Genomic DNA, 57,671 nt, shown 5'->3' with positions numbered 1-57,671 from the left:
GCCTGATCCCTAAAGATAAGGTGGAGTTTCATGGCCATTACCCACCACCGGCAGCAATTATGGATGCGGTAAAACAATTTGAAGATAGTGAGTTTGGTGGCTACGGACAAGCGCCAAAGTTTCCTCAGTTTGCATTCTACGAGTGGGCAATTGAGCAAATGCTAGAGGGAATGATTCAAAAAGAACAAGGTGAGCACATTATAAAATCACTCGAGCGTATGCTTATGGGTGGTGTTTATGATCACACAAAAGGTGGAGTCCATAGATATTCAACTGATGAGAAGTGGTTAGTTCCACATTTTGAAAAAATGATTTATGACCAAGCAGGTCTTCTTCGACTTCTATCAAAAGCATCTATCATATACCCTTCTCCATTGATCTTTGATGGTCTGATTCAAACATTAGAGTACTTAGAATCTGAAATGCTAGGTGAGAAAGCTCACTTTTTAACTGCCCAGGATGCCGATAGTGATGGAGTTGAAGGTCTTTATCATACTTTCACTATTGAAGAATTTGAAGACGCTATTAAAAATTACGATAGTGAAGAAGAAACACTTCTTGATCAAATAGATACTATTAAGGAGTGGTTTGGAATTACTAAAGAAGGAAACTTCGATAAGGGACTTAACGTTATCTCTCTTGATTATGAAAAAAGAGCTGACTTCTTTACTCAAGAAGGCTGGAACACAGTTAGAAAAGTAAAGAAAGCTCTCCTCAATGAAAGAAAGCAAAGAATACCGCCGCTAACTGATAATAAAGGTGTCGCAAGCTGGAACTTCCTCATTGTCTCTGCGTTGGTAGATGTAATGCAATACTGTCAAATTGATGTGATTAGACAGGGGGCCTCTAAATTATTCAATACGGCCCTTGAAGGTCTTTATAATAACTTTCTTATTGCTAAAGATAACGAAGGTATGAAGATAAAGCATACAACGACTCGTGAACAATCACTTCCATACTTAGAAGATTATGTATTCTTCGCTGAATGTCAGTTAAGAGTTTATGAAGTCACAGGTAATCCAGTATTTAAACAAAACTTTGCTGATACAATGACTTTTATCTTGAAAGAATTTGTAGATGGAAACAAAGTTAGAACTCGTGCTCTTAGTACCAACGATTTTGAACTATATCCAAATCAGTCGATTTCATCTATGGATCAGTCTTACAAATCAAGTGCTTCTACACTTGTAGCTCTATGTAGAAGAGCAGCTGTCCTATTTAAGGATACTGATTATCTAGACCAAATTAAAGATGTAATGGAAGACTTTACTCATGAGTCACTAAAGAACCCGCTAAGCTGTGGAGAGGCCCTAAGAGGTTTAACTTATCCAGACGCCGCTTATAGAGTTGTGAAGCTGCCGCATGCTTGGCTAGAAAACCCACAATTTATAAACTTTATGCCTTATTTTCTAAGTAGATTTGTCCTGGACTACTCTACTGAAGTTGGAGATAAGTGGGAAATTTGCACATTAACGGAGTGTGAGCTTACTGGTGAAGGTCTAGAGAAGTTTATTGAGACTCTAAGACCTTCAGCTCAAGATGAAGAATAGAAGATGACTCAGTTATTATCTGGACTTACAATTTTAGATTTCTCTCATCGTCTACCAGGGCCTCTTGCTTCAAAATTATTAGCAGGCCTTGGTGCGAATGTTTTAAAAGTTGAAGATATAAAATTCAAAGACCCATTTATCTATGGAGCTTTTGCGAAGTTTGATGATAGTTTTCCACATTGGTATGAAGAGCTGAATTCTAATAAGCAAATTATTCGTCTAGATTTTAATGCCACAGATATAAAACTAAAGATTAAAGAGTTACTTGAAAATTGTGATGCTGTAATTTTAGGTCTACCAGAAAAGCTCTTAAATAAGCTTGGGCTAAATCAACAAGATCTTTCTTCATGTACGAAACCTTTGGCCGTCATTGAGTTACTTGCCTCTAAAGAACATACAAAGGCCATGCATGACTTAAATGCACTGGCCTTAACTGGTCTTTTAAAACTTCATGTACAAGATCAGAGTGCTCCCATTGTTGCCCCTCCATTTCTTCCTATTGCAGGGATTGGATTTGGACATAAAGTAGCAACAGACCTTTTAGCAGCATTATTAAAGACTAGTAGAAGTGGTTGTCACACTTTTCATAAATGCTACTTATTCGAATCAACTAAAGAAATATTTGAATCTTTTTGGCCAAAGAAGTCCCAGGCCAGACAGAAGTTTCTTCATAATGGTCTCTACCCTTGTTACAATCTGTATCAAACCAAGGATAAGCGCTATATTGCTTTAGCAGCAGTTGAAGAAAAGTTTTGGATTCGTTTTTGTGAAATTTTCAAATTAAATATTGAAAGCGATAAAAGATTCTTCTATGAAGACCAAAGTATATTTCTAGAAGTTGCCTCTCATATCGCTCACTATGATTACGAAGAAATTGCTGAAATGACCAAGGGTGAAGAGATCTGCCTTAGTCTTGTATAGAACAAGACTAGGAAGCTTTCTTACTCTTACCTTCTACCATTTCTTTAACCTGTTCAATAACATGGATTAACTCCTGGGCCTCTCTTTGAAGTTGCTTAGAGCTTTCGGCCGTCTCAATTACTGTAGAGTTATTCTCATGTCCTACTTGATCTAAAATCTCCATGGCCTTAGAAATTTCATGAACACCTTGAGATTGCTCTTTAGATGCATTTGCAATTTCATTAACCTGATTATTTACAAGATCAACATTGCCTATAATTTCATCGAGAATGACCTTACATTCATAGGCCTTTTCTTTTCCTTTATCAACGGCTTGAGTGCCTTCAGCAATCATCTCATCCATTACACTTGTCGTTGAATTAACAATTTGTTCAACTTTATTCATACTACTGTCAATGAGTTCGCGAATCTCCTCACTAGCTGAGCCGGACATATTTGCGAGGGCACCAATTTCTTCTGCTACAACAGCAAAACCTTTTCCTGACTCTCCAGCTCTTGCGGCCTCAACAGAAGCGTTGAATGAAAGAAGCTTCGTCTGAAAAACAATATCATTGATAACTTTTGTTTTCTCATTAATATTTTTAATAATATTTAAGATTTCAGAAACTTCACTATTTGTAAGTTTCATTCTACTGATAACTTTCTCATTATTCTTAGTTATATCTTCAATAGTCACCAGCATTTCATCAACACTTCCCTTTCCTTTATTTGCAGAGTTTTGACTTTTTAGTGATGTATCTTTTGAGGCCTGAGCTGATGCGGAATTTCTCTGTATCATGGCATTGATCTCTTCTACAGAAGAGACCGTTTGCTGCAAACTTGAAGCTTGATTCTGACTAGCTGCGGACAAGAGATTACAATTATCCAAACTCTTATTTGCGCCATTAGAAACGTATTCTGATGTCTTAAATAGCTTCTCAGCAATTGAAAGAAGAGGTCCACGAATATTCTTCTTAACTACAAATGAAATTGCTAAAATGATGATAATCATAGCAATAATAACTTTTGTAATATCTTCGATGAGGGCCTTATTTATTGTTGCTTTGACATCCTCAATATAAATGCCCGTCCCTAAAATCCAGTCCCAATCTTTATCGTAAGCAATATAAGATAACTTAGGAACATGCTTAGACTTATCTTTCTTATCAACCCATGTGTATTGAATAAACCCATCGCCACTTGCTTTAGCAATATCTACCATCTTAACAAAGATCTTATCTCCAACTTTATCTTTAAATGTATTAAGGTCATTTCCAACGAGAGACTTCACAGGATGCTCAACCATTTTAGGAAAACTATCATTTATCCATAAGTAGTCATCCTTGGCCTGTCCATAGCGAATGCGCCCAATTGATGCCGCCGCCATCTTCTTTGCCTGTTCCAAAGTTAGCTCACCTTTTTTTACCTTTTCTTGATGATCTTTTACAACTGCCATGGCCGCTTGAATTACGAATTGAATAGAGAGCTTCTTCTCATTCATTAAATTCTTAGACGTATTAGTATAGGAGCTATAAATAAATAATGTTGAAAACATGAAAAATGGTATCACCACAATTTAAAAGAATTTTATGTCCGATATTAATCCTCATGAAAATCTCCTTATATATTCTATAATCGGGATCAAGTAGAAAATATTTAGTTAATAATAAGTAAAGATTTCTTGAATAACCGACAAAATTAGACCTTGCCAGAAAAGCAGTCATCTAATAAATTGTTTTCATGGGATTAATGTATATGTTTCCTGTTTCAGAAGATGAGCAGGATAGAATAGATTTTGTTAATACGGGCTCAACTAAGAGTATTGTTCTTAAGACATATGGGCTACCTCTAGTCTTTTGGGGTTACCTCATTGCAATACTTGCCGTTATTGGAGCAATGTATCTGGCCGTGCAAGGTCCAATTAGAAAACTAATTGAGACTGGAGATAGTATCAATATCTATCTTGCTTACACAGTTCAAGCGACTTTAATCATTCTCCCTCTTACCCTTATCGCGCTATACTTCTATGAGAAGCTCATCACAAAATCAAAAGAGAGTTTAATTATTACTCACAGAGTATTTTGGATACCTATCTGGAAGAAAGTCATTGAGCTTAAAGATTCTGATTCTGTTGAAATTAATCACTTCATGGATAGCCCTAATGTGGCAAAAATGAGGAAAGATGCTTCGATGAAAGGATTTGAAAACAAAGGCTACTATGAGCTGTACGCCACAAATTCTAAGAATCAGTCAATCTTTGTTGATAGACATTCAAGAAAAGCTGATATGGTAAAAATGCGAGATCTTCTAAGAAAGTATTAAAATCTCCCTCGACATAAAATTGTTTTTTAGGCAGAGACAACTTCAAGGCGGCGCCGAAGGAGAATTTAGGCGGGAAAATTCATTCCGTTTAAGAAAGCCCGTTAAGACTATTCTTGTAAAGCATTATTCTATAAAATCTCTTCACTTCAAAATCAATTAATCCTAAAGTTATCATTCGCCATTTCTAAAGACTCACAGCGAAACACTTAACACTGTACTCAAATCATAAAAATTAGTTAAAATAAATACTTAATCAATCGTCTAGGATATTTAGTGAAATTAGCTCTACTCATTACCATCGTCTTTCTATCTTCATGTACACAACAGAAAGATTATTATCAAACAAATAAGAAAATAAAGAACGTTATCTTTATTATCGGTGATGGGATGGGCCCACAACAGCTCTCGCTACTTCAGCTCTATGCTAAGCATGCTCCATCTTCTAAGTTCAAGGGGCCGACAAATCTTGAAAAGCTTATGAGTATTGGAGAGACCAGCTCTGTAATGACAAATCCTGGAGGAAAGCTAGTTGTTGATTCCTCTTGTTCGGCCACTCAGTATGCCACGGGAGAATATTCTCTGCCAGAAGTCGTCGGTCTTGATTACAAAGGAAGAACAAGTGAGACAATTCTTGAAGTTGCTAAAAAAGCGGGACTAAGAACTGGACTAATCTCTGATACACGAATTACACACGCGACACCTGCCTCATATGCTTCACATAATAAAAAGAGAAGTAATGAAAATGAAATTGCTAAGCAAATGTTAGAAGTAGGACCTGATCTAATGTTATCAGGTGGACTTAGACACTTTCTACCAAGTTCGCCTACTCCAGATTCCATGAACCTCATTCCAAAAGAGTTTAAGCATAACTCTAAAAGAAAAGACGATGAGAATCTACTAACCTTTGCCAAGTCAAAGGGATACTCGCTTGCTTTTCAAAAAAGTGATTTAATGAAAAATCAGTCTAAGAAAGTTCTAGGCCTATTTTCTAATTCTGCAATGCCTAATGGGATTTGGTATACGAAAAATAAGAATAATAAAGACAGAACAATACCAACTCTTACTGAGATGACTGAGTTTGCCCTCAAGAATTTAGAAAAAGATAATGATAAAGGATTTTTCTTAATGGTAGAGGCCGGACAAATAGATTGGGCGGGTCATGGTAATGATGCAGGTCTAATGCTGCATGAACTATTGAGTGCAGATGAAATGCTAGGAGTAGTTTATCAGTGGGTAAAAGATAGAGACGATACTTTAGTCGTTGTTACGGCCGATCATGAAACAGGAGGCTTTGGCTTTAGCTACTCTGCTCATGATGTACTTAAGGAAGAGAAGGTTTCAACAGATCACTTCAAAGACGGAATTTATAAATCATACTTCAATTACGGTGAGTATAAAATTTTAGATAAAATCTATAATCAAAAATCCTCTTTTCAAGAAATGCTTCAAAATGTTTCTAAGTGGGACAAGAAAGAACAAACTCCACAGAAGATGAAGGAATACTTCGAGTCACAAATGGACTTTAAGCTAAGTGATGCTGATGTTGCTCAAATTCTTAAATCTTCAGAGAATAAGTATCATAATGAAAGTCATCCATATCTGGCGGAAAAAGAATTTCCTCACATTGAAGACTTTTCAGCTTTCTATGTTTACGGGAATAGAATTAGGCAAAATATTTTTGCAAGAGTTCTTGCAGACCAACAAAATGCAGTTTGGGCCACAGCAACTCATACTTCAACTCCAGTAATGATGGTTACAGTGGGGCCTAAGAGTCTAACTGATACATTTGATGGATTATTGCATTCAACAGAAGTTGGAAGAAAAACATTTAAGGCACTAGGGCTTAGCAAGGAATTTAGAGATTAGCTTGCTTTTCGTAATGAGTCTGACCGGCCTTAGAGATCATAGCGCCTCCAAGACAAATATTTTGTTCGTCTATTGTTATATAGAACACAATAGACTGCCTAAGAGTAACGGCCCTTTGTGACTCTTTAAAAGTAACGTGAATTAAATCTCCATCAATACTCTCAATGGTACACTCTTGATCTTTTTGTCTATAGCGTACTTTCGCTCTACATTTTAGAGGTAGTTCAAAATCAAAATTTGGAGCGACCCAAGAAATTTCATTGGCCCACAGCTCATCACAGAAAAGAGCTGGATGATTCTCACCTCTTTCAACGATCACAACATTACGTTCAATATCTTTACCTACGACAAACCAAGGCTCACCAGGTCCACCAAGACCTAGTCCCTTTCTTTGTCCAATTGTGTAGTACGCTGCACCTGAGTGCTCGCCAACAACCGTTCCATCAAGGCCTTCAAAATTTCCAGGAGTAAGCTGAATATATTGAGAAAGAAAATTTTTAAAATTCCTCTCACCAATAAAACATATACCAGTTGAATCTTTTTTGTTCTTCGTTGCTAGATCAAATTTTTCAGCGAGTGACCTAACTTCAGACTTAGGAAGATGTCCAATTGGAAAAACGACCTTGTCTAATTTCTGCTCTTGCATTGTATAGAGAAAATATGTCTGATCTTTGCCAGGATCATTACCTTTTACCAGTCTTCTTTTGCCGTCGACTAAAATATTCTGGCAATAGTGTCCTGTTGCTAAATAATCAGCACCTAACTCAAGTGCTTTGTCTAAGAAGACTTTAAACTTGATTTCTCTATTACATAGAATATCTGGATTTGGAGTAAAGCCAGCAGCGTATTCATCTAAGAAATGTTTAAAAACATTGTCTTTATACTCTTTAACGAACTCGACACTATAGTATGGAATATCTAATTTTTCGCAAACTTTGATTACATCATCATATTCTTTAGATGCCATGCAAACACCATTTTCATCTTCCTCTTCCCAATTTTTCATGAACATTCCAATTACATTGTAGCCTTGCTCTTTAAGCACGGCCGCACATACGGAACTATCCACTCCACCGCTCATACCGACGATGATAGTAGTTTCTTCATTAGGTTTAATCTGATTAGGTACTATATTTTGCATTAGGTTTATGTAACAGGAAAAAGACGTAATATAAAGAGCTATGGTCTAAAATATATCATAGCTCCAAGCAAGGGTACTGGCCCCAATATAGGAGAATGCGTTGTATAAGGTCTTGAAATTCAAAGTTTCAACAAAATCATTGGATGTATGGTGTCTAGTGGAGTTAAAGTCATCTTCCCAATTTTGTGAAAAAGTCACTGCTGCAAAGGACTCGTCCCAAAAACTAATATGATCTCCCGAGTTGAAGCTGCTAGAAACAACATCGAACCGGATTCCACTTGATGACTTATCTCCGGCCCTTTTTAAACTAGAAATAAGTTTAGAATCAAGGCCATGAGAAGCATCAGATTCTTTTCTAATATAGGCCTTAAAGTTGTTATACTTCTTTTTCTTATCACTAGATTTTGAGTCATGGCCTAGCATCAATAAGTTAACAAAGCCTGCAAATTTCTCTTTTCTAAGAGTAGACTTATACTTTTGAACAAAGGCCCTAGAGCCAAGAAAACCAAATTCTTGAAAATCAAAGAATACGATCCTGATCGTTTTAGGAGTACTAACTTCCGATAGAACTTCAATTAAAGAAAGAAGGGACGCCACACCCGAGGCATTATTATCTGCTCCAGGTTGTTTGGCCGAAAAGTCTATAGACAGGTTTTTCTTATCATAGGCAATGGTATCGTAATGGGCACCAAGAATGATTACTTCTTGAGGTGAGATCGTTCCCTTTTTCTCCCAAATGATATTCTTACCCTTTACTTGTCTGAATTTTTCAAGTTGAGCAATCATTGAATTGGTAAAGTTATTCCACTTAATATAAGTCTCAGAGTCTTTAGGATACTTACCTGCAATTTCTTTTTGAAAGTCTTTTCGATAGATAGAGATTCCGTGATCTATATCTGGTACAAATTCATCAACATAGAGCAAAGACTTGGAGTCTAAATTCTTAATTCTGTTAACTAACCAAGGAGCGACTTTGGCATGGGAATTCGTACCAACCATTCTATTTGGACCACAGCACCTTACAAAATCTCTTAAGTGATTAATTAGATAATTCTTCTTATACTTTCTAAAAATATTTCTAACAGAGGACATACTCTGAATATTCTTGTCGTAATCTCTTAGAACAAAGTTTCCACTGGCAGATGTGGCCACATTTATTAATAAAAATAATAATAAGATTCTACAATTCAAATTCAACAACTTTTCTCTCTTCTTTTTCACCAGTTAATTCTTCTTCTATTTTACTCTTTGGCAATGTCCTGAACTCGCCATCATCGAAGAAGCCGGCATGCCTAACAACACCAGAACCAATAACTTTTCCACCAATACCTCTTTTATTGTAGAAAACCTGATATCCACCGCGAGGACATTGTCCAGTACGTTCTTTTTCGAATTCCACAACTACAGTTCTGTTATTTTTAAAATATAAAGTACAAGGCAGCTTCTCACCGTTAGGCTCAGTTTGAACATAACACTTCATGGGTCTTGATAAATCCATTGAAGGGTCGTGGGAAAAACGCATTAATCTACAATGAGTATAATAATGACGATCTATGTAATCCACGTACACCAACTGCTTTCCAGGATAGATCTTTATAACATGAAGGTTCTTATCTAATTGACTAGTCCCCCTGACATGTAACTCAGATTGGTTTAAGTGATAGAGATGAACTCCGTCATGCTCTCCTACAGTAGTCTCATCGTTATAATTGATAAGTATTCCTTCTTTTCGCAGACTAGGCGGAGAGAAACGTTCGACGATATCGACAAACTCAGGATCATAGAAGAATGATTTTCTTATTTCCTTACTCGCCTTATTATCTTTAAGAAATTTTATACCAAGAAGGCCTGCAATCTTTTCGACTTCTGTGCTTTTTATTTCGGCCAATGGAAAAACAAGCATAGACAGTTCAGCTTGAGATAATCTACTAAGTCCATAGGTTTCGTCATTAGCGACATCGTTTGGAACTAAGAGACTATAGACACCAGACTTTTGGTTTTTGAATACTTTGGCCATATGACCAGTAGAAACCATAGTGGCCTTTAACTGCTTTGCCTTTGAAATAAGGGTTTCAAGCAGAACTTTATTCCAAGCTATAATTGCTTCAAAACTCTCTCCCGCCAACTTTGTAGAAACAACAGGCTCGATAACTCTGGCATAGAAAAGAGATGATACATTAGTTCCATAAAAAGGAATTTCTAGTTGATCACAAATAAGTTTAACCTTATCAAGATCTGCGGGATTCCAAGTTTTAAAACAAGGGTAATCATATTCATGAAAAATGACTCCAAGACCAATTACATTTAAACCTTGTTTCTTTAGTAGATATGCGGCCACAGTAGATTCCAGTCCACCATCCATACCAACAACTACTATTTCCCGAGTATTTCTATCAACCTTATTCATATTAATCCTTGAATATTATCAATAGTATATCAAAGAACGAAAAAAATTAAAGTATGCACAATTTTTAACTATTTAAAATAATTAACTCACTTTACTTAAGTACGGACAAAATTGATCCGAAAAGAAGTTAATGATAGCAAGAAAACCTCCAACTATTACCACCGGGGATATATTACTTTTCGAAGTAAATAATCAACAACACAACCAAAGTCAGCTCAAAGATTTTTTAAACTTCTTAAAGTTTTGTGGAAAAAGAGGTTCGCTTAAATTTAACCATATTGAAGAGAAGGCAACTTTAATTAAAGGCCTTACTTTGAAAGAAAATATCTTACTCGATACTGGAATAGAAATTACGCGTGATAGTGATCTATTCAAGATTCTTGAAAATAGAGGTCAATCATACCTTTGCCAACTTGCAAAGAAGATTACAAACCTAAATCTCTATCCAAACGAAGTCGATATAGAGACTAAGAAGATTGCGGCCTTAATCAAAACTCTGGCCAGCGAAGCTGAATATATTCTTTTAGAAAAACCAGAGAAATATCTCTCTAAGGCCAATACCGAGCTCTTTCTCGCTGCATTATTTCAATCAATGACACAGAGAAAACAAATTCTACTTCTTACTAGTGAAAAGCGTAATCTATGGCTTTCTCATATTAGTAAGGTCGTTACCCGTTCAGAAACCGGACGCTTCACTCTTGACGCAGTTTTAGGAAAAGATGATATCCTAAACCACGGTCATTTAGAGTTTTCCATGAATTCACAGACCTTGAAAAAAGCTGCCTAATATTTGACAGATTAAGGTGCCTAATCGGATAATATCTTGAAATAAAAGATAAACCACACAAACACAGAGACAAAATGACAAAGAAAAATACTTTGAATTTTATCGACATCTTCGCGGGTGCAGGCGGACTCTCGTGCGGGCTAGAACTCGCAGGACTCAATTGCCTACTGGGAATAGATTACGACAAATATGCAATGCAGACATTTGCAAAGAATCACCGTAAGGCACAAGCTTTTTGTGGTGATATAAGAAAGCTTCAAAAGAAAGAATTGCTAGAGAAGTTAGATGGTAACCCAGTTCATCTCGTTGTTGGTGGACCTCCATGCCAAGGTTTTTCAACTGTAGGCCTAGGTAATCCTGATGACATGAGAAACACTCTCTTTCTTGAATTTTGTCGTGTGGTAAGAATAACCAAACCATACTTCGTCATTATTGAGAATGTAACAGGACTTCTTGCTAAAAAGAATGAGGATACTTTACAGAATATCTTTAAAAAATTTAAATCTCTTGGATACGATATGGATGTCCAAGTTATGTCCTCACAAAACTATGGTGTTCCAGAAAAGAGAAGAAGAACTATTCTTATTGGAACAAGAATAAATGTAGAAATAGAATTTCCAAAGAAAACCCATGATGTCGTCATTGCAAAAACCCATCGTCCTTCGATGACTGTGGGTGATGCTCTTAGTAATCTCGCAACGAAATCAGGTGAGTTCCTAAATCATGACCTTGATAGTGCGCACTTGAAATCGAAGATAGAGAAAAAGAGAATTGCGAGAATTCCTGAAGGTAAAGGTATTCGCTACGAAGCTGATGAGAAGAAGTACTTTACTCCATCACTAAAGCTTGGTGTGGACTGGAAGAATCTAAGAGAGAATAGATTTCGTCAAACAAAGTATCAAAGACTTGATCGCTCACTTCCAAGTCCAACAATTATGACACATAGACATAGTTACTTTCATCCAGTTGAGGATAGATACTTAACTCAAAGAGAAGCTGCTGCCCTACAGAGTTTTCCGAATAATTTTGAATTCATGGGACCTCTTTCTGCACAGTGGAGACAAATTGGTAATGCGGTACCTCCTCTTATGGCCAAAGCAATCGGAAAGAGCATATTAAAAATGTATAAGAATTATCTAAACGAAAGAGACTCTAAAGCATTAAAAAAAGAAAATACAAAAACGAGAATTAGAAATGTTAGAGAGACAGCTTTTGTTTACAAGAAATAATTTTTACCTTCTAGTTACACTCGTATTCTTATCGAGTTGCTCCACAACTAGTAAGCAAAACTGCCTTATTAACAGGGCCGCTTTTGACATTGGTTCGGGCTCAACTAAGATGACTGTTGCAAAAGTGGACCAGTGTAAGAATCAAATTGTAGAAGTACTTTTTGAAGATCAAAGTTCAGTGACATATAAAGAATCATTATATGAAAATAATAATAGCTTTTCAGAAAAGATTATCAAAGAAGGTATTGAAGAGCTTCAAGAGCTAAAGCAAACTGCGCTAGATCTAGGAGTAAAGGAATTTCAGGGATTAGCAACTGAGGCCTTTAGGAACGCGAACAACGGAACTGAGACCATAGACAGAATAATTAGTGAAACAGGTATTGGAATTAAGGTCATTACTCAAGAGCTAGAAGCAAGATATGGCTACCTTGGGGCCAAGACGAAACACCCATTTAGCGATAAAGACAATATTGTCGTTTGGGATATCGGTGGCGGATCAATGCAGATGACCTATGTTGAAGATGGTAAGTTTCATTTCTATCTCGGAAAACTTGCAAGCGTAAGTTTCAAAGAAAAAGTTTTAGAAAATTACTACGGTGCTGGGACGAAATCCCCTAATCCTCTAGGAAAGTCAAAGGCGAAGAAATCACTTGCCCTATCAAGATTCTTTGCCCATGGAAATGTTCCAGAGCACGTAAAGAAGTATATTGAAAGAGCGAGAGTCTTTGGTATAGGCGGAGTTCATTACTACTCAATTCGTAAGCAGGCCTTGAAGAAAGGTCATATATACAATCAACCACAACTGAGAATTGCCCTTAATAAAAGGTCTAAGCTAAGTGATAGGCAAATTGGAGGAAAGTATGCCCCAACAGATGTCACAAATATTGCCTTAGTACTAGGTTTTATGGAAGCATTAGGAATCAGAAAGGTTGAGTCTTATAAAGTAAATATGTCTCACGGACTCTTTTTAGATCAAGACTTATGGTAAAAGCTCTTTTCATAATAGCGCTCAGTTTGTGTGTATATTCATGCACATCAACACCTACAGTAGATTACAAAGAGCTATATTCTAAAAAAGAACATGGTAGCAAATTCTTAGAAATCGATGGCCAAATGATTCACTATAGATCATTTGGTAAAGGTAGGCCTGTACTTCTTTTGCACGGTATTTGTGATAGTCTACACACCTGGCGTCACTGGAAGGATGGACTTGTCCAAAGTAAATTTCAGTTCATCTCTATTGATCTTCCCGGCTATGGGCTAACAGGCCAGTGGAATAAAAGTTACACAACACAGAATTATATAGATCTCATTAATAAGTTTTTGCAAAAGCTTGAAATAGAAAATGTATCAATTATAGGAAATAGCCTTGGTGGATATATGGCATGGAATTATGCTCTAAAGTATCCCAATAAAGTTAACAAACTAGTCTTAATCTCACCGGCAGGATATCCACTAGATCCTCCTTTTGTTGTTCACTTTGGGCAAGATAAGTTTACGAGATGGTTGGCCACAACTTTTTCAAACCAATTTATTTATAAAAAAATAAGTGAGTCAGTCTTCTATGATGCAAGCAAGCTATCCCAATACGATAATGATCGCTTCTATCACTTAAGCCTGATTCCAGGCAATGCACAAGCGTATATGGATACCTTTAATGTGATTCTTAAACTTTCTAAACAAGTACCGAATCTCAAAGAACTTAAAACACCTACTCTTCTACTTTGGGGAAAAGAAGATGCTTGGATACCTTATGAGCAAACCAGCAAGTGGAAAGAGGATGTAGAGAACTTAAAACATATTAGCTATGAGAAAGTAGGTCATGTTCCTCAACTTGAAATTCCTCAAAGAAGCTTAAAAGATATTATTAGTTACTTGCAAACTGAATAACAAAGCACGTATTATCATCACTATGATCCACAAAGATATCACCACTATGCTCTTGCATAATTCTCTTACAATTAGATAGACCCAGGCCAGAGCCGACTCCAACACCTTTAGTTGTATAGAATGAGCTGAATATTTTCTCACTCACTTTAGGGTCTATTCCCTTACCGCAGTCTCTTAGTTTAACTTGTTTTAGGTCTGGAAGAAATTCAACACTAACCCACTTTTCTATTTCTTCTAGTTCATTAATTGCATCACAAGCATTACTTAGAAGATTAACAAAGACTTGAAAAATACGAGTCTCATTAACTTCTTCAATAAATTTACGATCTCTTCCTACAACTTTCAAATCAATATGAGATTGATGAAATTTATGATTACAAATATCAACAGACTCATCAAAGATTTTAATAATATCTTGTTTTACAAAAGGATCATCTTCACCAGTACGTGCAAATACTTTTATAGAGTCTACGATTTTTAAAATTCTATCTGAAGTTGCCTCTATCCTATATGCAATTTTCTCTAATTTCTCAGGATTCTGTGGACCTAGACGTTTGAGCATCTGAGCACTTCCTGAGATGACTGTTAGTGGATTTTTTATATCGTGAATAATTCCTGCCACCATTTCACCTAAGGCGGTAAGCTTTTCATTGAATTGAACCTGACCTTCAAGTCTTTTAATATCTGTTATATCGACGCCAATAAGAACTGCCTCTTGAGAGTTATTAATCTTATTAGCACTTACCCAAAAGATATGGTCAATACCATTAACAGTGGATTTAATCTCCTGAGAAATTGACGATTGAGAGGAATTAAAGAGTTTTTTTACAAAGTTAAAGAAGAACTTATTATCCGTGTAGAAACCTACTTTGTTTCCAATAAAGTCAGTAGGTGCTAAATCACAAAGCTGCGCTAAAGTAGAGTTAACTTTAATATATTCCATTTCTGAATTTACAACTGAAATAGTGCAAGGAACAGCATCAAATATATTCTCGTATAAAGAATCAACCTCAACCGCCGACTCAAGAGTTAATGACTCTAGCTCAGATCGAGAGATTGTCACCTCATCATCTTTACAATGATTCTTTAAAAGATATTCTTTAAGCTGTTCGTAAGTTTTAAAATTCATAACATCCTATCGGAAGTTTTTTTACAGAGATAAACTCAAGATTCCTTAAGTTGAACTTTATCCGTGGCCTTTTGTAAACTCGCAAAGAAACCTTTACTTTCAAGTAACGCCCTAGGGTTTCCGGACTCAACTAGTCGGCCTTTATTGAAAACAAGAAGATTATCGCAGCTCATAATTGTATCAAGTCGATGAGCAATAATAAGACAAGTCTTAGATTCCATAATCTCATTAACGGCATTATGAATAATCTTCTCATAGTGCGGATCTATATTTGCGGTTGCTTCATCAAGGATAAGTATCCGAGGGTTTTGCAATAGTACTCTGGTTAAACTAAGTAATTGTCTCTCGCCTACACTTAGGTTTTCTCCATTTTCTAAAACAATTGAATCTAGAGTTATTGCTGATTCTTGCATTACTTGCAAAAGACCTGTTGTTTTAGCACAATCAAGTAGAACTTCGTCAGTAGTGTCCTTGTCTGCACTTAAGTTCTCTCTTAAGCTGCCATGAAAGATGATTGGGTCCTGCGAAACGAAGCCGATAGATTTTCTTAAAAAATTACGCTCATAATCTCTAATTGAGATACCATCAACCAGAATGTCACCCTTTTGAAACTCATATAATCGAGATAGAAGACTCACAGTTGTGGTTTTACCACAACCAGTAGTTCCAACAAGTCCGATCTTCTGTCCTTTTTCAATATTAAAGCTAACATCTTTTAAAACCCAATCATCGAGATTATAACTCATCCAAACGTTAGAAAACTCAATTCTACCTTCGAGATCAACTGAATTAAGAGATCCATTATTTCCCAGTACATCTAATTCTGTTTCATGAGAAAAGAAGCTTGCAACCCTCTCACCACTTGTTAGGGCCTGTTGAATAACGTGGATCTCTCGCGCCAACATCATGATAGGAGAAAAGAATCTTTCACAGTATCTGATAAATGCAACAAAAACTCCTACGCTAAGAGTTCCGGCCATGACGGCCTTACCACCGAAAAAGACAAGGCCCATTAATGGTAGCGAACAGAGAAATGCAGTAAAAGGTCTAGACCATGCATAAAGAAAATTCGCACTTAATTGGGCCTGCTGGTGGCTAATCACAGCATCATCAAAATTCTGTCTAGACCATTGCTCAAGTCCATATGAGCGAATGACATCTATACCATTAATATATTCATTTAATTTAGAATTAAGCGCACTTGAGTGTTTAGACATACTTCTATTTACATCACGGACTTTTTTCTTAGTTGCAAATACGAATAAGACGGCCGGAAGCATGGAGCTTACGAGAATAAGTCCCAACTTTAAATCTGTTATACACATCGCACTTGCTGCGATAATTGCCATAAAGATTGCATTAACAAAGCGACCAATAGTTGAGGTAAAAAATTCTTCCACACCTTCAACATCATGAGTAAGTCTAGTTATAACTCTTCCCTGAGGTTGTCTATCGTAGAAATTAAGGGGTAATTTATGAATAAAGTTAAATAGAGACTTTCTAATATCTAAAATCGTCGAAGAAGCATTTATAATTAGAATTCGTCTACCGCTCCACTGAAAAGCTAGTCCCAGGATTTCAAGAGCGATAATACTAATGGCCCAAAATGTTGAGGCATCAATATCCTTAACGAGGAGACCTTTTTCAACTAGAAACCCCATTGATCTAGAAGAGAAAATTGCCACAAGAGAACTTAGCAACATTAGAAAAAGAGCAATGAAGAAGCTCTTCTTTCTAGGGGCAGCATAGCGCATAAGAAATTTAATAGCACTAAAATCACTAATAAACTTATTCTTTACGTTAGTTTCATCTTGTTCATCTTTATGTAGATATTGTTTCTCACTCATTAGTATCACCTTCAAGTCTATCTAGATGAAGAAACTTAGAGCAGTACTTCAAAGTGGACTTTCTATGGGCGACCCAGACAAGCGTTGTTGAGCTTAATTCTCGATCAAGGTTTTGTAATATCTTCTCTTCAGTAACCGTATCCACTGCACTTAAACAATCATCCAAGAATAGAACTTTTGGATTCCTTGCTAAGGCCCTGGCCAAGGTCAAGCGCTGCTTTTGCCCACCTGATAAGTTAATTCCCCACTCACCTAAGGCAGTATCTAATTTATTTTCAAAGTTTTTAACATCTTCATCAAGTCCGGCCAATTCAAGGTAGTACCAAATATCTTCGTCACTAAGATCATTGTCCATACAAATATTTTTCTTGATAGTGTCCGCAAATAGAAAAGGTCTTTGTTGAACAATGCTAATATAATTTCTAAGTTCATTATGCTCATAGGAGTTGAAGTCTCTTCCGTGAAAAAAAATCTTACCAGTATAGTTTCTCTCTATCCCACTTAAAAGATTTAAAAGCGTTGTTTTCCCTGTTCCAATCGCTCCAGTGATTCCAAATCGCTCACCAGGAAGCAAAGAAAGATTTAACTTGTTAATTAATTCTCCTTCACTTTCAGCATAAGAGAAACTTAGGTCTTTAACTTTTAAAACATATTCGTCTTCTTTAATTGGTTCACCTTTATTGAAGAGGTGATCTTCTTTCTCGTTGATATAAATCTCATTAAGTCTTTCAAGACTTGTCGTCCCTTTTTTCCAGTCAGAAATAATAAAGCCCATTTCCATGAGAGGATCTTGTAAAAGAAAGATGAGCCCTTGCATTGTCACAAAGTCTCCGACACTCATTTGGTTTGAAATAACAAGATTCATTCCTAAAGCAAAGAGAACAATATAACTTACAACAGAGGAGCCTCCCATAACGGGGATATACTTTAATGAAGTTTCAAGTGCATCTCTTCTAACGTCTTTGTACTTATCCGCACTATCAACTAGTCTCTTAACCCAAAAATGTGCCGTCTGAGTTAGCCTCTGTAGCTTCACAGTACTAATGACCTGAGAAACAAGATCATTAAACTCACCCAGCTTTTTCTGAGATCGCTTAAATTTTATAATTTCACTGGCGGATAACTTCTTCACCAGCACAGGTAATATAGAGAGCACAACGATAGAAACAATTGTCATCTTCCAACTGATTAATAACATCGAAGCGATTGTTAGAATTCCCAGGAATAGGACATCAACAAAACCAACGATAGTGAATCCAAATATAAATCGAGAAGAATTAACATCACTATTTGAGGCATTCATTAAGTGCCCCTTAGTAAAAGAAGTGTTAAGGTCCCCTCTTTTAAAATATCTTACGTTATCCCAGATTTTTTTTCGAAGATAAGCGGAGGCCATATGTGTTTGTCTACCAAGAGTAATTCTCCAGCCCATTCGACCAATGGTGATAAGTATTCGACAAATAACAAAGATCCAAAAGATACGATAAAAAGTATCTAAATCGTTTTGCCCAATGAAGTATTTAGGAATAGGATCAGAATTTAGAAAGTTAATTACCCAGCCAACGATTCGAGTTGTAAGAACTTGGCAAATATTAGTTAGAAGCACCATAAGTATACCAATTATATAATTGGTCTTATGGTCACTAATATATGTTTTCCAAATAGAAAGAGATGATGAGTTAGACATGATAAAATTCTAGGCCTCTCATCTCCTTTTGGAAAGAAACTTTAAGCGATTTGTTTAACTAACCACGAACAAAATTCATCTAGTTCTTCGATAATCATAGGCAGCTGCTTCTTTACGTTATCAACAGCACTTTTCACTGCGTCGACACTATATGATATCTGACAAAGAGAGGCCGTTAATAATTCAATCATTTCAGGATGAAGAGAGTCAGAGTAGATAACACAGTCCGTAATTATCCCTTTATGAGAATCTAGATGAACTTCCATTCCACCCCACGAAAACCTCTCTTCTAAAGTGTGAGTAAATTTTGGCGTCTCACCAAATCTCCACTTCCAGTCTTTAAGAGTTTCATAGTAGCTATTTAATTTAGCTACGGACTTCAAATAATCATTATTTAAAATCTCAACTTCACATTTTTCATTATAGTGATCTGAGAATTCTTTTATGATGGCCTTGCAAAGCTCGTCGTGATTTAGCTCGCTATTATATTGAGTTAGGTTTGCTACTCTCGCCCTTACGCTTTTAATTCCCTTACTTTCGAGTTTCTTCTTACTCGGATTTAGATATTGCCCTAATTTAGTAAGATCGGCATTTATAAGAAGAGTTCCATGATGGAATGAACGATCTTTTGTTTCTTTAAATGCAGAGCCACTGATCTTCTTAGCACCTTCATGGTCATCAACCAATATATCGTTACGACCTGATGCATAGGCTTTGATACCAAATTGCTCTAGTGCAGAAATAATGATTTTATTATTAACACTCTTATCATAATTTTGCTTTGAGCTCATAAATGTAAAATTTGTATTTCCAAGATCGTGATAGACGGCGCCACCACCACTTTGCCTGCGGGCCAGCTTAATAGAGTCTTGCTCCATTTTCTCTGTGTTACACTCTGTCCAAGGGTTTTGAAAACGACCTATGACTACAGTATCTGAATTTCTCCAAAGATAGAGAACATGAGTCTCTGGGTCCATATCCCTGAAGATCCAATCTTCAGTGGCAAGATTAAACCAGGGATCAAAAGTTTCAGATACAAGAATTCTTAATTTAGACATAAATACTCCTCACTACTATGTAGCAAGGAATAATATGATTGTCTTTTCTAAATGCATTAAATTACTGATCGATAGAGATCTTAACATTCACAAGCCCAGCTCTCATTCTCATGATGAACGATGGAATTGGTTGACCATTCTTTTCTCTGCCGGCCAATGTATAGACTTTACGGACATAGAAATCCATATTCTTTAAGAAAGTTTTTGTCTTAACCTTAATGAAGATTCCTTTCATCGTAACACGCATAGGAATAATATTAGTGTCACGCAGGTAAGTACCTATTTCATGATCTACGTCTTTATGAAGTTGATTCAATGGTGGAAGCCAAGACTCAGATATGATTGGTAGAGATATTTTCTCAGTAAGAAATCTCTTTATTTCACTTTTTTGAACACTCGTAACAACATCAGTAAATTTAATCTTCGCTTTATTCTTTATTTTAGCGTAACGAATTTCATCAATCTTTCCATCATCACCTTTTTCGTGGATTGGAATAATAATTCCATCTTTATTGATTGTGAAAATTTTAGCAAAGTAAGTATCATCTTTTTTACCAAACTCAATTCTTGCAATTCCTGCAACAACATCTTTTACTTTCTCATCTAGTTGTTCGCCCGTAATTTTCTCAAATGCATTAACCAGCTGAACGATGTCTTCATTCTTTAATTCATACTCTCCCACTTCTGCGAGATAGCGTAAAATATAGAGAGTTAAAGTAAGTCCATCTCCTACAGCATAGTCGTCACTCATGGCCTCTTTAACTAAGAATATTTGCTTAGCAACTTTTTCGTAATCATCTAGGCCTAGACCAGATAAATTTCTATCGCTATTAGATGTTCTATTAGTAGAGCTATCTATATCTGTATCAGGAGTGTTTGGCGTAGAGCTCATAACATCATCAACAACAGGGTCGATATTAACATTGTCAGTATCTGCACTCACAAAATGAATAGATAGAATTAAACACATAAGTAATTTGATAATATGTTTGCCGTTTAACACAATTCCTCCAAATAGATATATAATGAGCTATATATAGCAAAATATAGGCCAACATAAGCTATTGAGAATATGTTCTGAGGGTGGTTATACTTTGGACAATGAGTATCATTTAGACACTTTTACAACGCAGAGATAGGGCGAATTGCCCCCATTCTTAGATAGAATAAGGGCCCTCTAAATTACTGAAATTGCTATTCAACAGTGAACTCTTCTTTAACATTTAAATCATCTTCATTAATAGCGTCAGGGTCATATTTGAAGTCTTCTTTTACGGCAAGATCAGGATCATATTCATAACGTTTCTCCCAATTTCTCCCATCATCGTGACTCTTAATTTTCTGCATATTTCCAAGACCTTTAACTTTAGATTTTGATCTTGTAAAAGAAAGCCTGCGCTTTTTTTCCCTTGCCCCTTCTTCTTTAGTAAGGACTTTTGCCAAAACCATTTTATCAATAATATTATCCATAGTTTCTTTGGCAAATTTTGTTAATTTACGATCCTTATAAGACTGACCATAACGAACAGGACTAGGAAGTAACATAGCTAAGAATGCTCCTTCATAGGCATTTAAGTTCTTTGGAGACTTTTTAAAGTATTTCTTAGAAGCGGCCTTAATTCCATAAAGGGACTTTCCGTATTGAATAATATTGAGATATATTTCTAAAATTTTGTCTTTAGACACTTTCTTCTCAAGGTAGAGAGTAATTAAAAGCTCTCTAAACTTTCTTTGAACTGTTCTATCGTTACTTAAGAATAAGTTCTTTGTCACTTGTTGAGAAATAGTACTTGCACCTCTGAGTTTCTCACCTTTTATTCCATCTAATGCAGCTTCTTTAACTTGAGAGAGATCAACCCCATCGTGACCATAGAAAAACCAATCTTCACTTAACATAATGGCCTTAACAGCATGAGGAGAGATATCTTTTAATTGAACCCAACCCTTAGGCATCTTTTCTACAATTGAATATTCAACTGGAGATTTCTTATCCTTGGTTAATTCAACTTTAACATACTGCTTTTCAAGCTTACCTATATCACCAAAAGGAATTTTGAAAATATATAGGGCCACAATAATGAGCAGTACAAAAATTGATAATAGTGGTAGTAGAATTCTCTTTTTCATAATTATGCCTCTAAAGTACTAAATTTAATTTCTCTTTTGCTATGGCCTATCATTTCAAATTGAGATGAAAACCTCTCTGCTAAAGCACAAATTGTAAGGGAGGGGTTAACTGCGAGATTTGCAGGTATAACACTCGCATCACAAATATATAAACCATTATATCCAAAAACTTCGTGATTAGTATCCACCACTCCAGTGTCTACTGTTTGGGCCATCACTGCTCCGCCTAGCACATGGGCCGTTGCAATACTTCCAGCGGCCACTTCCAAACTACAGTTAAGGGCCTGCCCATCAATATTCTTCGCTATGATCTTTGCACTTTCTTGTGCAACAGGGATTGATGTCTCCATAACCTCGTCTCCCATATCTCCAATTAATCCCTTAGTGAATCCTCTAAACATAGTTCTACCAAAGCGTAATGACATCTTTGAATCAAGAGACTGCATAACTAAGAGAATAACAGAGTTTGATGCCCAATCTCTACTTAGGAGTATTTTTGAAAAGGGGATAAAGTTTTGAACTAAACTTCTTATCATCTTAAAGGGTCTAGAAAGACGAGAACCACTTTCGGTTAGAGGTACTGTCAAAAGCTTCATAAAGTCACTTCCTTTAGGATAGCGAACAGCTTCAATCTTTGTGTGTTCATCTGGTCTGATTTGAGCTCCAATGGCAACACCTTCAGATAAATCCCCTCTATACTTCTTACTGGTAACCCCCAATAGACTCTCGCCATTAGTTCTTACCACTTCACCTAGTCTATTTGAGATATCTGGAAGAGTTTTATGAACGAGCTTATTTCGATAGAGAATATCTAACGTTCCCATTACTCCGGCACTTAGAATAACTTTCTTTGCTTTAAAGACTCTCTTCTTTCTAAATATTCCACAGGTATTGAAAGTTGTAACGACATATTCATCATCAACTTTTTCAATTTTATCTACAGTAGTCTCAGCAAAGATATCTGCCCCCCACTTACTTGCAAAGTGAAGATAATTCTTATCTAGAGTATTCTTTGCTCCCTCAGGACAACCAATCATACAACTTCCACAACTTGTACATGATCTTCTTTTAGGGCCATCGCCGCTAAAGTATGGGTCATCCTGATCTACTCCCTGCTCACCATCGAAGTAAACTCCAATATTTGTTTCTTCAAATGTGTGATGACAGTTGAGTTCTTTTGAAAGTTCTTCTAGTATTTTTTCACCTGCATGAAGTTTAGGGTTCTTAGTAACACCTAACATTTTAGAGGCCGTATTATAGTGATGATCTAGTTCAGTATTCCAATCTAAGTTAGAAGGCCAAAATGAACTGTTGAAAATCTTCTTAGCAGGACGTAGCAAAGTATTTGCGTAAACTAAGCTTCCCCCTCCAACTCCTACTCCATGAAGAACCAAGAGATTCTTTAAAACTGTAATGGATTGAATTCCAAAACATCTAATAATAGGTGCCCAAAGATAGTTATATATATCCCAGTTAGTTTTTGGAAATTTTGACTTCGATCTGTAATCACGCCCTTTTTCTAAGAGCGCAACTTTGTAGTTCTTCTGCGTGAGTCTACAAGCACTAACCGAGCCGCCAAAACCACTACCTACAATGATAAAATCATAGCTATCCATCACATTACCCCTAATCAATACATATACTATCTCATTCTAACGCGAAGGCCATTTGCAGTCTAACTATTCGTTAATATGACGGAGATGACCAATAAACTGGGCATATAAAATAAACTACTGACAAATAAGCTTGCATTAATCTGAGTCTAAACATCAGGTATAGAAATATAAAATAATATTACATTTCATCCTCAACTCATTATTTGCGATAAACTAGACGTATTTTAAATCAGGAGGATTTATGAAAACCCTAGCATTAATAGCTTTGCTATTATCTTTATCAACATTTGCCAATTTGCATCAAGCTCCACCATCTCTAAATCTTGGAAGAGATGCATTAGGTGTATTCGTCGATTTCAAAACGGCCCACTCAGTGCTGAGTTATGATATTTCAAAGAGAAAATTAACGGCCTCTACTAAAATTAAATTTATTCAAGAATCTAATGGAAAACCAATATTTGACCTAGTTGAAACTCCAACGAAGATCATGATTAACGGAAAAGAAGTTAGCTCTCAAACAACTAGTTTAGACGGAGTATCAACAGTCAGATATCTAGATAGAACTCTTCAGGCCGGTGCCCACGAGTTAGTAATTGAAAATGAAATTACTTCAAATCTCTCATGGAGTTCAGATTATGTGAGAAGTGCCTTTTGGATGAGTGATCTAAGTGACAGACAATATCTAGAGCAATATCTACCAACAAATTTAGAATTTGATCAATACGAAAATAATTTTGAAATAAAAATTTTAAATTCTGAAGTTGAACACGTTCTTTACACTAATGGTGAAGTAACAGAACTTGAAAGAAACCACTGGCAAGTTAAATATCCTGCAACATTCACTGCTAGTTCACTATTCTATCACTTATCTAAAAAAGGTCTAAAAGACGAATTAAAAAAAGTCTATAAATCAATTGATGGTAGAGAGATTCCAGTAACAGTTTACTCTAATCAGTCAGTGACTCGATTTATGAATAAGGCACTTTCCGTTCTTGCTGAGTTAGAAAAAGACTACGGGCCATGGCCACATCCTCAATTGATTATCTACGGAGCAGGCTCTGGCGGTATGGAGTATTGTGGAGCTACGATTACAAGCTTTAGTGCCTTAGGACATGAATTGATTCATAGCTACTTCGCGAGAGGAATTATGCCTGCACATGGGAATTCTGGATGGGTAGACGAAGCTATAGCGAGTTGGAGAGATTCAGGTTATAAGTCTTACTCTACATTTTCATTATCTAAAACGGATATGGCATCTCATTCAACTTATAAGAGAACCACCGATCGTCGTGCGTACACGAAGGGAATGAAATTTATTGGGCATCTGAATTTAAAGTTTTCAAAGCAAGAAAGTTTTAAGGTATTTCTAAAGAACTTCTTTAGTGAGAGAAAGTTTAGACCATTCAAGACACATGAGTTTCAAAAAGCGATTGAGAACTACTATAACGTTTCTCTTGACGATGAATTCAATAAGTATATCTATGGAAAAAATGGTATTGATAAAGAGGATACAACTCCAGTTGAAAATATTTACCATGTTCAATTAACTTCTAAACAATTACGAGATCTGCTATAATCTATAAGGCCGCAAAATGCGGCCTTTTTTTATGGAAGAATTATGGCCCACTATGCAATTGACTTTGGAACCTCAAACTCACTACTAAATTATATTTGCGATTCAGGAACGATTACTCCTGTGCCTCTTGAAAAGGACGGATCCTTCATTTTAAGATCACTCTTATTTACTCCAAGCAAGGGAAAGTGGTTCTATGGAAAAGAGGCCATTGAACAATATGTAGAAAATGATGGAGAAGGAAGATTTTTTAGATCCCTCAAGAAATTCTTACCTGAAGCAAACTATAGTGGTACAGAAGTCCATAATCGAAAAATGAAAATCACTGAGTTAATTTCAGTATTTCTTAGGGAACTCAAGCACAGAGCAGATAGCTTTACACAATGTGAAGTTGATAAAGTAGTTCTCGGTAGACCAGCAATGTATTCCAGAGACAAGAAGTCTGACCAATTAGCTGAAGACAGAATGAGACAGGCTGCTGAACTAGCTGGCTTTAAGGAGATCATTTTTTGTCCTGAACCACTTGCTGCTGGACTAGATTTTGATAAAGATAATAAAGAAGAAAAAATCGTTCTCATCGCAGACTTTGGAGGAGGAACTTCAGATTTCACTCTCATGAAGCTGCATAGTGGAACTTACTCACAAGATGATATTTTAGGACTCAGTGGGGTCTTTGTGGCAGGAGATGCCATAGACGGCGAAACAATGAATAAATTCATCTCAAAACACTTTGGTTCTGACTTCGAATATCAAGTTCCCTTTGGAAATAATATATTAAAATTCCCTAAGCTTCTTTTAAATAAGCTTTGCTCCCCCGCACACATAACTCACCTTAGAGAGAAAGAAACATGGGAGTACTTAAAAGAAATCCAAAAATTTTCTATTGATGAAGAAAGTAAAAGAAAGCTAGATCAATTATTTACACTTGTAGAGTGCCAGCTAGGCTTTCCTATTTTCAATGAAATTGAGCAGGCCAAGATCTCCATTTCAACAAACCCTAACGATCAATATATTTTCCAGTATAAGTATCCTGGGATAAATATAAATCAGGAGATTTCTCCAACAGAATATTATCAAAAGATTCAGGTGGTAATAGATAAAATCATAGCTTCTTTAAAAGATGTATTTGAACAATCAAAACTAAGCATTGAAGACGTAGATCAAGTTTGTCTGACTGGTGGTAGTGCTCAGTTTAAATTGATACAAGATGAGTTGAGTCAACTCTTTGGACAAGAAAAGCTCATTAAGTACAATATCTATAATTCAGTTGTTGGTGGTCTTTCCGAGTATGCAATAAAGCTAGACTAGGCCTTTATAGACCTAGTCGAGCATTCAATTTTATTTTTCGTAGTTTGCTCTTAAGTCACAACGATACTTTCCATATAGATTTTGAAGAAGTCCATTATAATCTCTAGATTTATGAATATCTAGCATACTCTTACCTAGAGTGTACTTGTAGTCATCTTTTAAGATATCAATTGCTTTATCAATAGAGTGCTTCTTTCCATTCCAAGAAACAAGAATCTCTTCAGTTTTATTCTCAATTGCTGATTTCTTAACTAATTTCATAGCAGAAATAATTCTTCTTGCAAGTACAGCACCTTGGGAGTTGTTAAATATCTTATCTCGGTCATTATTAAGATACGACCCACTTTCTCCAAAAATATCTTTATTTGTTGATAAGAAATCATATCCCATCTCTGCCCATTTCTGTCCATACTTCCATGTTCCACGCAATGTTTTTGCTGACACACAAACTTTATCAATTTGATCTTCTGAAAGAGTCGATCTATCTTTAATTCTATAGACTCCATCAACGACATCCAGATACTTGTCTGCAAATTTTGAGAAATCCTTCATAAAGAGATCATTTACTTTCTTACTCTTCTTTCTCATATGCTCGATAAAGTCTTTTCCGTAATCACCATAGATATAATTAACAATTTTATCATTGGCCTCAAGGATTTTTAGATCTGCACCGTCGTTGCCATTTTCGCTTGAGAATTCTTTCTTTCCAGTAATTGATTCAAGTCTTATCTTAATCTCAGTAAGTTGATCAATAAGAGCACGAACCTCTGAATTAACATTCTTACCATTGCCAGTAGTAGCTACTTTACTTATCTCAGAATATGACAGAGTCATCTCATCTATTGTAATCTTCATTTTCTCAATATCTTTTGTCATCTCATCTTTCTTTTTCGAGATATCTCCCATTACGCGGTCAATATGAAACTGAAGATTTGAAACAAAAGTATTTAGTTGTGAATCACTCATTTTCTCAAGTTTTTCTACTTCTTCGTAATTTTTTACTTCATCCAACGAAGAGATCATTTCTGAGAGTGATCTATTTTGTCTAGAAAGCCTCTGTCCTTCAACTGGAGTAATATAACTATCTAAGGCCACAGCTAGTTCAGAATATGAGCCTGTAAGTAAGTCTAGTAGCGCATCTCTTTGCGCCTGAATAGGAAAACCAGGACGTGACTCAATTTTTACAAGTTTAGAACTTAATGAATTAAAGAATTTTATTTCATCACTCTTAATTTGTTCAAGTTGAAGTTTTTTAATTTTTTCTAATTCTAAAGAAATTGTCTTAGAATCCTTATCAACATCAGATGAAATTTTTGAAAGTATTGCAATAAGCTCATTCGCCCTAGCGAGATCTTTATAGTTTTGATCAGTAGAGATATCAATTATTCCAGCTTGTTGCATTTTTATACGAACATCATAAAAAGAACAGTTCAGCTTAATAAAAGTCATTCGATCTTCGTCTTTTTCAAAATCAAATCGACCTTCAAATAAGTTATTAATGAATTTCAAAATTGAGCCAACGACTAATCCACCATAGGCCACAGTAACACCTGTTGGTGATGGTGAGTATAGTCCAAATTGAGAAAAGTTTTGAATTATATTTGCAGAGTTTTCTAAGAATGAAGTGTCATCTAGGTATGTACATTTATTCTTATTAAATAAAGTATCTAGCCCATTAACTAAAGAGGCCATTTGAGCACCATTTAAGTCTCCAGTAACATTTGTAACAGGCGCGAGTGTGTCGGCCACAGTGCTAGAGCTATCCACCTCTTCTTTACCAGAGTTAACTCTCATATTATTTATAGATGTTTGAATATCATCTGCACCTGTAAGAACTTGATCCAAGGTTCCTTGCATTTTATCAAGACAGTCATCTTTAAAGATGGCCTCAATATTTTTAACACTACTTAAAATGACATCATTTCTCGTTGAGTTTAGGGGACAAAAGGTAGGTCTAGTTGTTAGAACAATATTGCGCTTACTCAGCTGTTCAATCTCTTTAACTATATGATCAGGGACACTAGCACTCTTTATGCTCTCAATAGATTCGGCCAAATTATTATTGGCCATAACCAATGATGGACTCATAGATAGTAAAAGAACTAAAGATAGATTCTTACGCTTCATCAAAAAACTCCTAGATTAATTAGTCTAGAATAAGCAAGAAATATGCCGTTAAGAACGTTTTTATAATCAGACACTTATATTTAAACTAGGTGAACCTTATTTAACATCTGTATAAAGTTTAGACATAACAAATGAACAGAGTTTTCTCTGTCACAATTCTAACAGGCCCTATAAATATTCCAAACCACCGACCATCACAATTTGATTTTAAGCTAAGATAACAACAAAATTTAACTGGAGACTAAAATGAGAAAATGTTTAATCGCTCTACTAGCGTTGGCACCTCTGACTACAATGGCTGCACAAAGATGCGAAGTACAAGGCTTTGGAACCATATTTGCGACTAATGGAAGAATTGTTAAATCAACAAAGATTACAGATGTACGTTCAATTACAAGAGAAAAAAGCTGGCAAGACTGCTATCATCGGGCAATTAAAGTTGCAAAGGAATATGATTCTACAGTTACCGTGACTGTCTCGGGATCAAGAATCATTGGAGGAAGCTCGCTTGCAGATCTCTACATAAGTACAAAGTGGTCATTTGATGATGGTCTAACTTCATTATTTGACTCGAAAGGAATGGTGACAAAGTACACAGATAAATTTGAATCCACTGCTCAAGAAGGTGACTTACGATACTTCTATGATGGAACTTTGTTTGAATAGAGAAATTTTAAGACCCTTTTACTAGGGTCTTAGAAGTTTATTTTAGTCTGTTTCAGGAGCTAAATCAGGCTGACAATTCAAAATAACAAAACAGAAACGCATGCAGTCGCACAAAGTAAACGGATACTTCAGCCTTACTTCCCCTGCTGCTGAAACAAGTGACCTAAACCTAGAGTCCCTTCCATGCATCCTTCATAAAGAAGACGTAACTTTGTAGACTGATCTTTTAGATCATCACCAGCTTCTTGAATCCTCTCTAATGTATTAGACACTGGAGTACACGATTCTTTTAAAACTTTAAAAGCGATATAATCTTTTAGAGGAAGACCTTGTGGGTCTATTTGATCTATTAGGAAATTTTTTAATTCTATATGTTTCTTTACAGAAAGAACTGACATTCTTTCTTTGTAACTTAAGTCTCTTGCTCGTACGGCCATAGATAAGAAGAAGGCACATACTAAAACTGCTGCAATTTTCATTTATTACTCCGTCAATAAATAATTCTTACAAACAATACTGAGCGTTAAGTTATGATAAATCAAGCGTTTTATTCAAGTAATTTGAAATTTTCTCAAAAAGCTGACTTCTAGAATCAAACTTTTCAAAATTCTCAGAGATCTTATAATTATCTTCTAAGAGCAGATATCTTGGACCAATCAGATTGAGGTGATCACTTTCCTTATCCCCTACCATCAACGAACCTAGTAAAGAAACTCCTCTAAGTGAACACGCTCTAAGTAACATTCCAGGCATTGGCTTTCTAAGTAGAGAGTTGAAGTTCCACGGAGCAAGTCCTTTTTCAAAGTGAAATGGACAGATCTCAATATGATCAATTATTGCATTAGATTTTTTTAAGAAAGCTTTAAGCTGTGTATGAAAGAGATTAACGTCTTCTATAGTGTACTTGCCTCTAGCAACTCCTGCTTGATTGGTAACAACAATAACTTCAAAGTTTTGAGAATTGGCCAAGCTAATAAGGCCTGCGATATCTTCATAAATAATATCTTCGCTAAACTTATAAACGTAACCAGTATCAATATTGATGATACCATCACGATCTAAGAATAAGGCCTTCTTTAAATTCTCTTGGTGCTCAGAATATTCTACCAGAGGTAAATGAATAGACTTGGCGTCAGAGTTGAAATAATAGCTGATTCCAGAGTCTCGATAGCGATCAAGTTCAACTTCTTGTTGATAGAATTCAATAAATTGAAAATTGATACTTGTATTACCTAAACAGCTTCTTAAATACTCCCAATCAACAAAGACTTCACTATTGATTACTAGACAATTGTCAGTCAGCTCTTTTACTAGTTTCACAGAAAAAAACTTTTCAATATGAGTTATATAGTCAGTAGCTAAGTCACATTTAATTAGTAAAGATATCTCTTTCATTTAATCTCTTTTATTGAACAATTGATTTTAAAAGCAGCGCTAGTGAACTTATTCATAGGTTTAACTCTTATTTGTAATTTTAAATGATTTAATTGGATCTCAAAAGAGCTAATCGATTCTTTTAGTGGAAGAATTTCAATCATCTCCAAATCATTCATTAACTCCTGACCATAGAGAAGGTGTATTCCTGAAAAGTTGTAGCGAATGCCTTTGACTTCTTTATGAAAGCAAGTGATTTGAATAATATCAACATCACCTATTCCCATCAGCGGCAGAAGTGACTTTCCAAAGAGAACTTTATCTTCTTTGTATAAATCTTTTAGAGTTTCATATATATCTTTTATGCAGTCATAGTAAGATTGAACGACGATTGCATTTAGATCTTTAGGAAGCTGTCCTGGTAATTCACTATGGCCACTATCTGCCCAACGATGATCAAAGCGACCATAGAAATCAAGTCCGACATGACTGTGAAGCTCTTGGGCCATTAGCTCAAATCGACTATCTACGCCTCTATTTATATTATTCTGTAATAAGCTAGCATTTGAAAAACCACAGAAATATTGATTGATAAAGCTCTTCACACCAGCACTCTTGGTATTAACAAAGGCATTACCTTTACAGAGTTTCAAAGAGATCGGATAGACTTTATCAATATTTAGAACCAATAAATCGGCCTCTGCCCAATCTTTAGAGTGTGGTACGGCCAATGTCTTACCGATCACCAAAACCTTAGTTGCACTAGCTGGCAAGACCTTATCTATCAGTTCTAGAGAAACCTCTTTGGCAAGTTTTGGCAATTGTTTGATTAAATCTGGTTCATTAACACGTAGCCAATGATCATAGTCAGTTAGTTGCTTTCTTATATCGCCACCAAAAGAGCGTACAAAGTCTGCTTCTATTCGATAATGCCTGGCCAGAAACTGCGCCACAAGATATTCAAAAAGGTTTCCCTTAAACTCATTGATGAGGGCCTCTTTCTGGGCAGTTGTGTCAATCGGCTGGTATTCTTTCATATATTATAAATAATTATTTCCAATTCCGTTTAGATAATCTAGACTATCCTAAGAAATTAGCAAATAACGAACAACTTGGAAAGGAAACCTAAATGGAGAACTTCCCCTCTGTTTTAGAGTCCATTTCGGATCTTACGAAACGCCAGATAGATGGCCTGATGGAGTTATCTCAACAAATCAAGCTTCGCCCATGGCATCCGATTTCATTTCCAAATAAAAAACCTATCATTGCTACTTCCTTTCTCGAAAACTCTACCAGAACAAAACATTCATTTGAAATAGCTATCCATAAGATGGGTTGCACATATATAGACTTCATCGCAGAAACATCTTCTTTAAAAAAGGGAGAATCTCTTGAGCAAACTTTATTAACTCTATTTGGACAAGGTGTTGATCTATGTATTATCAGATCAGCAGTTTCTCACGAGTTAGCTCAATTTAAAGAGAATCCTCCTTTAAAGATAATAAATGGTGGCGATGGAACTCATCAACATCCGACTCAAGCACTATTAGACCTCTTTACGCTCAAAGAAATGGGTATAAAGCTAAAAGGTAAAACCTTCTGTATTGCTGGAGATAATATACACTCAAGAGTTGGCCACTCCCTCATTGATCTACTTCCAATGTATGGAGCAAAAGTTCTACTCTTTGGACCAGAGGAATTTCTACCCCCTGTAACCGAAGAGTCTAATTTTGAAATTACTCACTCTAGATCTGAGGCCCTTGAAAAAGCGGACATTCTCTACTTATTAAGAGTTCAAAAAGAGAGGCACTCGCATCTTGAATCAATCGATATGGATAACTATCATAGAGAGTATGGTTTTAATCTCGAGATGATTGAATCGCTTCAAAAGAAACTACCTATACTACACCCAGGTCCTGCTAATATTGGAGTAGAAATAAGTGATGATTTAATTCATTCTCAGTACTACCTAGGACATGAGCAAGTTCGTCATTCAACATTTTTAAGAATGGCAATAATACAATCAATTTTACAAAATGGAGATAAGAGCATTGGCTTCAAAGAAAATACATTCTTTAACAATTAATTATCTCCCTACCTATATATTTCTATCTATATACATTGCAAACTTATCTAAACTTTTTACCTATATCGCATGGAGAGGACTATAAATGTCAAAAGTAAGTGAATTTCAAAGAGCACTAAGAAAATCTAAAGTATACCTTCACTTTGATGATGGAAAGACCTTTGAAGGTTTTGTAAATCGAGACCCAAATGATGAACAACTGAAACAAGGTATTTGGGCAGAAGCGGCCTTCACTACAGGTATGAGCGGTTACCAAGAAACAATTACAGACCCATCATTTCTAGGTCAACATATAATATTCTCTAATGCTCATATAGGAAATTATGAAAGTGACGATCGACAAAACCAATCTCATAAGTCACATGCCTCATCAATTATCGCAAGAAATTTTTCTCCAAATAAATTCTTTGAGACATTAAGTATCCCACTAATTAGCGCAATTGATACAAGATCACTAGTGCGCTATATGGTTGCAAAAAAAGGTACACATAAATCAGTTATTACAACTCAAAAGAATTGCCCATCGGCCAGTGAATTTGAACAACAAAAACTAAGTTGTGGAGATCTTGCTAGAGTTTCTCAACAAGGACCAATCGTTCATGTAGAGGGAGATAATCCAATCTGTCTGATCAACTATGGTGTAAAAAACTCCATAATAGAAAATCTCAAAGCTCTTAATATTCCACTAGTATCGCTTCCCTACAATGCGAGCTATGAAGAAATTAGCTCATACTCTCCAAGAATGATATTTCTCTCAAATGGTCCAGGGGACCCTAGAGATTATAATGATCAAATTCAAGTAGTAAGTAAACTCCTACGAGACGATACTCCAATAAGAGGGATTTGCCTGGGACATCAACTGATCTGTCTAGGCCTAAATGCTGAAATTATCAAACTACCATTTGGTCAAAGAGGAGTGAATCATCCGTGCTTTGATCATGTAAGTTCAAATATTTTGATCACTAGCCAAAATCATGGGTACGCCGTAGATGAACTGAGTTTTAACAAAATTTCGAAGACTAATATCTCTAATAGGGAATTCTATATTCAATATAAGAGTCTCTTTGATTTATCAATAGAGGGAATTGCCTCAACTGACCATAAAGTAAAGAGTGTGCAATTTCATCCTGAGTCAAATCCTGGGCCAAGTGATGCCCATATTTTCTTTCAAGAAATTGAAAACTACTTAAACTCAGATAAGCACAATACTTTTGATGTATCGAACTTATACCCAATGATTGATGTTCAAAATGTAGAAAGAAAAGATATTCCTTATAAGAAAATTCTGCTCATAGGTTCCGGTCCAATTAAAATTGGTCAAGCAAGTGAGTTTGACTACTCTGGAACTCAGGCCTGTAAGGCGCTCAAAGAGCTTGGTCTTGATGTTGTTCTACTTAACTCGAATCCAGCAACAATAATGACTGATCCAGAAATGGCCTATAGAACTTATATCGAGCCAATCACAAAGGATACCATTAAGAAAATCATTCAAAAAGAAAATGTTGATGCCGTCCTATCGACAATGGGAGGACAGACAGCTCTCAATATTTGTATCGAGCTTGAACAAGAAAGCTATCTAAAAGAAAATGGCGTTAAGTTACTTGGTGCTAATGTTGATACAATTAACAAGACCGAAGATCGCGCACTTTTTGCAATAGAGTTAAACAAACTTGGATATCAAACGGGAAAACGCTTTGTGGCCCACTCCCAAGAAGAGGCAATTACACTTGCAACATCAGAGGTTGAATTCCCACTCATTATTCGTAGAGACTTTGCCCTAGGAGGTAAAGGAGCAGCTCTTATTCACCATATTGATGATCTTCACGAAGTTTTTACTACCGATTTAAAATTTCCAATAACTATGGAGAAGTCTCTATTAGGTTGGAAAGAAGTGGAACTAGAAGTAATGGTAGATAAAGACAAAAATGGTGTCATCATCTGTTCAATTGAAAATGTGGACCCTTGTGGAATTCATACTGGTGACTCAATCACAGTAGCACCGGCACAAACAATATCCGATAGATGTTACCAACAACTAAGAACTATGTCCCTGACTATCGCTAAACATATGGGCGTTGTTGCAGGGGGGGCCAACGTACAATTTGCCATTAATCCACAAAATGAAGATGATATTGTTGTAATTGAGATGAACCCTAGAGTCTCAAGATCATCCGCACTTGCTTCCAAGGCCACTGGATATCCTATTGCAAAAATATCTGCTCTACTGGCTGTAGGCTACACTCTTAGAGAAATTCTCAATGATATAACTAAGGCATCTCCTGTTGCATTTGAGCCATCGCTTGATTACGTAGCAGTAAAGATTCCAATCTTTCCTTTTAGTAAGTTCCCATCTTCCAGCCAACTGCTAGGGCCACAGATGAGATCAGTCGGAGAAGTCCTCGCCCTTGGTTCTTCGTTTAATGAAGCATTCTTAAAGGCCCTTAGATCACTTGAGCTGGGACTTGAAATTCCTGAATTAAGTCAGCTCAATACAGTTCCAGTAACAATAGATGAGAGCTATATTAGAACAAGACTCTCCCAACCTTTTCAGCTATCGCTTCTTAGTTGCCTAGATGCTCTTAGACTCAACTTATCTAGTGAAGAGATTGCAGAAATCTCTAAAATTACGCCATGGTTTATTGAGCAGATAGAACAGGTCTCTGAGGCCGAAAAAGCACTAAAGACTGATTCAACAATTTTACATACTAGAGAAAGCTTATTATTTATGAAGCAATTAGGTCTTTCGGATAAGTATATCGCCTACCTCACAAATCTAGGTCAAAAAGATATATTAGAACTTCGATTTAAGTATGAATTATTTCCAGTTTATAAGGCCGTAGATACTTGTTCAGGAGAATTTCAAGCTCAAACCCCTTACTTCTACTCTACTTACAATGTTGAAAATGAAGCACACTCTCTTTCAAAAGAATCAAAGAGTGTCGTCATCCTAGGTTCAGGACCTAATAGAATCGGGCAAGGGATTGAGTTTGATTATTCATGTGTAAAGTCATGCCAGCAACTTAAACTCGAAGGAATTAAATCAATAATGATTAATTCGAACCCTGAAACAGTCAGTACAGACTACGATAGTTCAGATCGACTCTACTTAAGCGCTCTCTATTCAGAAGACTTATTTGATATTTTACTAAACGAAGATCCATATGGTGTCATCACATCATTTTCAGGGCAAACAGGAATAAATATTAGAAGCTACATTGAAAATAGCTTTAGAAGTGAATTTAAGAAAATTAACTTCTTAGGCTCTAGTCTTGATACTCTTGATCTTACAGAAGATAGAAAACGCTTCAGTGAAATAACAAAGAAAGTGAACCTCTCCCACACTAAATCTAAAGAAGTTCAAGGTTATAAGAAATTAGTTAACGCCTTAACTGAAATTGGTCTGCCAGTGATCATAAGACCTAGTTATGTCATCGGTGGTGAAAGTATGTATATCTTCCATCACCATACAGATATTGAAGAACTTCCAGAAGCATTACTAAATCAGCTCAAAACAAGTTCAACAATTTTTCAGGTTGAAACCTATTTGGAAAATGCAACGGAATACGATGTTGATTTGATTAGAGATAGCGAAGGAAATTGTATCTTTACAGTTTGTGAGCATATTGAATATGCGGGAGTACACTCGGGGGACTCAGGAATGATCTCTCCTCCAGTAAGACTTAATGATAAGATGAAAGAGAAGATGTTCTCTATTTCAAAGAACCTTGCTGATGAGTTAGCGATTATTGGTCCAATTAATTTTCAGTACGCTGTTAAAGGTGAGCTCATCTATTGTATCGAGGCCAACCCTAGAGGCTCTAGAACTCTTCCCTTCTTGAGTAAGGCCACAAATATCTCTCTTCCAAAACTGGCCACCCAGGCCATGCTTGGAAAAACAATAACTCCATACAAACAAGTTAATACAAACTACTTTACAGTTAAACAGTCTACCTTTCCTTTTGACCGCTTCGTTCAAGACAATATCATTCTAGGTCCAAAAATGCGTTCAACAGGTGAAACTCTTGGAATAGATAAAGACAAAGATCATGCAATGCTTAAGTCATATCTTGGTAATTATCCAAATATAGACACTCCAGGAAAGATCTTACTGTCTTTGGCCGACCATAGTAAACAGGCCGTACTTCCTTATATAAAACACCTAAGAAAGAAAGGTTATAGTTTTTGTGCGACGAGAGGAACTTATAATTATATTAAAAATCAAGGGCTAGAGTGTGAGCTTGTTTCTAAAATAGATGAACAAAGTGGAAAATCACTTTTAGAAGTCATTAAAGAAGATGATATCGTTTTAGTCTTTAACACTCCAATGGACAAAGGCTCGTCTAAGTCCGATGGTGAGTATATCAGAAATAGTGCCATTCAATATGCGATCCCATGCTTTACCAGAGAAGAGAATATAATCTCTGTAATGGAGAGCATAATAGGTAGTGAGAGGGAAAGCCTACTTCCAGTCAGCCTTCAGGAGATTCACCAATGAGCAAAGTAAATGAGAGAGTATTCGTCGCTCTTGATAATATGACTAAAGAAGAGATATTCACTTTTCTCGATTCAGCAAATGGAAGAATTAAGAATATAAAAATAGGTCTAGAGCTTTTTAATAAGTATGGGCCACAGATTGTGAATGAACTTTGTGAAAGGTATCCTACAAAGATTTTCTTAGATATCAAATTGCATGATATACCTAACACGGTTTCTAAGGCCATCCTATCTTTAGCAGGACTTCCAATTGACTATCTCACCATTCATATAAGTGGTGGTCAAAAGATGTTAGAGGAAGCTCTCAAGGCCAGGGATGAGGCCATTCCAAATTGTAAATTATTAGGCGTAAGTATTCTTACATCCCTTGATCAAGAAGATCTAAAACTAATCTGGGGAGTAGATGATATCAATAAGTCCTTTATTAGATTATTCGAAATTGCACATCAGTCTAAAATAGATGGAGTGATTTGCTCTGCGAATGAACTAAAAGCTCTGCGCTCTTTTGATAACTCTCTAATCGCAGTCTGTCCTGGAATTAGATTTGAAGATGAGATTTCAAGTGGAGATATATCGGATCAAAAAAGAGTACTCTCACCTCAAAAGGCCATCAAAGAAGGAGTAGACTTTCTTGTTATAGGTCGATCACTTACTAAGGCGAGTTCACTTAAGGATAGATTAGATCAACTTGAAAATATGCCAAATAAGTGAGGCAGTTAATCTAGAGTAGAGTTCAATTATTTCAATTCCTTACAAAAATACCTAAGTATTATAGGTGGTTAAGCCGATAATATTTATTAAGGAAGTGTACATGAAATATTTAGCTCTACTCATACTAGTTCAAATAAATTTAATCTCAGCAAATGTGATTCTTGAAGAAGACCCTTCCTATATTAAAGGTAAGAGCTGTCTTCAAAAAATGTATGAGAAAGACGACTTCGCAGACTTCGACAAAATAAACTCAAAGGTTTCCTGCTTAAAGAAAGTTGAAGTTGATAAAGCAGGAAAAATCTCAAACTTAAATTGTCCTAGTGATCCATTCTTTGAAGATTATTTTACAAATGGTAGTAGTCACAAGTATCAAAACACTTGCCTTCGCTCTGATAGAAATAGCAAATTAAAGAGATTCGAAAATGTTAATTGTGATTGCGTAGAAGAATCTCTAAAGAATATTCATAAGGAAGATTATCCTAAGAAGATTGCAACTTATAAGAAAAAACTTAATGATTTAGCACTATCAAATATAGGAAAGAGGCTTACTAATAAAATCTCAATTCTAAAGAAAACAGACCGTGCCCTATCTTCTAACAACCCTGAAAACTACTGTTTCAATGGAAAGAATAAATATATCATAAATAAAATGGTCTCTAACGGAAAGTGTCCGGGACTTAATGAAAGGTTAAATAAGGCCTTCGCAAAACAACTTGGTTTCACACTTGATGAGAACACTCCTCCTACAGAAGCAATTAACTTACTACTCGATTCAATTAATGCACCAGAAGAGCATTTAAAGAACGTATCAAAGAACTCATGTTTTAAAAGTGATAGCGAATTCAATCAATATTATAATGCTTGGTCTACACATCCAGGCTATGTAAATATGAATGAGACTTTTGATGGATTTACAAAGAACCTTGATCTAGACTCTCCAACACTAAATGACGACTTCTATAAGTATTTAAGAAAAAACAAAATTGAGCTTCACCCTACTCTACGAACTCTAGCCCACGAGAATTTACGCAAACTTCTTGGAGCAGTTAAAGATCAAACATCTAAGGGTCAGACTAATCTAGAAGACTTCTTAAAAGGAAATAATAATGAATGGACAGACAAAGCAATTCACTCTGTGAATAAAATGTGTGCCTATGTTATGGCAGATATGAAAAAGTTGCTATGCCCAAGTGCTGATTTTGCACTAGATGATCCAGAGTTTATAGAAATGATTCACGAATCATCTGACGAAGAAACTAATAGCAAAAATCAAGATAGCTTAATTGAAAATGATTTAGAACTAAAGGCGATCTACTGTGAAAATAAAGATATAAACCAGGTAGACGAAAATGCTAAAGCACTAGCTATTAAAGCGATGTATAAGAACCTACAAAAAGGTAATTATAAAACAAAGTACATTACTTCAGAAAAGTTCGAACAAGTAATAAATGATTTCAAAAATAGTAATAAGTTTAATCCAGATGAAGTAATTGAAGATCTCTTCAATCTTTCTTTCGCAGATCAAAAACTACCAAAAGAGATTGAAACACATAGAAAACTAGGTATTTTAAATGCTTTGACAGATAATATCATTGTCGATCAAAAGCTCTTAACAAATATCAAAAAAGATATTGAGAATCCACAAAGGCAAAAAGACAAGTCTCTAGCTCTTTTAATTACTGCTATGAAGATGAAAGGTAAACTGCACAAAGAGAAGCTAAATACAGTAGAAAGAATGGGGAGTGATTTATTTCCACATATGAACACTTCTTTATCGAAAGCTGAGTTTCAATCGAAATTTCTTAAATCATATAGAGATAAGAACTACACAAGAAACTTTACAGAGTATAGTAAGCACTTCAAGACTGATCCGTACATGAAAGAAGAAGAGTGTGCTAATAACTTTAAAAATATTTATTGTTCCAGCGAAACAAAGATGATGTCAAATATCTCTGATGAGAAGAAGTTATCTTGCTTTAAAAATAAATTACCAGATGTAATGAAAGACTTCTTAGGTACAATCTATCCTGATATAAGAAGACCTTCTTCAATCTGTGACTATTCTCAAAAGATGAGTTCATCATCCCACTCAAAAACTGATGAAGTATCAAAGCATATCGAAAACTTTTTTAAGGATCCAAGTATATATAAAGAAGATGGTTTTTGTAATACTAAGACCTTTGCACAAAGAACGACCTTAGCTTCTTCTAAATATACTATTGGTTCAAGTGACTCTATTCATGGTCTAAGTTTTAGCTCTTCGGACGCTGTAATGTCCACTCATCGAGAGGCCATCAAGGAATCCATTGAACAAATCGCTGACAATATTTCAGATAAAGAGCGTACTCCAGCAGCTACTTCAGGTATTACAAATGATATTATCAACTCGATGAGTGAAGGTATCTCAAAAGTTAGTGACTCTATGATGACTCCTGAAAATAAGAATTACTTTTCAAATATCTCAAAGCAAATTGCTGATATTGAAGAGCAGAACCCTGACAAGAGTTCTGAGAAATATCAAAATGAGTTAAAGAATAAAGAAAGAGAAATGATGGAATACATCAAGCAGCTCGAAGAGAGAATTAGTAAAAAAGAAAACTCTAAAGATAGTACCGAGTCAACTAATATTAGTGCTAACTCAGAACTAGAGGCGTTAAAAAATGAATTGGCACAAGTGAGATTAAAATCTCAACAATTAAAAAACAAAATCACTGCAAGTAAAGAAAGTAAAGTCTCTCCAATAGTAGCAAAGAAATCTTCTGCGCCTGTCATACGTCGTGGACCTGCTTCTTTTGACAATACTCGCTCTAGTTTTGCGACTTCCTCATCTGTACCTGCTGAAAAAGAGACTGTAGCGCCAATAAACAAGGAACAAGCAGTCGCACCGGTCATAAATCAAGAAATGAATCGATCTAAAGACAATAGTATCTCCTTAACCTCAACCACTTCGGATGCCTCTTCGAATATAAAATTTTCAGAAAATGCTGATAATACAGTAAACGTAAAATATAATAATCAAGAGTTTAAATTAGAAGTTTCATTTGCAAAGAATGGTGAAATAATTTGTTCGTTTGCTGATGAGGAACTAAATAAGACAAAGGCAGAAGAACTAGATTCTATATGTAAAGAGTATAAAGATAATTTAAAGACAAGAGATATTGCTTCTAAAGAAGATACTAAAAAAGACCCTAAGAAAAAAGAGCTGCCACAACCACCTAAGAAGAAGCGCTCTCAACAATTTAAAGTCGAAGACCTCAACAAGGTTCTAAGCAACTAGCGTTCCCAGTAACTCTCTTCAAGGCTCTTCTCTTTTAAAGGAAGACCTTGGTAGAGGCGTGGAGAATTCTGTCTCAGAACTTCAAAACTAACTCTATTAGCGTATTTGCAAATTTGGTGTATTGACGAATAAGTCAGAAAGTTATTCTTATGCTTTGGTGAGTTTGGAACGACTTGCTTATGATAGTTATTGGCCGAGATATCATGTAAGACTGCCGCCAAAGCAGCGTCCCCTGCTCCATTGGTATTTTTTATCTCGCCAGGTCCACCCATATATGGATTTATATGAGTATAGATTTTCATAGGCTCTTCACATTGAGACTTAAGCATTGCACGAGAATACTCAAACTCATTATAACCAGCGATACTCTTAGTATGAATCATATCCTTAGTTTCTCTCGCATAGGACTTATCAACATGAGCACATATATAGAGACCTTTCTTTCCAACAGTCAATAAGGCCATATCAACATAATCAAGGGCCTTTTGTCCTGCAAGTAAGTGGTCCTCTTCTTCAAAGAGCGCACTTGCCTCTAATTCATTCATAGCTAAAACTGAGACGTAATCTTTGATTATACTAAGAAAGAAATCTCTCTTTTCACTTACAAGACTTGATGTCCCTAAAGAAAAGATAACAGGAACACTATTTTCTTTCGCCGTTTGAATTGCCTTCATCGTTGCTGCAAAGATAGGAGACTTTTCATCTCTCAATAAATATGTTGAAACGATTAGGGAGCTAGCACCAGCAATTACAGCAGTAGGAATGAACTCACTATCTAGCTCATTCATAATCCCCTTACCAATACCAAATGTTCTCTCTTTATCAGGAGTTAAAAAGCACATGGCCCTGGCCATTTTACCTTGCTTCGGTTGAAGATATGAGAAATCTACTTTTGAACTCGTAGAGCAAATATACTTAAAAGCGTAATCACCAACATGAATATTTTCACAGATTGTACCAAGGGCCACAGATTTATCATCTGAGAGAATAGAATAATTATGTAAAGTATTACCTATACAGCCACCAGCATATTCGCCGATGATCTTTCCACTACTCTTGAGTTCCTGATAAATTTTCTCTACTTTATCATCATCTAAAACACTAGACTCACCCTTTTGAAGTCCATGACTGATTAGGAATTCATCGGAGACTTCAACTTCAATATCTACTAGTAATTGATCTATACCGACCACGTAGATATTCTCTTTGCGATCGAAATCCATATCAAAAGAAACACGTCCTCCCTCAGAAACAGGAAAATAGTGTTTAGTTTTTCTTTTACCAGGAAAGCGCATTTCGACCTCAATATATTGAATTTGCTTGAATTTATACCTAAAATCGCTGGCCCTCAATGGGCCCTATCATTTTTTCACTATAAAGATGTATTAGCACAAATTTCCCATTCCAAAGGTTTGAAATCACGAGCGAAACAACTTATAATTTACTTAATGAATCAAAAACTAATTACAATACTATTGTCCTTTCTTATTACTTTCAGTATTAGTGCGGCCCGAGTTGCAACGATAACGAGTCCTAAGGCAGTAGTTTTCTCTGACCAAAACCTCAGCACACCTATTGGCTATATTTCATATGGTAAGAAAGTAAAAGTTGGAGATGTTGAAAAGAAAGATGGAACAATTCTTCCTGTTATTATTTCTGGTAGAGTTGCCTATATCCAGACTAAAGACATTCTCATCAAAAGAACTGCAGACGACCCAGGTATAACTACTCCCAAAATAACTGAGCATGATGTTGAGATGACTTTTAAAACTGATCAAGACAAGCTTTCAGAAAATAACTTTGTCTCCATTGGTGCAGGTGCTTTAAATGGAGGAGCTGGCTGGCAAGACTACTCTGAGTCTTTTAACGATCAAAGCTCAAGCTTATTAAATGTATCAATTCATATGGAACATAGGGCCCCTCAAAATAGACTCTCTTGGGGTTTTGGAATTAGCTACTATACAGTTACTCAAGAATTTCTAGCATTAAAGACCTTAACTCTTGATGCATCTCTATACTATGCACTAGTCCACTTTCGCTATATTACGATTGAAGGATTTGGAGGTCTTAACTTCTCTGGAGATATAAAGATTTCACAAGGACAAGGCGAACAAATTAGTAAAGGTGTCCTCTATGGATATAATTTTGGGGCCCTTGCTCGTATCATGCCTTATTCTAAAATTGGATTCTACGCTGGTGCATCGATCAAGAGCCTATACATAAATGACATGGAACCACTTCTAAATGATGCAAATCAAGAAGTTAATATCTCTTCACTGTCAGGAATGAATCTATTTGCTGGACTGTCTTACAAGTTCTAATCTTTATAGAGAATATTGCTATCTTCTAATGCTTCACTATCTTTGGCCTTTTCTAAGAAGTACTTCACTTTTTCATCTTCATTTTCAAAGTCACCTTCTTCTTTAACAGTATTGAGGTCTTCTTGTTCTAGCTTTAACTTCTCAGCAGCAGCTTCTTCTTTAATTTTTCTCTTCAACTTTTCAGCTTCATTCTCTCTCAAGTTATCTCGCATAATTGAAAAGTTAGATCCAAACTCCTTGTATGAATAATCATAAAGAGGTGCAAGCACTTCATAGCTCATCTTTCCTCTTTCTAAAAATTGGATCATCTCTTTTATATACTCTTTTTTCTCAGTAACATGGCTCCACGCTGCAAATAAGAATGTAAAACCTTCTTGAGTAATACGACGATGATATGCGAGGTTCTTGTATCTAGCATAAATTTCAATAGAAGAAGACTCCTCACTTGGTCTATAAACTAATGAGCTGATAAATTTAATCCTAATCGCCTCAGAAATCATATCTTCATACTTGGTTGAAATTTTCACCTTATGAATAAATCCTTTATCAAAGACATAAACCATCTCGTCTCTAAAAATACCTTCAAGTCCAATACTTGCCTTTTCAACATCAATTAGTTCAACGATACCAAATGACTTGTTAGAATAATAGGATAGCGCCCTAGCATTAGACGGTAGAAATTCTTTTCGAAACTGAAGTAAGTAAAGATTGTAAGCAAGTTCCTTATAAGAGATCTTCCACAGGGCTTTCCAGTATTCTACATCTAAGAAACTTCCTTGCGGCAATTTTAAAGACTTAGTAAACATATCCTTCCACAAAGTCTTATCATCAACTGAGAGTAAGTAGTTTTTGAAAAAAGGAAGTTCGAATAATTTGTGATGTCTGGTTTTTCGATCAAATTTATAAGACTCTAATATTTTAAATTCAGCAATAACAGACTTATTTCTAAGTTTTAATTTTGCTCCAAGAATTGGTCTATTCTTTCTTCTCTCAACAATAGGAATGAATTCTATTACTGGGTGTTTTATAGGTAGAGGAAGCTCAAAGTTTTGAAAGTGAAAGACTTCCCACAACTCTTTACTCTCAGAACTAAGCCCATCCATTTTATTAAGAGAATAATACTTCCCACTGTGAAGGTAGTTTTGAGTCTGCTCTATTGTGAAGAATTTAGAGCTCATCCCCTTTGTCACAGCAGAGTTATAGAAATGATAAGGAGAGAAACTTACTAGAAATGTCGAAATAACTAGAGTCAATCCTATAAATATGAGGAGAATAATTGCCTTCATACACGACTTTTCGGCAACTTAGGGTGAAACTAAAGAAAAAGGCTAAAAAAAATTGTAAAATATTCGATAAGATAGGTGAGTTAAAATAATTTAAGGATCATACATGAAAAAGTTTACTCTACTAATTATACTTGCGATATCAATCACTTCTTGTGATGCTCCAAGAGATAGAAGAACGGCCTATACTTCAAGAACAGGAAGTACATACTCACCTTCTTACAACTCAACAGGTTCTTCAAATACTGGAAGTTCAACTGATGATACAACAGACTCAACAACTGATCGTGAAGATACAACAACTGATACAGCTATTCCTGATGAAATAAAGCACTGTAGCTGGTCAACAGATGGAAGTACTAATTTTGCTGAGTCTAACTCACACTTAGGACAGTACACAATTTGCCAAAGTACTAATAAGCAAGATGTTTGGATACAAGTTAAAACTCCAATAACAGACGCTCAAGTCTGTATGATTCCAACTCATAATAGTGGCTCAAGTTCTGTTTACGTTGGTGAGCCAAGATGTCTGATGATTTCTGAATCAAAGAAAATTTATAAAGTAACTCTCTATGCAAATAGAAGTGGCTATCAAAACTTTTCAATTTCAGGGGTAATGGTAATGAAAGATAAGTCTTTCTTCTATCCTGCTCCATTTTACCAATATGTTCTTTCGCCAGATGCCTATATCTATTGTTCTCAATTTCTAGACAGGTATAAGGACGCATCATACTGTAATGCATTTAAGCAAGTTGGCCAATACGTCTATAAGCAGTTTTAATTCTTAAGAGGTCCTGAGACTTGTTCTCCGTCGTGATAAAGACGGTACAAGTCTCCGTCAACGGAAGGAAAAGTAAAGACTGGAACAATAATCTCCTCACCTTCACTTGTATCAATATCTAATCTAATACAAATCACAAAATAATAGAAAGAAACTCCTTCTTTATCGTATGCCTTTATATAAGTGTATAGAGTATCTCCTTGCTCATCATCCTTCTTGTAAACTTCGTCAGGATTTTGCATCGTCGTTGCTAAATACTCATCATAGAGTTCGTATTTTTCAACTGGAATATCTGCTATAGATATATTTTCTAAATGCTTAGCAAGTAATTCTGATTTCTTTTTTTCGATAGTTTCAACATCACTTGAAGTAACACCTAATTCATTATCTTCTAAATGAGTATCATCTTCAAAATGTGAGGAAACATCTCTTTGTTCACCAATTCTAAATTCTTCCATCAGAAATTTACTCTCAGTGATAGTCGACAAGAGAACAAAACCTGGATAGGTATCAAAGATAGTACAAAGAACAATTGCGTAAAAGGGCGCGGCACCCTCATGCTCTATTTTCTTTATGAAAGAGAAGATTTCTTCTTGAATGCCATTTTCTAAACACCATATTTCGTCAGGTAGAGTCATCACTGCTTCCATCACACTAATGTCGTTTAAAAAATCTAAACAGCTCTCAGTCTCAACAGCATATTTCTTACGTAATTCTTTTTCTCTAGCTTCGAATTGATCAGTGATCGGCTTAAAGTAATCCTCTATACACTTCTCACCACAAAATGAGCGAGTAGATCCTGCTTCAACAAAGAGGAGATCCTCAAGTTTAGAAACCTCTTGTTTACAATGATAGCAATGATAAAAATCTTTAATAAAACTCATTCAGTTCCTTACATGGAAAACTTTAGACCTGCAAAGAGCGAGTTACCATAAGCCCCAGGAGTATCCCATAGTTTTGCGTCCACTAATGTGTCTACATCCTTGGCCCTACGAGACCTAAATACTCCGCCCATCTCTAATGAGACAAGTGGAGAAATTCCAAGCTGTACAGAAGGCTTTATATAAGAAAATTGGACATCTTCTTTAAGTTTATAAGCTGACTCACTATTTAGAGCATTATCTACAGTAACCATACCACCTTCTACAACAAAGCTGATATCCCCTGAAACGACCCAACCAAGTGAAGTTTTAAGAGTACTGATATTACCAATAGTAAGTTCCTTTGAACTATCCGGGCTACCAGTTAAATTATAATCATAAGCAATGGCTATAGCGAAATTGTAAAAACGCTTAGAGGTTTCAACACCAACAATTTTATCAGTTCTTGTTGTAGCTACTGCCTCGTCACCACCAAAGCTAGCTCCCCCGTAAATATCGACTGTCGCCATTTCTTGAACAGCACCAAATCTTAACCAATTAAAACCAAGGATAACTTTTGGATTACCTTTTTCATAGGCCCCCTCTTGCTTGTTAGTTGATAGTTCATTACTTGCGGCCCAGTAATTAACATCCAAATAGAGGTTATATTGAGTTTGGAAATGGGCCATTAATGAAAGCTTATTCAACTCACCAGAAGTCGTTTGTCCTGCAACTTTTTGCTGTTCATAAGAAGTTAGTAACTCAAATGAAGTTGGGCCGTTATTTGCAGATCTCGATGAACTAGCTGCGGCCGGAGCATTTCTTTTAACTATAGGAGGTGCTGATCTCTTTACATTTGGAGTGCTCGGGGCTGGAGAGCTGCCTTCAATTTGAGAGTAATCAACTAATGCGAATGAGTTCTGAGATATAAAGATTGCGATGAGAGTCGAAATCGTCTTATTCATTATCGGTTCCTTGATAAAAACTATAGGACTCATCATGAGTCCCTATTATTTTACACATAAAAGAGGGCCCAGTTCAACTTTTTGTAAAAAATTGACTATAATTTGCGGATAATATTTATTTTTCTACTAAATAGCTGTAATTATGAGTAATTGATTTCAAAGCAAAACTTACCCGCTAATCTCCCCCACAAGTTTTATATAAGATTATATAAGAATTGTTAGCCAAGGAGAGCGCATTGAACAGTTTAACCCAGAGAAAATCACCTTCTATGAACTCATTGATTGAAATGGCCACTAACGGACACTTTCCAATCCTAGAAAATGAGTGGATTAACTCGATTTTTACTGAAAAGAATAACCTGAGCGATGCCGAGAGAAAGAAAGCACAGAAAATACTAAAAAGAGTTTCAGAGCACAGATCTCTTGAGAGACAGAAAACTGTTATATTCTCTATGAATAATGCTGAAAGAACACTCTTTATAAAAGCTTTCATGAATTTAGTAGAAGGAAGAATACTTGATGAGATGCCTCAACTACATTAAAATTTTAGTAAGTCTTAGCGCTATACTCTCTTGTCTTGCTATTAATGCTGAATACAGAGTGTATCAATATTATGTAAAATCTAGAATTCAACTTCCTGTTGATAATAAAGGTTACCTCGTAACTTCTACATTAGACCCAGTTAGCTATTTAAGTTATCATGGAGGTAACTCATCTATAAGAGTAGACATGCTACGATCATGGATGTGTAAAGGTCACACTGGAAATTTTCAAACGCCTTGTAATGGACCTGAAGAAAACTCTGGAGCTATAATTAGACAATGAAAGTTACTCAAGAATCTACAGCAAAGAACTATTTAGATAAGTTGGCAGAAGGTCAAAGAGATTTAGTTGTAGCTAAAGAACAAGAGTTGAAAAATATTGATAAAGTCTATGAAGCTAAAAAAAGTAATGAAAGACTTGTTGGAGAAATGGAGCTCTTAGATATTCAAGATAGAAATCAGGCCCAAATCGCAGAAAAATTACAGCAAAAAGAAGAAAGGCTTGGAGCAATAAAGACTAACTTTGTCGAAAACCAAACAAAATTAGAAAAAGAAAAAGCTAACCTTATCACTGCTCACCAAGAGAAAATCAGTGATTTAAATACAGTGTATGATTATAAGTATCAAGACTCTTTTGATGAGGCCAATCTCAAGGCCCAAAAGATTAACACTGACACTTCCGTACTTATTAAAGATCTACAATTGAAATCTGACGCTACTATCGAAGGTATTGATTTTGAATCTAAATTGCGCGCTGATGCTAAGACAAGAGAGAATACTCAAGGTCTTAAGCAACAGGAAGTAAATCATGGTATTCAGCAAAAAACTGCGAAGAGTAATTATGAAAGAAAAATGGCAATGGCAGTATCTGAACATGAGAACAAACTTTCAGACCAAAATCACAGACTGCTGGTTGAAAGAAAAGAAAGAGAGAAGTTCCATAATTTAGAGATGCTCAATAAAGAAACACATCACAAAGAATTGTTAAAGCAAGAAGACCAAAGCTTCAAACAAAAGTACGATACTATTGTAAAAACACATCAAGATATCTTAGATAGAGTTACAAATAGATTTAATAATCAAGTGAACTCAATTGTTAAAGACCAAATGCTCTACAAGTCCAATATAACTGATAAGGCCAAGGATGACTTCTACAAGGTTAGCTCCCTTAACCCTACTGTAAAAGAAGGCCTTAAAGATTATGAAGTCTCAATTCAAGTTCCAGTACATGAGAAAGAAAATATTAGACTTACTGCTCAAGGACGAGATGTAACACTGGCCCTTACAAGAAAGTTTACAGATGAAGTAAAAGAAGAAAACGGTGAAATAAATAGATCTCGCAGAAGTGAAGTCTTTACTAAGAAGTTTAAAACTTCTGAAATTCTAAACTCTAAAGATATCTCTCAGTCCTATAATGAAGGCGTTCTAACTTTTAAGATAGCTAAGCTTTAATCATCTTCATGAGTTTCATACTCACTAGTGTGATAATTAATCTTCTCAACTTTTAAAACACTTTTTAATTCCTTTGCTAGGAACTTCATTCTTCTTGGATGAATTGTAATATAGACATTTAAGATTCTTTCGTCATTACTCGTATTAAGAACTTCTTCACTCATTTCATTAATGTCATTTACTTCTGCTAGAATCATTTGTTTTACCTGATTCTTAACACGACCATGAGAGAGAATTTCAACGTGATAAGTTCTGAAGTCTTTTTGAAGAAGAATAAGATTATAAATTGGGTTAAGTAGTTTTAGGACAACTAAAATTGTTACTGTAAAAAGAATGGCCACAAATGGATAACCAGACCCAATGGTTAGACCTATTGCAGCAACAACCCAAATTGTTGCGGCCGTTGTAAGACCTATTACATGTCCTCTTGATTGGATAATTGCCCCAGCACCTAAGAAACCAATACCACTAACAATCTGCGCAGCTATCCTATTAGGATCGGCCATAGAGCCTTCAGGTATATTTAAAAGAGAGACAGAAGTGTATAAGCATGCACCGAGACAAATTAGGATATTTGTTTTAATCCCTGCTGACTTCATCTTACGCTCACGATCTAAACCGACTAGTCCACCTAGAAAGAGGGCCGTGACGATTTGAATCCCCATACCTAGATAAAAGTTAACAGGCCCTAAAAGTTCAAGAATTATTGGATCAGGCGTTTTCATATGACACTCTTTTCTTTAAAATGATTAAGGATTTATTATTACTGAGAATTTATACTATGAAAAGACCAAACCTCGTTCATTTTTTAGCAATTAAGACTGATGACTATGTGGCCATACGAGCATCTTGTACAATGAAAGAGTGGCAATCCCCTATTCCAACTGAATTGGCCCAAATGGCCCCTAAATTCCCTATTCAAGAATTTAGGTTGTTAAAGTCTAGCCAATTCCAAATGAAAATAGTCTGTTTCGATAATGAGCACAACGTTATCTTTAAGAAAACTTACGACTCGGATAGCTTTGGCAATTTCTCTTTTAAGATCCCAATGACTGAGCAGCGAAAGAATATTAAGGTGATTCAAACCTATGAAACCAAGAAGAAAAAAGGTCTTGAACTTCATATGGGGACATTCATGCCTCTTACCATCCCTAGCGAAGACAAGAAATTAATCATCTGTGATTTTGATAAGACTTTAGTTGATACAAAATATTCCAATACCAAGGAAGTTTATAATTCACTCACTAAGCCAATATCATCGTTTCCTACAGTAGAAAATAGTGTTGCAATTTTAACTTCTCATATAGAAAAAGGATTTCATCCTTTCATACTCTCCGCTTCTCCTCATTTCTATGAAGAGGCAATGAGAGACTGGCTCTACCAAAATAAAATTTATACTGCTGGAATTTTCCTAAAAGACTATAGGCATATATTCTCTCTATTAGAGGGCGAGTTAACGACAAAGGATTTAAAGACGCAGGGTCTTTATAAGCTCAATCATCTCTTAGATATTTTGACGATGACGGGGATTCCTGATGAGCTAGTTTTGATGGGAGATAATTTTGAATCAGATCCAGTCATCTACTTAACTCTTGCGAAAGTTCTATCTAAGGAAATCGATCCTTGGAAGATGTGGTCGCAATTAAAAAAAGAAGAAGCATTTCAATTTAATAGAAAGCAAAATAGCAAAGTTCTTGCGAAGTTCTATCAACTCGGATCAATGATTAATAATAGAGCTCATAAGTGCAATGTTAAAATTTATATTAGAAAGAAGACTGATGAAAGTGAGATTAATTTAAAAACTCAAATTCCTTTTCCGACTAATACAATTGAATTATATGAAGGACGTACTCAATTACTACCTATGCCAGAAGAAAGGCCGGAGCAGTAAAGAGGATATAACCAATGCTAAAGTATAATCCAGTTCTATGAAAGTTTTTTCCGTTACTCATTTTAGAAGTGATTGGAAGGTTTTCAAATTTGAAGCCCATAATTTCTAAATAAAGACGAAATACGGCCAGGCATAAAAATACAATTTGTAAGAGTTGATTGCTAGGATCGTTAAATAAAGTTAAAATATCCATTTACTACTCCAAGGTTATTAATGGAACAAAATCAGTTCACACAACTCATCGGCGATCCTTTAGAGAGCTTTTACCAACTAGGTTTAAAAGATCAAAAGGGGCATTCTTTACTGCTTGACCATATGAAAGTGGTCTTGACTCTTGGAATCCCTAAAGTAGACAAAATTATTCAAGATTTAGCGGCCGTATTCTTCGATTCTCAAATGGAGCATAATAGAGTTTTTAAACAATGGTCTAAGCAATATGCTCAAGGACTTGGAATAAGTGATAAGGAACTCATTTTTGCATTATTACTACCTGAATTGAGCTCGTGTCTTAGTAAATGGTTACCTAGCTTAGGAAGCTCACTACTGGGCTGCTCGACTATGTTCTTTTGGGATGAAAATGAAGATTGTCCGGCCCATGGAAGAATTCTCGACTTTCCTCTCATAGGTAGCTTTGATAAAGCTGAGAGAACAATACTTTACGACTTTCCTAATTTACCAAAAGTTTATAGCTTCGGTTCTGTGGGCTTTCCTTTTCCAAGTATTACTTCCATGAATGAATATGGAGTAACGCTTGCTCTTCACCAAAAATTTACAGATATTTTAGATATAAACGGTCGCTCAGTTTTTGACATAGGAAATGAGCTGATCTTTCATGCAAAAGACTTATCTTCAGCATTAGAAATATTGAAAAAGGCCAATTCATTTACTGCTTGGTGTTTTAATATGACCTTTGCAGATGGTACTTGGCTAAGTGCTGATCTAATGGGTGATAAGCTTGTATATGAAACTGGCAAGATTACTAAAGGTGAAATCAAATACTTTAATAATGAACTGATCGATGAAGAACTTCATAAGCGATCATTTTTTCCAATTGGCATGAAGAACCACAATTCTATGCGTAGTGATTGTGGAAATAAAAAGGTATCAGATCTCTCAAAAAAGAAAAAGATTAGTGATCTAGACATTTTAAAATCGCTGGGAACACCTCAGAAAATTAGTTACGAAGACACTCTAGACTGGAAACTAGGAACACTTACTCCTACCTCTGTTCACATTGTCACCATGTCACCTATGAAGGCCCGGGCCCTATCTATAAATGGTATCGCGCCTAAGCTATATAGTGGCCAATACTTAGAACATACTGAACTGTGGGACAAACCAAACTTTAAGCTTAAACAATCGAGAGCTCAAAAGTATCCCCCTCAATTGAAGTCGGGTCTAAGGCACTACGCCCTTGCTCAAGTTTCGTTTGACCATAAAGACTTGATCCATGCTTATCACCATATTCAAATGGCACACGACGAGCTTAAAGGTACCAAGTGGGAACATATTAGCTTCTTCTACTTTCTAGTATTTCAGTTTATGAAAGAGAAGCATAAGAAAGTAAGATCTAGTATTTTGGAAGACTTTAAAGATATACATGATAAATTACCCGAGTTACTACAAGATCACTGTGTACTCTTTATTTGGAGACTTGAGAGAATTCTATACAAGTCCAGTAAAATAACTGAAAACGACATTAAGAATACTACTTTGAAAAATGTTTTTAGGGTTGAACAAAAAATACCTGGTTTGATTCTACATAGAACGACGACACTACTGATGTCGCCAAGACTTGACCTACTGGATGTGATCTATCCACTCGTTTAATTTTCTTTTGAGATTTTTAAATAAACGAGACCAAGTTCACTTTCAAAAGGAAAAACAAAGATTTGATTATTTTCACAATCAAGCATCTCAGTACTATCTAGAGTTGGAATAATCATTTCAAGCTCCACACCTTTTTCTGAAAGAAACTTTTTAATTTTTCCATAGATCATATTAGTTATAGAAGTTGCAAAATCCGCTTCCTCATCAGTTATAGCTTCAATGGACTCTCCAACGACTTGTTCATAGATTTTCTTAAAACTATCTAATGGAAAAGAGACATAGAGAGAGCCAGTAAAAAACTTTGATGAGATCTCGACCTTACCGCGAATTCCAATTTCAGGATACTTTTCAATATTCTTTAAAAGTAGTGGCTTCAAACCTTTAAACTCTAACATAGTAAAGTCTTTCAGCACTTCATTTGCCGATTGAACAATGAGGGCCACGAAGTCTTTATCTAAATTAGATGAAGACTTGTTCATCGCCTTAATAGGAAGAGATTTATTTAAGATAATATCGCAAAAAATATCATCTGGTAGAGGAACAGAGTAAGCACAACATGAAGCTACAATACTTTTAGGAATATCTAATTGCTGGAGATCTTCAAACTTAACGATTGAGAAAATAATTGAGTTTGGAACTTTTCCATTTGAGTTATCAAGTGCTCTAAGAAGGAGCTCAATATTTTTTAATTCAAAACTATCCTCAAATACAATAAGAGCATACTCATTTGCAGAGACTCTCTCAATTGCATCAGTTCTATCTGATGAGATATCACAAAGAACTTTCTTAGAGGCAACAAGCTTATGCTTGAGCTCTCTTGACCACAAAGAATTCTTTGAAGCTATAAGGACTTTATTTAATTTGGACAAAACCTCTCCGACTATTTCTTATAGGGTGAATCAACCGTCCTAACAAGGGCCTCTAATTCTTTAATAGACTCTTTTAAAACGGATATCTTTCTATCGGTGTCACTCTTATAAAGATTGAATCTATCAATTATCTTCTCCACCTTATCTTTGTCTATAAAATCAACTCGTAATTCTAATTTTTTAAACTCGTCTTGCTTAAAACTCTTGAATTCATCGGCCAGTTGCTTCTGACCTTCTTCAACTTCCTTAAGCTTCTCCATCAGCTTGCCACCACTTTCTTTATCATTTAATTTAGTCTTAATTTCACCCAAAATAGAACTCATGGAATTTAAGTAGCTCTCCACTCTATCTAAACGGTCAAGTTTATTCTCACCAGAGTTGGCACCAGACTCATAGGGAGGTGGGACTTCAAAGGCAAATGTGTTAACAATTAAGCATAGGGATATAAAAAATTTCTTCATAACTTATTTTACATCCTCTCAATCCAATTTATAAGCTTAGCTCATAGGGAATTTTTAACCCCTTTAGGTAGTGCTCCTCAGAATCTTCATCACTAAGGCAACGTTTTCTTTTAAGAATAAAATGACCACTCTCTTTGTAGTCCCCTAAGAATCCTTTAATCGATAACTTTACAATAACTTGAATGCGCTCATTACTCAAAGCACTGACACTTGTTTTAGAGTCTATAGAATAAATTTTCTGTTCATCAAATCTACTTCTAACTTCGCTAGTAAAAGAATTATAGAGCTTGCCCTCTTTATTTATATTTTGACCATCCTCAAAGAATACATCTTGGTAAAAATGCCCTTGTCTAGGAGCTTTAAAAATAATGAGCGAATGTACATTAAGCTCGTTGTTTTCAGCGCTAATAAAGTAGAGAGGGTTTTCATTTAGATTAATAACAGAGTAATTCTCAGCTGTGTCACTTATCGGTCTAGAATTATACTGTATTGTTGAATAGCAACCAGCGACAGATTCCCATTCAAATGCCACAGTGTTTGAAATGATGGTAAAAGAGAGTAAAAAGACATAGAAAGAATTCATAACGCCCCCGTTAAATACTATTAAGTCTCCTCAAATTTAGCTTTTTCTTCAAGGCCTCTTCATTGTGATAAACATCATCTTCTTCTTTTTCACGAAGATGGTCCTTATGGAGATTTTCCTTATTCATATCCAGCTCACCACTAGAAGTATTCAACTCCACAGGTTTTTCTGGAAAGCTCACGGGGGGATGATCGAGCGCGAATAGAGGTTTTATATTTAAGGCCATAGACCATTATAACCGAGCTTTCTAGTCAAAATACTCGATTATTGTATGGTCCCTATAGAATTAGATAGTTACTGTAGATTATTTAAATTTAATAGTGGGTCACCTTGTAGGTGATACCAAACAAAGTTTTCTAAGGCCCCTTGCCTATCATCATAATTTTCAAGTAGATAGCGCTGCCCAGCCCATAATACGTCAATTAAGCGCCTATTATTATTCTCACTTAACGCAACTCCCGCGCCAATGGCCATAACAGCAGGAGGGTCCCAACTTATATCAACACTACCGCCATAGTAGGCCACAGCACCAGCAGGAGACCTACCATCCGTTGCTCGAATAAAGCTCTCACCCATTCGTGCTTCATTACTAAACCTTCCATTTTGACAGGCAACATCTATAATTATTGGTTTTACACCATTTGCTCTAAGAGAGTTTATATGAGCAGTGCTAAAATCTTCTCCAAATAATGAAGGCCATGCGTAACCTGAACCATGACCAATATAGTTTAGCCAAATGGAGCCGTCAGAAATTCTATCTTGAACATTACTAGGAATCGAGTCTGAATTTGCCTGGAAGAACTCTCTAGATTTCCAATTAAACTTCTTTTTAAGAGGATTTTGCATCTGTCTTACATATTCAACATCACTTGGAGCACTTCCCTCATCCGAAGCTATCGCAATCATCATATTCTTACCTAATCCGTCTTTCCAACTACGCGCTTCAAACTCTAAAGACTTATCAATAAAACGATTGAGCTCATCTATTGTATCTACAGATATTCTAGAATAAAGAATGTCTGGAATGACATCCCTTTGCCCATCAGTATCTCCATCTAAAGTATAGTAGTTCATATCACTTGGCGTATTTTCATCAAAACGAGTCGATACATACTCAGTTGGAAATATTTCTTCATGCCCAATAATCATTGAGTATGAAAAAGACTGTTTCTTATAAAGATCTTTTATATAAGCTCTAACCTCTTCAAAGCTCTGTCCTATTTCACTTAAAGTAATGACTTTAACTTCATACCCTTCAGCAGTTCTGTAATCTACGAGTCTATCCAGTGAACTTTTAAACTTATCTGCAGTAAAGATCACTAATCTCCTGTCTTCAGCACTCATGCTAGCAACATTGATTTTCTGATTCGATTTAATCTCAACTGATCCTTCACTGATAAATCTCATCCCAGATTTATGATTATAGGCCACAGGCGAAAAGCGAACTCTAGATATATCTTTTCCGCGAAATTTCCCCATATACTCTACAAAGATATGCTCACGGCTTTTAGAGTTATAAGATTTTTCATCAAAATCTACATTAAATTTCCATGGAATAATATCGCATCGACAAGGCATTTGCTGAGCTGGAACTGGGGCCACATCATTAATATTGAAAACCTTTACTGCATTAACTTCAACATTAAAGTCTGTTGGAATTCCTTCTAATAGAATAGACTTAAACGGCACAGAGGGACTACCTACAGTTTTGGTTAGGCTCCAGCCCTCTAGTTTAATATCACTAAAGACCATCGGTCCTTGAGCGCTACTTTTAGAGATTTTTAGATCCTTATTAGATATTTTCCATTGTGCTTTAGTATGGAAGTTAGAGATTTGATCAATTTTAATGTCATTTTGAGCAAATGTACTTTGTAACAATATAAAACTAACCAGCCACAAAAGTTGTGTCATAGATTTTCCTTCGAAAAGTTGAATGATAGTTTTCTATCGTCAAAGTAAATTAGTTGGATTAGAGAGAAAGAGTTTGTGAAGATGACAGGTAGAAAATTCCCTATTTGTGAAATACCCAACGAAAGCGGTGCATCATAAAAGAGATTCTTATAGAAAATATTACATTTTCTTTCATTTTATGGCCTTTTTTAGGAAATCCTAACTGACATTCCTAAGTTCGCTATGGTAAATAGGCCTAACACAAAATTCTATAACTTATTGAGTTTTTTATAAAACTAGGAGACACACATGTTCATGATGAAGAAAACAACACTTCTTCTTGCTATGTTGGCCACACTTTTTGTCAGCTGCCAAAACGAAGACAAGCTTGGAACGACTAACAACCCTGTTAAGTTGTACTTTACGCCTTCAGTTGATGCCGACACGATTGCATCTAACTCTCAAGACTTCATCAAGTTTCTTGAAAAAGAAACAGGACTATTCTTCAAGACAGGAATTCCAACAAACTACATCGCAGTAGTTGAGGCCTTCGGATCTAAGAGAGCTGATATTGGAGTGATGAACTCATTTGGTTACCTACTAGCTAATAGTAAGTACGGAGCAACTGCAAAACTAAGAGTTCTTCGTTACGGTCATGACTACTACCAAGGTCAAATTATTGCTCACGTTGATTCAGGAATTAATTCAGTTAAAGATATTCAAGGAAAGAAATTTGCTTTCACTGATCCATCTTCAACTTCAGGATATATG

General features: G+C 35.7%; 49 protein-coding genes (2 of these 49 cut by a window edge). 23 read left to right on the top strand and 26 right to left on the bottom strand.

All coding sequences use genetic code 11. From position 1 onward, the window contains the following. Together DPQ89_RS14100 and DPQ89_RS14095 are read left to right on the top strand one after the other, a co-directional pair. Positions 1–1,550, top strand: partial view of a thioredoxin domain-containing protein gene (locus DPQ89_RS14100; RefSeq protein WP_127717672.1) — the 3' portion only. Its footprint begins 511 nt before the window's first position; 1,550 of the gene's 2,061 nt are visible here — the last part of the coding sequence; its start codon lies beyond the left edge, outside the window; the stop codon is at positions 1,548–1,550. A 3-nt stretch (positions 1,551–1,553) separates the two neighbouring features. Then, positions 1,554–2,471 carry a CoA transferase gene (locus DPQ89_RS14095; protein WP_127717671.1) on the top strand — a complete coding sequence of 306 codons (918 nt, stop codon included), beginning with the start codon at positions 1,554–1,556 and terminating at the stop codon, positions 2,469–2,471. Positions 2,472–2,478: 7 nt separating this feature from the next. On the opposite strand, the gene DPQ89_RS14090 is transcribed toward DPQ89_RS14095, so the two are convergent. Next, positions 2,479–4,005, bottom strand: a complete 1,527-nt coding sequence (locus DPQ89_RS14090; protein ID WP_127717670.1) for a methyl-accepting chemotaxis protein — start codon at positions 4,003–4,005, stop codon at positions 2,479–2,481. A gap of 185 nt (positions 4,006–4,190) precedes the next feature. Between DPQ89_RS14090 and DPQ89_RS14085 the strand changes: the two genes are divergently transcribed. Together DPQ89_RS14085 and DPQ89_RS14080 are read left to right on the top strand one after the other, a co-directional pair. Beyond that, the gene (locus DPQ89_RS14085; protein WP_127717669.1) at positions 4,191–4,772 is read left to right on the top strand and encodes a hypothetical protein; all 582 of its coding nucleotides are present in this window, start codon (positions 4,191–4,193) and stop codon (positions 4,770–4,772) included. Between the two features lie 273 nt (positions 4,773–5,045). Further along, positions 5,046–6,638 carry an alkaline phosphatase gene (locus DPQ89_RS14080; RefSeq protein ID WP_127717668.1) on the top strand — a complete coding sequence of 531 codons (1,593 nt, stop codon included), beginning with the start codon at positions 5,046–5,048 and terminating at the stop codon, positions 6,636–6,638. Here the strand turns inward: DPQ89_RS14080 and mnmA are convergent. From mnmA to DPQ89_RS14065, 3 genes are read right to left on the bottom strand one after another with little or no spacing between them, the layout of a single operon-like run. Beyond that, the gene (mnmA, locus tag DPQ89_RS14075) at positions 6,628–7,779 is read right to left on the bottom strand and encodes a tRNA 2-thiouridine(34) synthase MnmA (RefSeq protein ID WP_127717667.1); all 1,152 of its coding nucleotides are present in this window, start codon (positions 7,777–7,779) and stop codon (positions 6,628–6,630) included. The genes DPQ89_RS14080 and mnmA overlap by 11 nt on opposite strands. 45 nt (positions 7,780–7,824) lie before the next feature. Then, on the bottom strand, positions 7,825–8,979 hold the full coding sequence (locus tag DPQ89_RS14070) for a M28 family metallopeptidase (protein WP_127717666.1): 1,155 nt from the start codon (positions 8,977–8,979) through the stop codon (positions 7,825–7,827). Further along, the gene (locus DPQ89_RS14065; RefSeq protein ID WP_127717665.1) at positions 8,960–10,186 is read right to left on the bottom strand and encodes an aminomethyltransferase beta-barrel domain-containing protein; all 1,227 of its coding nucleotides are present in this window, start codon (positions 10,184–10,186) and stop codon (positions 8,960–8,962) included. Before DPQ89_RS14065 ends, DPQ89_RS14070 begins: the two co-directional genes overlap by 20 nt. A gap of 130 nt (positions 10,187–10,316) precedes the next feature. Here DPQ89_RS14065 and DPQ89_RS14060 point away from each other — a divergent pair, with 130 nt between their 5' ends. From DPQ89_RS14060 to DPQ89_RS14045, 4 genes are all read left to right on the top strand, one after another. Beyond that, entirely contained in the window at positions 10,317–10,973 is a 657-nt protein-coding gene (locus DPQ89_RS14060) for a hypothetical protein (RefSeq protein WP_127717664.1), read from the top strand. Between the two features lie 74 nt (positions 10,974–11,047). Continuing rightward, positions 11,048–12,202 (top strand): DNA cytosine methyltransferase, encoded by a 1,155-nt coding sequence (locus DPQ89_RS14055; RefSeq protein WP_127717663.1) that lies wholly within the window; start codon positions 11,048–11,050, stop codon positions 12,200–12,202. After that, the gene (locus tag DPQ89_RS14050; protein WP_127717662.1) at positions 12,168–13,190 is read left to right on the top strand and encodes a Ppx/GppA phosphatase family protein; all 1,023 of its coding nucleotides are present in this window, start codon (positions 12,168–12,170) and stop codon (positions 13,188–13,190) included. The genes DPQ89_RS14055 and DPQ89_RS14050 overlap by 35 nt, the downstream gene beginning before the upstream one ends. Continuing rightward, complete coding sequence (locus tag DPQ89_RS14045; protein WP_127717661.1) at positions 13,184–14,092, top strand: alpha/beta fold hydrolase; 909 nt, start codon at positions 13,184–13,186, stop codon at positions 14,090–14,092. The genes DPQ89_RS14050 and DPQ89_RS14045 overlap by 7 nt, the downstream gene beginning before the upstream one ends. On the opposite strand, the gene DPQ89_RS14040 is transcribed toward DPQ89_RS14045, so the two are convergent. The 7 genes from DPQ89_RS14040 to DPQ89_RS14010 form a co-directional block, all read right to left on the bottom strand. Beyond that, the gene (locus DPQ89_RS14040) at positions 14,070–15,221 is read right to left on the bottom strand and encodes an ATP-binding protein (RefSeq protein WP_127717660.1); all 1,152 of its coding nucleotides are present in this window, start codon (positions 15,219–15,221) and stop codon (positions 14,070–14,072) included. The genes DPQ89_RS14045 and DPQ89_RS14040 overlap by 23 nt on opposite strands. Positions 15,222–15,256: 35 nt before the next feature. Next, positions 15,257–17,068, bottom strand: a complete 1,812-nt coding sequence (locus DPQ89_RS14035) for an ABC transporter ATP-binding protein (RefSeq protein ID WP_127717659.1) — start codon at positions 17,066–17,068, stop codon at positions 15,257–15,259. Further along, positions 17,061–18,755 carry an ABC transporter ATP-binding protein gene (locus DPQ89_RS14030; protein ID WP_127717658.1) on the bottom strand — a complete coding sequence of 565 codons (1,695 nt, stop codon included), beginning with the start codon at positions 18,753–18,755 and terminating at the stop codon, positions 17,061–17,063. Before DPQ89_RS14030 ends, DPQ89_RS14035 begins: the two co-directional genes overlap by 8 nt. A gap of 41 nt (positions 18,756–18,796) precedes the next feature. Further along, the gene (locus tag DPQ89_RS14025) at positions 18,797–19,813 is read right to left on the bottom strand and encodes a lipoate--protein ligase (protein ID WP_127717657.1); all 1,017 of its coding nucleotides are present in this window, start codon (positions 19,811–19,813) and stop codon (positions 18,797–18,799) included. Between the two features lie 61 nt (positions 19,814–19,874). Next, complete coding sequence (locus tag DPQ89_RS14020; protein ID WP_127717656.1) at positions 19,875–20,816, bottom strand: hypothetical protein; 942 nt, start codon at positions 20,814–20,816, stop codon at positions 19,875–19,877. A gap of 191 nt (positions 20,817–21,007) precedes the next feature. Further along, positions 21,008–21,940 carry a biosynthetic peptidoglycan transglycosylase gene (locus DPQ89_RS14015; protein ID WP_127717655.1) on the bottom strand — a complete coding sequence of 311 codons (933 nt, stop codon included), beginning with the start codon at positions 21,938–21,940 and terminating at the stop codon, positions 21,008–21,010. 2 nt (positions 21,941–21,942) lie between these two features. Continuing rightward, positions 21,943–23,556: a GMC oxidoreductase gene (locus DPQ89_RS14010; RefSeq protein ID WP_127717654.1), complete on the bottom strand. Its 1,614-nt coding sequence runs from the start codon at positions 23,554–23,556 to the stop codon at positions 21,943–21,945. Positions 23,557–23,797: 241 nt separating this feature from the next. Between DPQ89_RS14010 and DPQ89_RS14005 the strand changes: the two genes are divergently transcribed. Both DPQ89_RS14005 and DPQ89_RS14000 read left to right on the top strand, forming a co-directional pair. Further along, positions 23,798–25,132, top strand: a complete 1,335-nt coding sequence (locus tag DPQ89_RS14005; protein ID WP_127717653.1) for a hypothetical protein — start codon at positions 23,798–23,800, stop codon at positions 25,130–25,132. A gap of 42 nt (positions 25,133–25,174) precedes the next feature. Further along, entirely contained in the window at positions 25,175–26,437 is a 1,263-nt protein-coding gene (locus tag DPQ89_RS14000) for an Hsp70 family protein (protein ID WP_127717652.1), read from the top strand. A gap of 30 nt (positions 26,438–26,467) precedes the next feature. On the opposite strand, the gene DPQ89_RS13995 is transcribed toward DPQ89_RS14000, so the two are convergent. Beyond that, the gene (locus DPQ89_RS13995) at positions 26,468–28,564 is read right to left on the bottom strand and encodes a hypothetical protein (protein WP_127717651.1); all 2,097 of its coding nucleotides are present in this window, start codon (positions 28,562–28,564) and stop codon (positions 26,468–26,470) included. Positions 28,565–28,810: 246 nt separating this feature from the next. On the opposite strand from DPQ89_RS13995, the gene DPQ89_RS13990 reads away from it, so the two are divergent. After that, positions 28,811–29,230, top strand: a complete 420-nt coding sequence (locus tag DPQ89_RS13990; protein ID WP_127717650.1) for a hypothetical protein — start codon at positions 28,811–28,813, stop codon at positions 29,228–29,230. 134 nt (positions 29,231–29,364) lie between these two features. Here the strand turns inward: DPQ89_RS13990 and DPQ89_RS13985 are convergent, their stop codons facing one another. From DPQ89_RS13985 to DPQ89_RS13975, 3 genes are read right to left on the bottom strand one after another with little or no spacing between them, the layout of a single operon-like run. Next, positions 29,365–29,709, bottom strand: a complete 345-nt coding sequence (locus DPQ89_RS13985; protein WP_127717649.1) for a hypothetical protein — start codon at positions 29,707–29,709, stop codon at positions 29,365–29,367. A gap of 49 nt (positions 29,710–29,758) precedes the next feature. Next, the gene (locus tag DPQ89_RS13980) at positions 29,759–30,625 is read right to left on the bottom strand and encodes an HAD-IIIA family hydrolase (RefSeq protein ID WP_127717648.1); all 867 of its coding nucleotides are present in this window, start codon (positions 30,623–30,625) and stop codon (positions 29,759–29,761) included. Continuing rightward, positions 30,622–31,641, bottom strand: coding sequence for a hypothetical protein (locus tag DPQ89_RS13975; RefSeq protein WP_127717647.1), 1,020 nt, complete (start codon positions 31,639–31,641; stop codon positions 30,622–30,624). The genes DPQ89_RS13980 and DPQ89_RS13975 overlap by 4 nt, the downstream gene beginning before the upstream one ends. A 92-nt stretch (positions 31,642–31,733) precedes the next feature. On the opposite strand from DPQ89_RS13975, the gene DPQ89_RS13970 reads away from it, so the two are divergent. The 4 genes from DPQ89_RS13970 to DPQ89_RS13955 all read left to right on the top strand — a co-directional run bounded on the left by DPQ89_RS13970 (position 31,734) and on the right by DPQ89_RS13955 (position 41,172). Further along, on the top strand, positions 31,734–32,690 hold the full coding sequence (locus tag DPQ89_RS13970) for an aspartate carbamoyltransferase catalytic subunit (RefSeq protein WP_127717646.1): 957 nt from the start codon (positions 31,734–31,736) through the stop codon (positions 32,688–32,690). A gap of 85 nt (positions 32,691–32,775) precedes the next feature. Then, positions 32,776–37,185, top strand: coding sequence for a carbamoyl-phosphate synthase large subunit (gene carB / locus DPQ89_RS13965; protein ID WP_127717645.1), 4,410 nt, complete (start codon positions 32,776–32,778; stop codon positions 37,183–37,185). Further along, complete coding sequence (gene pyrF / locus DPQ89_RS13960) at positions 37,182–37,895, top strand: orotidine-5'-phosphate decarboxylase (RefSeq protein ID WP_127717644.1); 714 nt, start codon at positions 37,182–37,184, stop codon at positions 37,893–37,895. The genes carB and pyrF overlap by 4 nt, the downstream gene beginning before the upstream one ends. A gap of 100 nt (positions 37,896–37,995) precedes the next feature. After that, on the top strand, positions 37,996–41,172 hold the full coding sequence (locus DPQ89_RS13955; protein WP_127717643.1) for a hypothetical protein: 3,177 nt from the start codon (positions 37,996–37,998) through the stop codon (positions 41,170–41,172). Here the strand turns inward: DPQ89_RS13955 and DPQ89_RS13950 are convergent. After that, positions 41,169–42,467: an inosine/guanosine kinase gene (locus tag DPQ89_RS13950; RefSeq protein WP_127717642.1), complete on the bottom strand. Its 1,299-nt coding sequence runs from the start codon at positions 42,465–42,467 to the stop codon at positions 41,169–41,171. The two genes, DPQ89_RS13955 and DPQ89_RS13950, sit on opposite strands and share 4 nt — an antisense overlap. Positions 42,468–42,620: 153 nt before the next feature. Between DPQ89_RS13950 and DPQ89_RS13945 the strand changes: the two genes are divergently transcribed. Next, complete coding sequence (locus DPQ89_RS13945; RefSeq protein WP_127717641.1) at positions 42,621–43,493, top strand: hypothetical protein; 873 nt, start codon at positions 42,621–42,623, stop codon at positions 43,491–43,493. On the opposite strand, the gene DPQ89_RS13940 is transcribed toward DPQ89_RS13945, so the two are convergent. Continuing rightward, positions 43,490–44,779 carry a hypothetical protein gene (locus tag DPQ89_RS13940; RefSeq protein ID WP_127717640.1) on the bottom strand — a complete coding sequence of 430 codons (1,290 nt, stop codon included), beginning with the start codon at positions 44,777–44,779 and terminating at the stop codon, positions 43,490–43,492. The genes DPQ89_RS13945 and DPQ89_RS13940 overlap by 4 nt on opposite strands. 103 nt (positions 44,780–44,882) lie before the next feature. Between DPQ89_RS13940 and DPQ89_RS13935 the strand changes: the two genes are divergently transcribed. Then, positions 44,883–45,557 (top strand): hypothetical protein, encoded by a 675-nt coding sequence (locus DPQ89_RS13935; protein ID WP_127717639.1) that lies wholly within the window; start codon positions 44,883–44,885, stop codon positions 45,555–45,557. On the opposite strand, the gene DPQ89_RS13930 is transcribed toward DPQ89_RS13935, so the two are convergent. Together DPQ89_RS13930 and DPQ89_RS13925 are read right to left on the bottom strand one after the other, a co-directional pair. Then, complete coding sequence (locus DPQ89_RS13930) at positions 45,554–46,441, bottom strand: hypothetical protein (RefSeq protein ID WP_127717638.1); 888 nt, start codon at positions 46,439–46,441, stop codon at positions 45,554–45,556. The genes DPQ89_RS13935 and DPQ89_RS13930 overlap by 4 nt on opposite strands. A gap of 8 nt (positions 46,442–46,449) precedes the next feature. Beyond that, positions 46,450–47,382, bottom strand: a complete 933-nt coding sequence (locus DPQ89_RS13925; RefSeq protein ID WP_127717637.1) for a hypothetical protein — start codon at positions 47,380–47,382, stop codon at positions 46,450–46,452. A gap of 236 nt (positions 47,383–47,618) precedes the next feature. Here DPQ89_RS13925 and DPQ89_RS13920 point away from each other — a divergent pair, with 236 nt between their 5' ends. Genes DPQ89_RS13920 through DPQ89_RS13910 form a run of 3 tightly spaced genes read left to right on the top strand, consistent with a single transcriptional unit; the run spans position 47,619 to position 49,376 of the window. Beyond that, positions 47,619–47,924, top strand: a complete 306-nt coding sequence (locus DPQ89_RS13920; RefSeq protein ID WP_127717636.1) for a hypothetical protein — start codon at positions 47,619–47,621, stop codon at positions 47,922–47,924. Then, positions 47,902–48,207, top strand: coding sequence for a hypothetical protein (locus DPQ89_RS13915; protein ID WP_164848426.1), 306 nt, complete (start codon positions 47,902–47,904; stop codon positions 48,205–48,207). The genes DPQ89_RS13920 and DPQ89_RS13915 overlap by 23 nt, the downstream gene beginning before the upstream one ends. After that, entirely contained in the window at positions 48,204–49,376 is a 1,173-nt protein-coding gene (locus DPQ89_RS13910; protein ID WP_127717634.1) for an Hsp20/alpha crystallin family protein, read from the top strand. The genes DPQ89_RS13915 and DPQ89_RS13910 overlap by 4 nt, the downstream gene beginning before the upstream one ends. On the opposite strand, the gene DPQ89_RS13905 is transcribed toward DPQ89_RS13910, so the two are convergent. Continuing rightward, on the bottom strand, positions 49,373–50,101 hold the full coding sequence (locus tag DPQ89_RS13905; protein ID WP_127717633.1) for an MgtC/SapB family protein: 729 nt from the start codon (positions 50,099–50,101) through the stop codon (positions 49,373–49,375). The two genes, DPQ89_RS13910 and DPQ89_RS13905, sit on opposite strands and share 4 nt — an antisense overlap. Positions 50,102–50,157: 56 nt before the next feature. Here DPQ89_RS13905 and DPQ89_RS13900 point away from each other — a divergent pair, with 56 nt between their 5' ends. Further along, entirely contained in the window at positions 50,158–51,267 is a 1,110-nt protein-coding gene (locus DPQ89_RS13900) for a phosphatase domain-containing protein (protein ID WP_127717632.1), read from the top strand. Here the strand turns inward: DPQ89_RS13900 and DPQ89_RS13895 are convergent. After that, positions 51,239–51,460, bottom strand: a complete 222-nt coding sequence (locus DPQ89_RS13895) for a hypothetical protein (RefSeq protein ID WP_127717631.1) — start codon at positions 51,458–51,460, stop codon at positions 51,239–51,241. The genes DPQ89_RS13900 and DPQ89_RS13895 overlap by 29 nt on opposite strands. Before the next feature lie 20 nt (positions 51,461–51,480). On the opposite strand from DPQ89_RS13895, the gene DPQ89_RS13890 reads away from it, so the two are divergent. Then, a complete protein-coding gene (locus DPQ89_RS13890) occupies positions 51,481–53,097 on the top strand; it encodes a hypothetical protein (protein WP_127717630.1) in 1,617 nt (538 codons plus the stop codon). On the opposite strand, the gene DPQ89_RS13885 is transcribed toward DPQ89_RS13890, so the two are convergent. From DPQ89_RS13885 to DPQ89_RS13865, 5 genes are all read right to left on the bottom strand, one after another. Further along, positions 53,094–53,966 (bottom strand): chemotaxis protein CheX, encoded by an 873-nt coding sequence (locus tag DPQ89_RS13885; RefSeq protein WP_127717629.1) that lies wholly within the window; start codon positions 53,964–53,966, stop codon positions 53,094–53,096. The genes DPQ89_RS13890 and DPQ89_RS13885 overlap by 4 nt on opposite strands. Positions 53,967–53,977: 11 nt before the next feature. Beyond that, positions 53,978–54,427 carry a hypothetical protein gene (locus DPQ89_RS13880; RefSeq protein ID WP_127717628.1) on the bottom strand — a complete coding sequence of 150 codons (450 nt, stop codon included), beginning with the start codon at positions 54,425–54,427 and terminating at the stop codon, positions 53,978–53,980. 28 nt (positions 54,428–54,455) lie between these two features. Then, positions 54,456–55,010: a hypothetical protein gene (locus tag DPQ89_RS13875; RefSeq protein ID WP_127717627.1), complete on the bottom strand. Its 555-nt coding sequence runs from the start codon at positions 55,008–55,010 to the stop codon at positions 54,456–54,458. Positions 55,011–55,020: 10 nt separating this feature from the next. Further along, the gene (locus DPQ89_RS13870) at positions 55,021–55,236 is read right to left on the bottom strand and encodes a hypothetical protein (RefSeq protein ID WP_127717626.1); all 216 of its coding nucleotides are present in this window, start codon (positions 55,234–55,236) and stop codon (positions 55,021–55,023) included. Between the two features lie 68 nt (positions 55,237–55,304). Next, entirely contained in the window at positions 55,305–56,921 is a 1,617-nt protein-coding gene (locus DPQ89_RS13865) for a C25 family cysteine peptidase (protein WP_127717625.1), read from the bottom strand. A 294-nt stretch (positions 56,922–57,215) separates the two neighbouring features. On the opposite strand from DPQ89_RS13865, the gene DPQ89_RS13860 reads away from it, so the two are divergent. Beyond that, positions 57,216–57,671 carry the start of a phosphate/phosphite/phosphonate ABC transporter substrate-binding protein gene (locus DPQ89_RS13860; RefSeq protein ID WP_241558862.1) on the top strand. 465 nt of this gene lie beyond the right edge of the window, so the window shows 456 of its 921 coding nt (coding positions 1–456); its start codon is at positions 57,216–57,218; its stop codon lies off the right edge, out of view.

Source organism: Halobacteriovorax sp. HLS (assembly GCF_004006665.1).
GTDB lineage: Bacteria > Bdellovibrionota > Bacteriovoracia > Bacteriovoracales > Bacteriovoracaceae > Halobacteriovorax.
The sequence above is the reverse complement of the archived record's forward strand: the minus strand, read 5'-3'. Positions and strand labels throughout refer to the sequence as shown.

What these genes read in the sequence shown, in the direction of transcription:
- DPQ89_RS14095 (WP_127717671.1), top strand. Translation starts at nt 1,554, where the DNA reads ATGACTCAGTTATTATCTGGACTTACAATTTTAGATTTCTCTCATCGT.
- DPQ89_RS14090 (WP_127717670.1), bottom strand. Translation starts at nt 4,005, where the DNA reads ATGTTTTCAACATTATTTATTTATAGCTCCTATACTAATACGTCTAAG.
- DPQ89_RS14085 (WP_127717669.1), top strand. Translation starts at nt 4,191, where the DNA reads ATGGGATTAATGTATATGTTTCCTGTTTCAGAAGATGAGCAGGATAGA.
- mnmA (WP_127717667.1), bottom strand. Translation starts at nt 7,779, where the DNA reads ATGCAAAATATAGTACCTAATCAGATTAAACCTAATGAAGAAACTACT.
- DPQ89_RS14065 (WP_127717665.1), bottom strand. Translation starts at nt 10,186, where the DNA reads ATGAATAAGGTTGATAGAAATACTCGGGAAATAGTAGTTGTTGGTATG.
- DPQ89_RS14060 (WP_127717664.1), top strand. Translation starts at nt 10,317, where the DNA reads ATGATAGCAAGAAAACCTCCAACTATTACCACCGGGGATATATTACTT.
- DPQ89_RS14055 (WP_127717663.1), top strand. Translation starts at nt 11,048, where the DNA reads ATGACAAAGAAAAATACTTTGAATTTTATCGACATCTTCGCGGGTGCA.
- DPQ89_RS14050 (WP_127717662.1), top strand. Translation starts at nt 12,168, where the DNA reads ATGTTAGAGAGACAGCTTTTGTTTACAAGAAATAATTTTTACCTTCTA.
- DPQ89_RS14045 (WP_127717661.1), top strand. Translation starts at nt 13,184, where the DNA reads ATGGTAAAAGCTCTTTTCATAATAGCGCTCAGTTTGTGTGTATATTCA.
- DPQ89_RS14040 (WP_127717660.1), bottom strand. Translation starts at nt 15,221, where the DNA reads ATGAATTTTAAAACTTACGAACAGCTTAAAGAATATCTTTTAAAGAAT.
- DPQ89_RS14035 (WP_127717659.1), bottom strand. Translation starts at nt 17,068, where the DNA reads ATGAGTGAGAAACAATATCTACATAAAGATGAACAAGATGAAACTAAC.
- DPQ89_RS14030 (WP_127717658.1), bottom strand. Translation starts at nt 18,755, where the DNA reads ATGTCTAACTCATCATCTCTTTCTATTTGGAAAACATATATTAGTGAC.
- DPQ89_RS14025 (WP_127717657.1), bottom strand. Translation starts at nt 19,813, where the DNA reads ATGTCTAAATTAAGAATTCTTGTATCTGAAACTTTTGATCCCTGGTTT.
- DPQ89_RS14015 (WP_127717655.1), bottom strand. Translation starts at nt 21,940, where the DNA reads ATGAAAAAGAGAATTCTACTACCACTATTATCAATTTTTGTACTGCTC.
- DPQ89_RS14010 (WP_127717654.1), bottom strand. Translation starts at nt 23,556, where the DNA reads ATGGATAGCTATGATTTTATCATTGTAGGTAGTGGTTTTGGCGGCTCG.
- DPQ89_RS14005 (WP_127717653.1), top strand. Translation starts at nt 23,798, where the DNA reads ATGAAAACCCTAGCATTAATAGCTTTGCTATTATCTTTATCAACATTT.
- DPQ89_RS14000 (WP_127717652.1), top strand. Translation starts at nt 25,175, where the DNA reads ATGGCCCACTATGCAATTGACTTTGGAACCTCAAACTCACTACTAAAT.
- DPQ89_RS13995 (WP_127717651.1), bottom strand. Translation starts at nt 28,564, where the DNA reads ATGAAGCGTAAGAATCTATCTTTAGTTCTTTTACTATCTATGAGTCCA.
- DPQ89_RS13990 (WP_127717650.1), top strand. Translation starts at nt 28,811, where the DNA reads ATGAGAAAATGTTTAATCGCTCTACTAGCGTTGGCACCTCTGACTACA.
- DPQ89_RS13985 (WP_127717649.1), bottom strand. Translation starts at nt 29,709, where the DNA reads ATGAAAATTGCAGCAGTTTTAGTATGTGCCTTCTTCTTATCTATGGCC.
- DPQ89_RS13980 (WP_127717648.1), bottom strand. Translation starts at nt 30,625, where the DNA reads ATGAAAGAGATATCTTTACTAATTAAATGTGACTTAGCTACTGACTAT.
- DPQ89_RS13975 (WP_127717647.1), bottom strand. Translation starts at nt 31,641, where the DNA reads ATGAAAGAATACCAGCCGATTGACACAACTGCCCAGAAAGAGGCCCTC.
- DPQ89_RS13970 (WP_127717646.1), top strand. Translation starts at nt 31,734, where the DNA reads ATGGAGAACTTCCCCTCTGTTTTAGAGTCCATTTCGGATCTTACGAAA.
- carB (WP_127717645.1), top strand. Translation starts at nt 32,776, where the DNA reads ATGTCAAAAGTAAGTGAATTTCAAAGAGCACTAAGAAAATCTAAAGTA.
- pyrF (WP_127717644.1), top strand. Translation starts at nt 37,182, where the DNA reads ATGAGCAAAGTAAATGAGAGAGTATTCGTCGCTCTTGATAATATGACT.
- DPQ89_RS13955 (WP_127717643.1), top strand. Translation starts at nt 37,996, where the DNA reads ATGAAATATTTAGCTCTACTCATACTAGTTCAAATAAATTTAATCTCA.
- DPQ89_RS13950 (WP_127717642.1), bottom strand. Translation starts at nt 42,467, where the DNA reads ATGCGCTTTCCTGGTAAAAGAAAAACTAAACACTATTTTCCTGTTTCT.
- DPQ89_RS13945 (WP_127717641.1), top strand. Translation starts at nt 42,621, where the DNA reads ATGAATCAAAAACTAATTACAATACTATTGTCCTTTCTTATTACTTTC.
- DPQ89_RS13940 (WP_127717640.1), bottom strand. Translation starts at nt 44,779, where the DNA reads ATGAAGGCAATTATTCTCCTCATATTTATAGGATTGACTCTAGTTATT.
- DPQ89_RS13935 (WP_127717639.1), top strand. Translation starts at nt 44,883, where the DNA reads ATGAAAAAGTTTACTCTACTAATTATACTTGCGATATCAATCACTTCT.
- DPQ89_RS13930 (WP_127717638.1), bottom strand. Translation starts at nt 46,441, where the DNA reads ATGAGTTTTATTAAAGATTTTTATCATTGCTATCATTGTAAACAAGAG.
- DPQ89_RS13925 (WP_127717637.1), bottom strand. Translation starts at nt 47,382, where the DNA reads ATGAATAAGACGATTTCGACTCTCATCGCAATCTTTATATCTCAGAAC.
- DPQ89_RS13915 (WP_164848426.1), top strand. Translation starts at nt 47,902, where the DNA reads ATGAGATGCCTCAACTACATTAAAATTTTAGTAAGTCTTAGCGCTATA.
- DPQ89_RS13910 (WP_127717634.1), top strand. Translation starts at nt 48,204, where the DNA reads ATGAAAGTTACTCAAGAATCTACAGCAAAGAACTATTTAGATAAGTTG.
- DPQ89_RS13905 (WP_127717633.1), bottom strand. Translation starts at nt 50,101, where the DNA reads ATGAAAACGCCTGATCCAATAATTCTTGAACTTTTAGGGCCTGTTAAC.
- DPQ89_RS13900 (WP_127717632.1), top strand. Translation starts at nt 50,158, where the DNA reads ATGAAAAGACCAAACCTCGTTCATTTTTTAGCAATTAAGACTGATGAC.
- DPQ89_RS13895 (WP_127717631.1), bottom strand. Translation starts at nt 51,460, where the DNA reads ATGGATATTTTAACTTTATTTAACGATCCTAGCAATCAACTCTTACAA.
- DPQ89_RS13890 (WP_127717630.1), top strand. Translation starts at nt 51,481, where the DNA reads ATGGAACAAAATCAGTTCACACAACTCATCGGCGATCCTTTAGAGAGC.
- DPQ89_RS13880 (WP_127717628.1), bottom strand. Translation starts at nt 54,427, where the DNA reads ATGAAGAAATTTTTTATATCCCTATGCTTAATTGTTAACACATTTGCC.
- DPQ89_RS13875 (WP_127717627.1), bottom strand. Translation starts at nt 55,010, where the DNA reads ATGAATTCTTTCTATGTCTTTTTACTCTCTTTTACCATCATTTCAAAC.
- DPQ89_RS13870 (WP_127717626.1), bottom strand. Translation starts at nt 55,236, where the DNA reads ATGGCCTTAAATATAAAACCTCTATTCGCGCTCGATCATCCCCCCGTG.
- DPQ89_RS13865 (WP_127717625.1), bottom strand. Translation starts at nt 56,921, where the DNA reads ATGACACAACTTTTGTGGCTGGTTAGTTTTATATTGTTACAAAGTACA.